We start from the raw sequence: 57,179 nt of genomic DNA on the forward strand, positions 1-57,179 counted from the left end.
GTCATCACGGTCATCGGCAATCTTGTCGACGACCCCGAGCTGCGCTTCACCCCCTCCGGTGCGGCGGTCGCGAAGTTCCGTGTCGCGTCCACTCCCCGCACCTTCGACCGCCAGACGAACGAGTGGAAGGACGGCGAGAGCCTCTTCCTCACCTGCTCGGTCTGGCGTCAGGCGGCGGAGAACGTCGCCGAGTCGCTCCAGCGAGGCATGCGCGTAGTCGTGCAGGGCCGGCTGAAGCAGCGGTCCTACGAGGACCGCGAGGGCGTCAAGCGCACGGTCTTCGAGCTGGACGTCGAGGAAGTCGGCCCCAGCCTGCGCAACGCCACGGCCAAGGTCACCAAGACCAGCGGTCGCGGTGGCCAGGGCGGTTACAGCGGCGGTGGCGGCCAGCAGGGCGGCGGCTGGGGCGGCGGCCCCGGTGGTGGCCAGCAGGGCGGCGGCGCTCCCGCCGACGACCCGTGGGCGACCGGCGCTCCTGCCGGTGGCGGCCAGGGCGGCGGTGGCGGCTGGGGTGGAAACTCCGGCGGCAGCGGTGGCGGCTACTCGGACGAACCCCCCTTCTGAGCCCGCGAGCCCCAGGTCGGCGGACCGGCCGGGCTCAGGTCGAAGGCGGGTCGTATCCCAACTTCTTGATCACACAGGAGAAACACCATGGCGAAGCCGCCTGTGCGCAAGCCGAAGAAGAAGGTCTGCGCTTTCTGCAAGGACAAGGTCACGTACGTGGACTACAAGGACACGAACATGCTGCGGAAGTTCATTTCCGACCGCGGCAAGATCCGTGCCCGTCGCGTGACCGGCAACTGCACGCAGCACCAGCGTGACGTCGCCACGGCCGTCAAGAACAGCCGTGAGATGGCGCTGCTGCCCTACACCTCCACCGCGCGCTAAGGGAAGGGTGACCGACACATGAAGATCATCCTCACCCACGAGGTCTCCGGCCTCGGTGCCGCGGGCGACGTCGTCGACGTCAAGGACGGTTACGCTCGCAACTACCTGATCCCGCGGAACTTCGCGATCCGCTGGACCAAGGGCGGCGAGAAGGACGTCGAGCAGATCCGTCGCGCTCGCAAGATCCACGAGATCCAGACCATCGAGCAGGCCAACCAGGTCAAGGCCCAGCTCGAGGGCGTGAAGGTCCGTCTGGCCGTCCGCTCCGGCGACGCCGGTCGTCTCTTCGGTTCCGTCACCCCGGCCGACGTCGCTTCGGCGATCAAGGCCGCCGGTGGTCCCGACGTCGACAAGCGCCGCATCGAGCTCGGTGCGCCGATCAAGACCCTGGGCGCCCACGAGACGTCCGTGCGTCTGCACCCCGAGGTTGCCGCCAAGGTCAACATCGAGGTCGTCGCGGCCTGATCGCCGCACTCGGCTTGAACAGCCTCGGCTGAACAGCTGGGAAGGGGCCGCATCCGCAAGGGTGCGGCCCCTTCGGCGTGCGCGGCCCTGTGCGGGTGCGGCGGCGCCCCGCCTCCGGCGTAATGCCTTCCTGCCTCGGCGGCGGTCGGTTCCTGGTGTACCGCGCGTGGTGCGGTTCTTCGTGTACCGCGCTGGGCATTCTCATCGGGCGTTTCACGTGAAACACCCGATGATGGGGGATTGTCCAGCGAGTTCAGGGGGATTGTTCAGCGCGTCGCGCCGACGACCACCCAGCGCCCGGAGCGGGCGCGCAGCCAGAGTGTCAGCATCCGGACCGCCATCATCAGCGTCATCGCCGCCCACAAGGCGGTAAGGCCACCGCCGAGAACCGGTATCAGAAGGGCCACCGGGGCGAAGACGGCCAGGGTGAGGACCATCGCCCAGGCGAGATAGGAGCCGTCGCCCGCGCCCATCAGCACACCGTCCAGGACGAAGACGATCCCGCAGATCGGCTGGGACAGCGCCACCACCAGGAGAGCGGGGAACGCTGCGTCCTTGACGATCTGATCCCCTGTGAACAGGGGCAGGAACAGTGGCCTGCTGGCGATCACCAGCAGGCCGAGCACGACACCCACGGCGATGCCCCACTCCACCATGCGGCGGCATGCGGCCCGGGCGCCCTGGGCGTCGCCCGCGCCGAGAAAGCGTCCGATGATGGCCTGTCCGGCAATGGCGATGGCGTCGAGGGCGAAGGCGAGCAGGCTCCACAGGGAGATGATGATCTGGTGCGCCGCGATGTCGGCATCTCCCAGACGTGCGGCGACTGCGGTGGCAATCATCAGGACGGCCCGCAGGGACAGGGTACGGACAAGCAGCGGGACGCCGGCCTGGGCAGAGGTTCGTATGCCGGCGGCGTCGGGTCGTAGCGAGGCGCCGTGGCGTCGTGCACCGCGGATGACGACCGCGAGGTAGGCCGCGGCCATGCCGCACTGGGCGATGACGGTGCCCCAGGCGGAGCCTGCGATACCAAGGCCGGCGCCGTACACCAGGCCCACGTTCAGGGCGGCGTTCGCGACGAAGCCCGCTACGGCGACGTACAGGGGTGTCCTTGTGTTCTGGAGGCCGCGCAGGACACCGGTCGCGGCGAGGACGACGAGCATGGCCGGTATGCCCAGGGCCGAGATGCGCAGATAGGTGGTGGCGTAGGGGGCGGCCGTGTCGGAGGCGCCGAAGAGCTCCACGAGCGCCGGTGCCGTGGGCAGCACGGCCGCGATCACGGCGGCACCGAGCAGCAGAGCCAGCCAGATGCCGTCCATGCCCTGGCGGATGGCGGCAGGGAGGTCGCCGGCGCCGACGCGGCGGGCGACGCCGGCGGTGGTGGCGTAGGCGAGGAAGACGAAGACGCTGACGGCCGTGGTCAGAAGCGCGGAGGCGATTCCCAGACCGGCGAGCTGCGCGGTGCCGAGGTGGCCCACGATGGCGCTGTCGGCCATGACGAAGAGGGGCTCTGCGACGAGTGCGCCGAAGACGGGTACGGCCAGTGCGACGATTTCTCGATCGTGCCGGCGCAGGGTGGTCCGGGGCGTCGCGGGAGCCGATGTCATGGGCACCAATCTAAATGTCCACAGGTAAGAGACGCAAGACAGTAGTGTCCCTTACGGACCGTCTCGGCGCGTGTCCTTTCGGGCACCGTTCGAAGCGATCTTGCGCCGACTGGGCAAGTTTTTCTTCTGCACAGCCGGTGGACGGTAAAAGCGCAGGTCAGGAAAGTCGTGTGGGGCTGGTAGAGGGCTTGTTCACAGCGCTGTCCACCGGGTCGTGCACAGGTTTGGCGAAGTTCTCCACAGCATCTGGGTCGTCATCCACAGGGGCTGTGGATAACCAGATTGGCTGACGGTGCCCGCGGGCCTACGGTTGTCCGGCGCCCGCTCCGCTCGTCGGCTGTGAAAACTCGCAAATCCGACCCGCAGAACCCTCGCAGAAACCGGAGTTGGGCCTCTCAGTTGTCAGTGCCGTGCCGTAGGAATGAGAGGCACGGCGAGGTCCGCACCGCGGACGGGAGGAGGTGGCTCGGTGAGCATTTCCGAGCCCTTGGACGATCCGTGGGCCGACAGCGGTCCCAGTGATCGTCTGCCCCCCGCCAGACGGCGCGGTGACGGCGGCCGAGGCCGGGACGAGCAGCACGACCGCGGTCGGGACAGCGGCGAATGGGACGGTGGCGCGGCCTTCGAGCGGGTACCCCCGCAGGACCTCGACGCCGAGCAGTCCGTTCTGGGCGGCATGCTCCTGTCCAAGGAGGCCATCGCCGACGTCGTCGAGATCCTCAAGGGCCACGACTTCTACAAGCCGGCCCACGAAACGATCTTCCAGGCGATCCTCGACGTCTATGCGAAGGGCGAGCCGGCCGACCCCATCACCATCGCCGCCGAACTCACCAAACGCGGCGAGATCAACAAGGTCGGCGGCGCATCGTATCTGCACACCCTCGTCCAGACGGTGCCGACGGCGGCGAACGCCGAGTACTACGCGGAGATCGTGCACGAGCGCGCGGTCCTGCGCCGCCTGGTCGAGGCCGGGACCCGCATCACCCAGATGGGATACGCGGGCGACGACGACGTCGACGAGATCGTCAACCGGGCCCAGGCGGAGATCTACGCCGTCACCGAACAGCGCACCAGCGAGGACTACCTTCCGCTCGGCGACATCATGGAGGGCGCCCTCGACGAGATCGAGGCGATCGGCTCACGCAGCGGTGAGATGACCGGTGTTCCCACGGGCTTCACGGACCTCGACTCCCTCACCAACGGCCTGCACCCCGGTCAGATGATCGTCATCGCGGCCCGTCCCGCCATGGGTAAGTCCACGCTCGCCCTGGACTTCGCCCGGGCCGCGTCGATCAAGCACAACCTGCCGAGCGTCATCTTCTCCCTCGAAATGGGCCGCAACGAGATCGCGATGCGTCTGCTGTCCGCCGAGGCCCGCGTCGCCCTGCACCACATGCGCTCCGGCACCATGACGGACGAGGACTGGACCCGGCTGGCCCGCCGGATGCCCGAGGTGTCGTCCGCGCCGCTCTACATCGACGACTCCCCCAACCTGTCGATGATGGAGATCCGGGCGAAGTGCCGTCGGCTCAAGCAGCGCAACGACATCAAGCTCGTGATCATTGACTATCTGCAGCTGATGCAGGCCGGCGGCGCCAAGCGCTCCGAGAGCCGTCAGCAGGAGGTCTCGGACATGTCCCGGAACCTCAAGCTCCTGGCCAAGGAGCTGGAAGTGCCCGTGATCGCACTCTCGCAGCTCAACCGAGGCCCCGAGCAGCGCACCGACAAGAAGCCGATGGTGTCCGACCTGCGTGAGTCCGGCTCCATCGAGCAGGACGCCGACATGGTGATCCTGCTGCACCGCGAGGACGCCTACGAGAAGGAGTCGCCGCGTGCGGGCGAGGCGGACATCATCGTGGGCAAGCACCGTAACGGCCCGACGGCCACGATCACCGTGGCGTTCCAGGGCCACTACTCGCGCTTCGTGGACATGGCGCAGACCTGATCGGGCCGGGGACGAAATGAACTCGACGTCCGCGTCCCGTCCGGGTGCACTGGGGGCATGACCACATTTCAGGAGGAGCTGCTCCCCGGCACCCGGCGTGCGCTGGCGCACCGCATCGCCGTGGCCCAGGCCGAGGGGCGGACGCCGTCGCTCGTCGCCGCCGTCGTACGGGACGGGCGGGCGGTCTGGCACGGGGCTCGGACCTCGATCGACGGACACGGACCCGACGAGACCGTGCAGTACCGGATCGGATCGATCACCAAGACCTTCACGGCCGTTCTCGTGCTGCGGCTGCGTGACGAGGGAGCGCTCGACCTGGAGGATCCGCTGGAGAAACACCTGCCGGGTACCGGTGCGGGGGAGGCCACCATCGCGCAACTCCTCGCCCATACCGGGGGACTGGCGGCCGAGACGTCCGGGCCGTGGTGGGAACGGACGCCGGGCACGCTGCGTCCGGAACTCGCCGACATCCTCGTCGATCAGCCTCTCCTGCATCCGGCGGGTCGCCGGTTCCACTACTCCAATCCCGGCTACGGCCTGCTGGGCGCCCTCGTCGAGGAGATCCGCACAGCGCCCTGGCACGAGGTGCTGCGGCGGGAAGTGCTCGAACCCCTGGGCCTGAGCCGTACCGGCATTCGGCCAGGGCATCCGCATGCGGGTGGCTGGGCGGTGCACCCGTGGGCCGATGCGATGCTGCCCGAACCGCTGGAGGACTTCGGGCGGATGGCCGCGGCCGGCCAACTCTGGTCGACGACCGGCGATCTGGCGCGCTTCGCCGCTTTCCTGGCCCGCGGGGACGACCGGGTCCTGAGCGCGGAGAGCCTTCGGGAGATGCGGACGCCCGCGGCGCCGGCCGAGCTCACGGACCAAGTGGACGGCAGCGGCTACGGGCTGGGGCTGCGGATCGAGAACCAGGACGGGCGGCTTCTCGTCGGCCACTCGGGATCGGTGCCGGGATTCCTGGCGAGCCTCGTGCTGAGCGTGGCGGACGACGTCGCCGCGGTGGTGCTCACCAACTGCACCTCCGGCCCGGCGGTGTCCTCGGTCGCCTCGGATCTCGTACGCATCGTGGCCGAGGCCGAGCCGCGGATGCCCGAGCCCTGGCGGCCGATGCGGGAGGTCGATCCTTCCGTCCTCGAGCTGGCGGGCCAGTGGTACTGGGGTACCACGCCCTTCGCCCTGCGCCTCACGGCCGACGGGCTCCTCTCCCTGGGGCCGCTCACGGGCGGGGGACGGCGCTCACGGTTCCGTCAGGACGGGGAGGGGACCTGGAAGGGGCTGGAAGGGTACTTCGCCGGGGAGGCCCTTCGGGCCGTGCGGCGCCCGGACGGCCTGGTGGACCATCTGGACCTCGGGTCCTTCGTCTTCACGCGCCGGCCCTACGACGACCGGGCCGATGTGCCCGGCGGCGTGGACCCGGACGGCTGGCGAGGAATCGGCTAGCCGCCACTGGCGGGCTCTGCGGCTCCGCGCCCCTCCGGGACTGAGGATCCGCGGCTCTGTTCCACGTGAAACAGAGCCGCGCTCCCTTCGGAGCGGCGGGCCGCCACCGGAAGGCCTGTCAGAGCTGAAGTTTGAACCCCATGTGCGAGGCCTGGAACCCCAGCCTCTCGTAGAAGCGGTGGGCGTCGGTGCGCGTGTTGTCGGAGGTCAACTGCACCAACTGGCATTGCGCGCGCCGGGATTCCTCGATGGCCCATTCGATGAGACGCGTGCCGAGGCCGCTGCCCCACTCGTCGGCGTGGACGCGCACGCCTTCGATGATCGACCTGGTCGCCCCGCGCCGGGACAGGCCGGGCACGATCGTGAGCTGGAGGGTGCCCATGACACGTCCGTCGCGGACGGCGACGACCAGACGCTGGTTCGGGTCGGCGCTGAGTCGTTCGTAAGCGGCCAGATACGGCGCGAGGTCGTCCGGAGACTCCCTCAGTGCGCCCAGCGGGTCGTCCGCGAGCATGCCGACGATCGCGGGGACGTCCTCGGCGACGACGGCGCGCATCTCAAGATTGCCCATGGCCGCACCCTAGTTAGAGGGCGGCGGGAGCCTTCAGTGATTCCACGACCCGCACCAGCGGAGCCAGCTCCGGGTTCTTCGCCGCTGCGTCGAGGGCATCACGCAGTGCCGCGTCGTTGGTCGGGCGGGCCTCCCCGAGCAGCTTCAGGCCGGCCTCGGTGACATTGGTGTAGATGCCACGACGGTCGGTGGGGCACAGATAGCGCTCGAGCAGCCCCCTGTCCTCGAGCCGGGAGACCAGCCGGGTGGTGGCGCTCTGGCTCAGGACCACCGCGTCGGCGACCTGCTTCATCTGCAGGTGGCCGCCGTCCCGGTCGTGCTGGCGGCTGAGCACGTCGAGCAGGGAGTACTCGCGCACGCTCAGATCGTGCCGGGCCTGCAGCGCGCGTTCGATGTGGGCCTCGATCCTCCCGTGCAGCAGGGAGAGGGCGCACCAGCCCTGGGCGAGGGCGGTGAGCGCGGGGTCCGTCGCAGTCATGGGTCCTCTTCCTCCGTCCCGGAGCGGCCGACTCCCAGGATAGGGCACCCTCGCAATTGTCGTCAGTTGCGCGTATCCCGCGTCTGCAACTATTGTGGGCGCACGAAAAGCGCACCCGCAATCTTCTGGAGGGTGTACCCCACCATGCCTCTCGCGCTCCTGGCCCTCGCGATCGGGGCCTTCGGCATCGGCACCACCGAGTTCGTGATCATGGGCTTGCTGCCCGAGGTCGCGGGCGACTTCGGGGTCTCCATCCCCACGGCGGGCTTCCTCGTGACCGGCTACGCGCTCGGTGTCATGTTCGGCGCCCCGCTGATGACCGTTCTCGGCACCAAGACGTCCCGCAAGCGGATGCTGATGGTCCTCATGGGGCTGTTCGTCGTCGGCAACCTGCTGTCCGCCGTCGCCCCGTCCTTCTCCGTCATGCTGATCGGCCGTATCGTCGCCTCCCTCGCACACGGCGCCTTCTTCGGCATCGGCTCCGTCGTCGCGGCCGACCTGGTCGCGCCGGACAGGAAGGCCGGCGCCATCGCCATGATGTTCACCGGCCTCACCGTCGCCAACGTCGTAGGCGTCCCGCTGGGCACCCTCGTCGGACAGAGCGTCGGTTGGCGCGTCACCTTCGGCATCGTCGCCGCCCTTGGCGTGATCGGCCTCCTCGGCATCGCCAAGCTGGTCCCCGAGATGCCCCGGCCCGAGGGCGTGCACCTGCGCCACGAACTGGCCGCGTTCAAGAACGCCCAGGTCCTGCTCGCCATGGCGATGACCGTCCTGGGGTTCGGTGGGGTCTTCGCGGCCATCACGTACATCGCGCCGATGATGACCCACGTGGCCGGTTTTTCCGACAGTTCCGTCACTTGGCTGCTGGTTCTCTTCGGCCTCGGCATGGTCGGCGGCAACCTCGTCGGCGGCAGGTACGCCGACCGCGCCCTGATGCCTCTGCTGTACGTGTCCCTGGGCGCCCTGGCGGTCGTCCTGGCCCTCTTCACCCTCACCGCCCATCACCAGGCCCTCGCGGCCGTCACGATCGCCCTGATCGGCGCCCTGGGCTTCGCGACCGTCCCGCCGCTGCAGAAGCGGGTCCTCGACCAGGCGCACGGCGCTCCGACACTCGCCTCGGCTGTCAACATCGGCGCCTTCAACCTGGGCAACGCCCTGTCCGCCTGGCTGGGCGGCCTGGTCATCACCGCCGGTCTGGGCTACACCGCCCCCAACTGGGTCGGTGCCGTCCTCGCCACGGCCGCCCTGCTCCTCGCCGTCGTCTCGGCCGCGCTGGAGCGCCGGGACAGCGTCCCGAGCGCCGTCGTCACGGGTTCCGCCCCCGCTGAGCGGCCGATCGCCGTCCACCACTGAATCGCCCGGTGGTCCACCGTGACGGCCGACTCGTCGGCGCGATCGGGGTCGGTGGCGGCGCACCCGAGCAGGATCACGGCTCTGCCGCTGATGCCGTGGAGGCCCTCGTTTGACGGCCCCGTTCCGCGCAGAGCCCACACGGAGAACGCCGGTTCCCGCAGCGATGGGAAGCCGGCGTTCTCCATGTGCGCGGGTGCTATCCGGCCGCCACCGTCAGCGGCGCGAACCGTCGGCTCCAGTCACCCGGCAACTCCGTGGTCCCGTAGATCATGACGGTGTTGAAGGCGACGGACCGCAGACCCCGCTCCTTCAGCCAGGCCAGCAGATCCGTGTGCCGCACATCGATGTCCGTGCGCAGGGGCCGGTCCGTGCGAGCGGCGAGCGAGGTGACGAGTGCCATGGCCGTCTTCGTGTCCCGCGCGATGAGCGGCCCCACCACATGAGTGTCCATATTGGGCCAGGCGGCCGCGTAGCCGATGATCCGGCCGTTGTCCTCGGCGACCCGCATCTGGTCGGTGAAGGCGGGCAGCCGCGCGATCACGAGAGTGCGGTCGGCGCCGAACACCTCCTCGTCGAGCCGGAGGATGGTGGTGAGGTCTTCGGCCGTGGCCGCACGGGTGAGGACACCGGACTCCTCACCCTCGGGTGTGAAGTGCCCGAGCACCATCTCGACACGTCCGGTGGCTTTGAACCCCAGCTCCTCGTAGAGAGGAATGCCGTTCGAGGTGGCGTGCAGGGTCAGCGGGGTGGAGCCCATCTCGGAGACGACGTGCCGCATCAGGCGTCGTCCGACGCCCTGACGGGCGTACCGCTCGGCGACCAGCACCATGCCGATGGCGCCGAGAGCAGGACGTCCGTGCGGACCGTACTCGGTGACGACGCAGGCACTGAGGAGGCCTCCGCCGGGGGCGTCGACGCCGTACCCCTTTCCGGCGCTGAGGAGGAGGCCCCACTTGTGCTCCTCGCGCGGCCACCCCCGGTCCTCGGACAAGTCGGCGCAGGCGGTGAGGTCGCGGTGCGTCAGGCGGCGGACGGGAAGAGAGGGGGGAAGAGGTGTCGACACGCAGGTCAGGCTGTCCGACCGGTGCCCTCGGCGTCCACCTCTTTCGTCGGCGAAAGCCATGCTTTTGGCCATGTCGTGACCCGCTCCCAGCACGGAGGGTCAGCAGGCGTTTCACGTGAAACGCCGCTCCACGGATCTCGGACAGGAACGAGCTTGTGGAGTGACCGTTCGCAGGGCGGTCGACAGGCGGCATTCAACGGCCCGGACCGTGACGCCCCGCGCAGGGAAAGATCTATGGAATGCCTATGAATAGGCCTCCGGTGCCCGGTAATTGAAGGAATTGACGGTTCGTTCCCCGGCCACCTTCGAAGGGAGGGAAGGGGGGACTTGTGTGCGCGGCCGCGCCCGGTATGGTCGACTCCGGTTCGTGTCCGAAGGTGTGGTGCGAGATGCGGTACACCCCTTCCGCACGAGCCGGGAACGGGGCAATAAAGCCCGAGGGGACGGAGAGATCGAAGACCCGCCATCTCGGTTGTGCGGGCGAGGGGTCCGTGCGGGGTGGGATGCTGCGGTGAGGAGACTGCGGCCCATGTCGCACTCACCTTCACGACCGTGTGCGGCCGGGACACGGGAGGACCGCGGCGATCTCGGTCGCAGGACGGAACGGAACAGTCGGCCGTCTGCGGGGGAAACAGGCACCTTCCATCGTGCAAGTGCGTAGACCGACCTAGAGATGTTCGAGGCGAGGCACACCATGGACGCTCCGACCACCAGGTCGGCCGACAACGGCACGTCCGGCGGCGGGGACGGCTGGTTCACGCCGCGCAAACAGCCGGCGTCGGCTGCCGACAGCGAGCAGACACCCTCCGAGAGCCACCGTCTGGCCGGGCTCCGCCCCATGGGCAGGGGTACCGCGGCGGCGGCGGACGAGGCACTCCAGAGCGAACCCGCCGAGCCGGGCACCCGCATACCCGGCCAAGACCGCCGACCGGCGGATTCCCGCCCACCCGCGCATCCTGCGCCACCCGAGGCAGTCGCCGGCGTCCGGCCCGAGCGGGCTGTCGAGCATCGAGGGCACGTCCCGCCCGCGACCACCGAAGGACCCCGCGTCCCCACCCAGCGGTCCGCGCCCGCCGGGAACGCCTCCCCGGACGCCATCCTGATCCGCCGCACCATGGACGAGGTGGCCCCCGTCGCCGACAAGGTCACCTCGTACTTCTACGCGCTGCTCTTCGTCCGCCATCCCGATCTGCGCCCTCTCTTCCCGCCCGCCATGGACGCCCAGCGAGACCGGTTGCTCACAGCCCTGCTCACCGCCGTCGAGCACATCGACAACACCCCGGTCCTGGTGAACTACCTGCAGAACCTCGGCCGAGGCCACCGCAAGTACGGAACCCGCCCCGAGCACTATCCGGCCGTCGGCGAGTGCCTCATCGGGGCACTGAGCAAGTACGCCGCATCCGTCTGGGACGGAGAGACGGAAGCGGCCTGGGTGCGGGCCTACACGACGATCTCCCAGATCATGATCGACGCAGCGGCCGCCGACGAGCTGCGCGCCCCGGCCTGGTGGCACGCGGAGGTCGTCTCCCGCGACCTGAGAACCCCGGACGTCGCCGTCCTCACCCTGCGACCCGATCAGCCCTACCCCTTCCGTGCCGGGCAGTACGCCGGCCTGGAGACACCGTGGTGGCCACGGATCTGGAGGCATTACTCCTTCGCTTCGGCGCCCCGCTCCGACGGGCTGCTGACGTTCCATGTGAAGGCGGTTCCGGCGGGCTGGGTGTCCAACGCGCTGGTCCACCGCGCCCGACCCGGAGACGTCGTCCGGCTGGGTCCGCCGGCCGGATCGATGACCGTCGACCACACCCGGGACAGCGGACTGCTCTGTGTGGGCGGTGGCACCGGCATAGCCCCCATCAAGGCCTTGGTCGAGGACGTCGCCGAACACGGCGCCCGCCGCCCAGTAGAGGTCTTCTACGGCGCCCGCAGCAATCACGACCTCTACGACATCGACACGATGCTCAGGCTCAAGCAGTCCTACCCCTGGCTGGAGGTGCGCACCGTGATCGACCGGAACGGCCTGCTCCAGCTCCCCGCCGCCATACGGACCTTCGGCCCCTGGACCGAGTACGACGCCTACGTCTCCGGCCCACCCGGCATGATCCGCAAAGGAGTGGACGCCCTGCGCGGCGTCGGCATCCCGGTGGACCGCATACGGCACGACTCGGTCGAGGAGCTCGTCACGGCCGGGCAGTGACCCGGCGGACCAGGCGACACCGCAGGCCGGCCGCGGTTACCCCAGATCGGGCGCGTGCATCGCGCGTACGCCCTCGATATTGCCGTCGAGGTAGTGCCGCAGCGACAGCGGAACGAGATGCACGGAGGCGATGCCGACCCGGGTGAACGGCACGCGCACGATCTCGTACTCGCCGAGGGGCTCGTCGACCTCGGGGCCGTGCCGCAGGGCCGGGTCCATGGATTCCAGACGGCAGACGAAGAAGTGCTGGACCTTCACTCCGGTCGCGCCCCCGTCCGCGCCGATGTGCTCGACGGTGTCGACGAAGCACGGCACCACATCGGTGATCTTGGCGCCGAGCTCCTCGTACACCTCGCGGTGCAGGGCGTCGACGACGGTCGTGTCCTCCGGCTCGACCCCGCCCCCGGGCGTGACCCAGTAGGGATCGATACCGGGTTTGGTGCGCTTGATCAGGATCAAATCGTCACCGTCCAGCAGAACGGCGCGGGCGGTGCGCTTGACCACGGGTCGGACGGTCATGGGAGAAATGTGGCCCGGCTGGTTCCACGTGAAACATCACGAAACGTCACCGGATGAGTTCGGATCGTGTGGTTCCTGCCCATCCGCTCAGCACCAGTCGGCCGCCGCCCTGAGCAGCCAGTCATGGGCCCGAGCGATGTGCGGCATCGCCAGCGTGCCGGTCCGCACCACCAGGACGTACGTTCGCAGCGGCGGCACCGCGGGCTCATGCAGCGCGACGACGTCTTCCCGGTCCAGCGCTTCCGCGCAGAGGTAGCGGGGCAGCACTGCCAGGCCTGCGCCCGCGATGGCGCACGCGAGGACCGCGCGCAGGTCGGGGACGATGACGGTGCCCGAGGCGGCGGGGCGCGAGTCGAAGACGGAGGCCCAGTAGCGGGAGACGAAGGGCAGCGACTCGTGGACCTCGACCACGGGGAGATTCTCCAGGGCGGAGGCGCCCGTGCGGCGCAGGTTCTGGGCGCCGATGTCCTCGGCCCGGCCCGGAGCGGCGACGAGGACGTACTCCTCGTCGCACAGCGGGGTGGCCGTGAGGAGGGCACCGCGCGGCCGGAGTGTGCCGATGGCGAGGTCGTGGTGTCCCGAGGCCAGCCCCTCCAGGACCTCCTCGGCGGTCCCGAAGGAGGCGCGCAGCTCGAACCCCTGCCCGTCGTCGCCGGTCAGCTCGGTGAGCGCGGGAAGCGCTCGCTTCGCGGTGAACTCGGGAGGCCCGGCGAGATGGAGCGTGCGGACGGAGGACTCGTCGTCGAGACCGGTCTCGGCGATCTCGACCAGGGCGTCGAGATGCGGAGCGGCCTTGTGGGCGAGTTCGTCCCCGATGGTCGTCGGCGTCACGCCACGGGCTTGCCGCAGGAACAGAGGGCGTCCCAGCTGTCGTTCCAATGTGCGGATCTGGGAGGTCACGGCAGGCTGGGACAGGCCCAGCAGGGCGGCGGCGCGGGTGAAGGAGCCGGCCCGGTGCACGGTCACGAAGGTGCGCAGCAAGGCCAGATCCATGGCATGAGTTCCCTTCCTTTGCCCGTCGTCCGGCCCTGAGGCAGGGCCCAACTATAAATAAGTCGATAGGTCTCTGTCGCTACTGTGATTGGACACTGACACAGAGTCAATTAGCCTTGTTCGCGCGGTTCTTCGCGCGCAGAACCGTGGACGGTCCGAGCCACGAGGGGGGAGGCTCGGACCGTCCGATGTACGTAGCGGGACACCGCCGCGGCCTCGGGGCACCCCTCACCGCGCCGACTCCTCCAGCGCTCGCAGCACATCCGCCACCAGGTCCTCGGGATCCTCGGCGCCGACCGAGAGCCGGATGAAGCCCTCCGGTACCGCGTCCCCGCCCCAGCGCCCGCGCCGCTCGGCCGTCGACCGCACGCCCCCGAAGCTCGTGGCGTCGTCCACCAGCCGCAGCGCCTCCAGAAAGCGCTCGGCACGCGCGCGGGTGGGAAGCGTGAAGGAGACCACGCACCCGTAGCGCCGCATCTGCCGCGACGCCACCGGGTGGGACGGATCGCCGGCCAGCCCCGGATACCGCAGTCCGGTCACCTCGGGCCGCCCCCGCAGCGCCTCGGCGACGGCCAGGGCACTGGTGTTCTGCCGGTCCACACGCAACTGCAGCGTCGCGATCGACCGGTGCGCGAGCCAGGCCTCCATGGGCCCCGGAATCGCTCCGACGATCTTGCGCCAGCGCCGTACGGCCGTCATCGGCTGCCCGGCGTGCCCGGTGACGTACCCGAGGAGGACGTCGCCGTGTCCGGTGAGCTGCTTGGTGCCGCTGGCCACGGAGAAGTCCGCGCCGAGCTCCAGCGGACGCTGCCCGAGCGGCGTCGCGAGCGTGTTGTCGACGGCCACCAGGGCGCCACGCGCGCGTGCCGCCTCGACGAGCCGCCGGATGTCGCACACGTCGAGCCCGGGGTTGGACGGCGACTCGATCCACAGGAGCCTGGCGCCGTCGAGGACGCCGAGCTGGGCGTCGCCACCGGTCGGGGCGGTGCGCACCTCGATGCCGTACGCCTCCAGCTGGGCGCCGACCAGGGACAGCGCCTGGTACCCGTCGCTCGGCAGCACCACGGCGTCCCCGGCGCGCAGCACGGAGAACAACACCGCCGAGATCGCGGCCATGCCGGAGGCGAACACGAGCGTCTCGACGCCGTCCCGTCCCGGTGCCTCCAGCTCGCCGATGGCGCGCTCCAGATACGTCCAGGTCGGGTTCTCGTCACGGCCGTAGGTGTACGGGCCGGTGGGCTCACCCGGCAGATGGAAATGGGCGGCGAAGACAGGACCTGGCAGGGTCGGCTCGTACTTCACCGGCTCGGGCAGGCCCGCCCGCACCGCGCGGGTGCCCTCCCCCGCGGGGCGGACGCCGTCCTCGGCGGAATCGTTCATGCCACACGTCCTTCCACGTCCTTGCGGACCGAGGCGAGCAGGCCGTCGCTCGCCCGCTCCACCATCTCCAGGCACTCCTCGAAGCCGTCCCGGCTCCCGTAGTACGGGTCGGGGACGTCGAGATCGTCGCCCGCGGCGGGGTCGTAAGCCCGCAGCAGGCGCACCTTGCGGGCGTCCTCGTCGGTCGGTGCGAGACGGCGCAGGTCCCTGAGGTGGCCGGCGTCCAGGGCGATCACCAGATCGAGGCGGGCGAACCAGGAGCGCTCGAACACCCGCGCCGTGTGGGTTAGGGCGTAGCCGTTCTCCTCCAGGACGGACAGGGCGCGCGGGTCGGCGCCCTCCCCCTCGTGCCAGTGGCCCGTACCGGCGCTGTCGACCTCGACCACCTCGTCGAGGCCGGCGTCCGCCACACGCGCGCGGAAGACCGACTCGGCCATCGGGGAGCGGCAGATGTTGCCGGTGCAGACGAAACAGACGCGGTAGGTCATCGCGGCTCAGTCCTTGTCGGGAAGGACGACATCGAGCGCCCAGGAGACGATGGAGATGATCAGGCCGCCGAGGACCGCGGTCCAGAATCCCTCGACGTGGAAACTCAGGTCGAGCTGCTCCGCCAGCCACGAGGTGAGCAGCAGCATCAGAGCGTTGACGACCAGCGTGATCAGACCGAGCGTGAGGATGAAGAGCGGGAAGGTGAGCACCTTCACGACCGGCTTGACCAGGGAGTTGACGAGTCCGAAGAGCAGCGCCACCAGTATCAGGGTGCCGATCTTCTTGCCGGTGTTGTCACCGGTCAGGGTGATCTTGTCGAGCAGCCAGAGGGCGACCGCCAGGGCACCCGCGTTGGCGATCGTCTTGACTACGAAATTCTTCATGTGTCTGATCGTGGCAGAAGAGATCGGCTGCGAGCGTGGGCGAGGGCGATGAAGGCATTCCGGCTGGACGAACTGGAGGCGGAGCGAGCCGCCAACGACGGCGCCTACCTGCAGTTCCTGCGGGAGCGGAACATGTCGGTGGGGCTCTACGCGCTCGATGCCGGGGAACACGATCCACAGAACCCGCACCACCAGGACGAGGTGTACTTCGTCGTCAGCGGCCGGGCCTCGCTGACCGTCGGTCTGGAGACCACCCAGGTCGCCCGTGGCAGCGTCGTGTACGTGCCGGCCGGGGTCGCCCACAAGTTCCACCACATCAGCGAGGACCTGCGCGTCCTGGTCGTGTTCTCGCCCCCCGAGGGGTGAACGTCTCCGCCCGTGAGCCGATGCGCGGCTCGGGGTTCCCTAGGGGACCGGTCAGGGGAGGACAAGGGGTGCGAGGCCCCCGCCGGCACACCCTTCGGACCTAGCATCGACGGCAGGACATCGATAAGGATCCGGCCCGTCACAGGAGCCGGACCCCGGCCCGGACGAGAATGAGGACGAGGGAGATGCAAGAGATCTTCGCAGGACTGCCGTGGTGGGTGAAGTGGGTGGCGGTGCCGGTCATCGCCCTGGTCGTGTTCGGCGGCCTGATAGCGAGCGTCGTCGGCTTCGTGATCGGTCTGCTCTTCAAGCTGCTGGTCTTCGTGGCGCTGGTCGGCGGACTCATCTACGTCGTCAGGAAGTTCACGTCGAGTTCCAGCTCGCGCGGCGACTGGTGAGCGGTGCGGGAGACGGGTGACCGGTAACGGCGCTCGCCGGTTCCCTCGGCCGGGGGAAGTTTCCCGCACGTCCCGTCCGCGAGCGGTGGCGGAGGGTTAAAGTCCGGAGCCCGACGCGGGGGACGACCCCGCGAGCGGTGTATCCCCCCTCCCGTGTTTCCCGCACGGTCCGCCCTCTCGCGCTCCGGGAGTGACCCTTGGCCACGGTTGACACCGCATCGCCGAATCCGCTCGCGTCCCCCACCCGGCCGTGCTCCACCGCGCCCCCGCACCAGCGTCCGCCGAACGGCCGCGTTCCCGAGCAGCCGCATCCCGCAGCCACGCTCATCGGTTCCGTGCAGCGCGCGATGCGCCTGCTGGAGACCGTCGCCGAACACGCCTGCGGGGCTCCGGCCAAGCAGCTGGCCCGCGAGACCGGCCTCGCGCTCCCCACGGCGTACCACCTGCTGCGCACCCTCGTGCACGAGGGCTATCTGCGCCGCGACAAGGGGCTGTTCTTCCTCGGGGAGTCAGCCGTGCGTCTGAGTAGCAGCGGGGCGGCGCAGAAACGTCGCAGCACGGTCGTCGACACCCTCGCCCACTGGCGTGATGCGATCGGTGTTCCGGTGTACTACGCCGTGTACCGCGACGGCGAGATCGAGGTCATGTGCGTGTCCGACACCCCGGGCAACCCGGCTGTCGAGGAATGGGCCGACTTCCGTGAGACCGGTCATGCACACGCTATCGGCCAGTGCCTGCTCTCCCAGCTCGACGAGGACTCCCGCCGCGACCACCTGGACCGCTACCCGGTGCAGTCCATCACCCCTTACACGGTCCGCGACGACCACGTCCTGATGCGGCGACTGGCCCGTGTGCGCCGGATGGAGACGGTCGTCGAACGGCAGGAGTACGCGCTGGGCACGGTCTGCGCCGCGATCCCGATCACCGTGGGCACGACCGCGGCCACGATGGCGATCTCCCTGCCCGCCCACCAGGCGGACCGGCTGTCGGCGGCGGCTCGGCAGTTGCAGGACGAGGTCGGACGGATGCTGGGATCGCTTGCGATCTCTATCAGTATCTGAAAACTCACTCCTTGTGATCTGTCGTGCACTTTCAGCAAGATGCCCTGACAGTCAGGGGTTCAATCCCAGCCAACCGACGGCCACGACGGGGTAAGGCGATGCGAGAGTCCGTGCAAGCAGTCCAGGCAGAGGTCATGATGAGCTTTCTCGTCTCGGAGGAGCTCTCGTTCCGCATCCCTGTGGAGCTGGGCTACGCCACCTGTGATCCTTACGCCGTCCGGCTCACTTTCCACCTTCCCGGTGATGCCCCGGTGACATGGGCGTTCGGGCGGGAGCTGCTCATCGACGGGGTGGGCAGACCGTGCGGCGAGGGGGATGTACGGGTCTCGCCGGTCGACCCGGATTCCCTGAGCGAGATCCTGATCCGGCTTCAGGTCGGTGGCGATCAGGCAGTTTTCCGTTCCTCGGCAGCTCCGCTCGTTGCCTTCCTCGATCGCACGGACAAGCTGGTGCCGCTGGGCCAGGAGGGTGCGTTGGCCGATTTCGACGCCCATCTGGACGAGGCGCTGGACCGGATCCTGGCGGAGGAGCAGAGCGCCGGCTGAGCGGTGCGCACTGAAGCGCTGGCGTAACGCTTCAGCAGGGGCCGAGTCATTGCAGTAACGCTTCTTCTGGGTGGTCCGAGCCGGTCGCCGCTGCCGGCCCGGACCGCTGGCCGCGTCAGCGCTTGCGCCGTCTCCCCCTGCCGCCCCGGGGGATCTGCGGAGCGGCGCCCGTCGCACCGACCGCCGCCGGATCCGCCGCCACTTCCGGTGCCGCCCCTGGGGCCGCCTCGGTGGCCGCCCCGGGCCCGGGGCGGTCGGCCGACACCACCAGGGCCGCGAGGACCGTGGTCACCGGCACCGACGCGACCAGACCGATCGAGCCCACCAGCGTGCGCACGATCTCCTCGGCGACCAGTTCGCTGTTGGCGACCGTGCCGACGCTGCTCTGGGCGATCGAGAAGAGCAGCAGCAGAGGCAGCGCGGCACCGGCGTAGGCGAGGACGAGCGTGTTGACCACCGACGCGATGTGGTCACGGCCGATCCGGATGGCGGCCCGGTACAGACCGCGCCAGCCCATCGAGGGGTTGGCCTCGTGCAGTTCCCAGACCGCCGACGTCTGGGTGACCGTCACATCGTCCAGGACGCCGAGCGAACCGATGATGATGCCGGCGAGCAGCAGACCGCTCATGTCGATCGACGGATACAGCCCGTGGATCAGACCGGTGTTGTCGTCCGTGTTGCCGGTCAGGGCGGCCCAGTCGATGAACCACGAGCCCAGGAAACCGATCAGCAGCAGCGAGACGAGTGTCCCGAGCACCGCGACCGAGGTGCGGGCCGAGAGTCCGTGACACAGGTAGAGCGCGATCAGCATGATCGCGCTCGCCCCTACGACCGCCACGACCAGCGGGTTCGAGCCCTGCAGGATCGCGGGCAGGATGAAGAAGTTCAGGATCAGGAAACTGATGGCCAGCGCCACCAGCGCCATCACGCCCCGCAGCCGCCCGACGAGGACGACGGCGACCGCGAAGATGGCGGCGAGCACCGCCAACGGAACACGGCGGTTCACGTCGGTGACCGAGTACTGCAGGTCCTTCGGCGCGGAGGGCTCGTAGGCGACCACGACCTGCTGGCCCTCGTGCAACTGCCGTGACTGGTCCGGCTGCACGATCTCCGTGAACGTACGGCCCTTGTCGTCACCGGTGTCCACCCGGATCGTCGCCCGCTTGCAGGTGCCGTTCTCCTGCTGCTCCGCGGAGGAACCCTCGGCCGTCGAGGTGTCGCCGGTCGCGGTGGCGCCCGAGGCGTTCACCGACGAGCAGCTCACGCTCACGACCTTGGTGACCGTCGCATGCTGCGTCTGCCGGTCGAAACCCACCCCGGTGCGCTCGTGCGGCGGAGCACCGCCGGGCCACAGCACGACCAGGCCGGCGAGCACGGCCACGGCGAACGGGATGAGAACGGCCGCGATGACCTTGCGCAGATGCTGGGAGACAGGGGCGGCCGGACCGTGGCTGTGCGAGTGCCCGTGCCCTCCGCCGGAGCCCGGGCCGTACCCTCCGCCGCCAGGACCCGGGCCATGCCCGCCGCCCGGACCGCCGCCGTGTCCACCGCCGAGTTTGTCACCCGGGCCATGCCCATGGCCGTGCCCGCCGTTGTGGGAGCTGCCCGGCCCGTGTCCGCTGTCGGGGGGACCGACCGGTCCGTGCCCGCCACCGAAGCCGGGGTGGCCGTCTCCGTACCCGGACTTCGGAGCGCGTCCGCCCTGGGCATGGGAACTGGCCTCAGGACCGGAGCCAGGAACGGTCCCAGGACCGTGACCGGTGCCCGGACCTGAAGCTGGGTGAGGACGTGGCCCGGGACGCGGCCCTGGACCCGGACCGGGATCAGGACCGTTTCCGGCACCCGGTCCGCGAGGCGGTTCGGGTGGTGGGTACGGGGGGTGGTGTGTCGTGGTCACCGACCGATCATCGCAAGAACGACAGGGGCCCCCTGTTCACCGCGCCCGAATTGCCGCTAGCGTGGGGGCAACCTTTGCACACGCGGGAGCTCGGAGCACCGGGCTGAGAGGGCGCTGACCTCCGTCTTCGCGATGTTTCACGTGGAACGTCACCGAACCGAGTGATGTTTCACATGGAACGTCGGCAGACGGTAGCCGCTGCGTCGACCGCTGAACCTGTTACCGGGTAATGCCGGCGTAGGGAGTAGGTCTCATGACCATCAAGGACGCACGCACGCCTGTCTCCACGCAGATCTCTGCCGAGATCTCCGCCAACGGGGAGGCCGGGAAGTCCATCGGCTGGCACAAGGCGTATGTCGAGGGCGCGCGCCCCGACCTGCGGGTGCCAGTTCGTCAGGTGCATCTCACCAACGGGCAGTCGGTCACGCTGTACGACACGTCCGGCCCGTACACCGATCCGCTCGTCGAGACCGACGTCCGCAGGGGCCTGCCGCCGCTGCGGGAGAACTGGATCATCGCCCGCGGGGACACCGAGGAGTACGCGGGCCGCCCCGTCCGTCCCGAGGACGACGGCATCAAGCACACCTCGCCGCGCGGCGGCCTGCGGAACCTGGACGCGGTCTTCCCCGGACGACCCCGACTGCCGCGCCGTAGCCGGGACGGCAAGGCGGTCACCCAGCTCGCGTATGCGCGCCGCGGCGAGATCACACCCGAGATGGAGTACGTGGCCCTCAGGGAGAACGTGGCGCCCGAGGTGGTTCGCGAGGAGATCGCGGCGGGCCGTGCGGTCCTGCCCGCGAACGTCAACCACCCGGAGATCGAGCCGATGATCATCGGCAAGCGGTTCCTGGTGAAGGTCAACGCCAACATCGGCAACTCGGCGGTGACCTCCTCCATCGAGGAGGAGGTCGAGAAGATGACCTGGGCGACCCGCTGGGGTGCGGACACGGTCATGGACCTGTCCACCGGTCGCAACATCCACACCACCCGTGAGTGGGTGCTGCGCAACTCCCCTGTTCCCATCGGCACGGTGCCGCTGTACCAGGCACTGGAGAAAGTCGACGGCAAGGCCGAGGAACTGACCTGGGAGATCTACAAGGACACCGTCGTCGAGCAGGCCGAGCAGGGCGTGGACTACATGACCGTCCACGCGGGCGTCCGCCTGCCGTACGTCCCGCTGACCGCGAACCGCAAGACCGGCATCGTCTCGCGTGGCGGCTCGATCATGGCGGCGTGGTGCCTGGCCCACCACAAGGAATCGTTCCTCTACGAGCACTTCGAGGAGCTCTGCGAGATCCTCGCCGCCTACGACGTCACGTACTCGCTCGGAGACGGTCTCAGGCCCGGTTCGATCGCCGACGCCAATGACGAGGCGCAGTTCGCGGAGCTGCGCACTCTGGGGGAACTCAACCGGATCGCGAAGCGTTTCCACGTTCAGACGATGATCGAGGGCCCGGGACATGTCCCGATGCACAAGATCAAGGAGAACATCGACCTTCAGCAGGAGATCTGTGATGAAGCTCCGTTCTATACGCTCGGCCCGCTGACGACGGACGTCGCGCCGGCGTACGACCACATCACTTCCGGTATCGGTGCCGCGATGATCGCCTGGTGGGGCACGGCCATGCTCTGTTACGTCACGCCGAAGGAGCATCTGGGCCTGCCCAACCGTGACGACGTCAAGACCGGCGTCATCACGTACAAGATCGCAGCCCATGCGGCCGACCTCGCCAAGGGACACCCCGGTGCGCAGGAGTGGGACGACGCGCTGTCCGACGCCCGCTTCGAGTTCCGCTGGGAGGACCAGTTCAATCTGGCCCTCGACCCGGACACGGCCCGCGAGTTCCACGACGAGACACTGCCGGCCGAGCCGGCCAAGACCGCTCACTTCTGCTCGATGTGCGGGCCGAAGTTCTGCTCGATGAAGATCTCCCAGGACATTCGCCGTGAACACGGGGGATCGCGTGCGGAGATCGAGGAAGGGATGGCACAGAAGTCGCAGGAGTTCGCGGCGGCGGGCAACCGCGTCTATCTGCCGCTCGCGGACTGACACCGAAGGTTCAGCGGCCCGGGGCGGCGCGAGGCTGCCCCATGGACAGGCCCACGGCTTGGCTCGCGGCTCGGCCTGCGCCGGCGTGAGGCCGTAGTGCGCCGGTGGCGCGAGACTCTCGTCGAGGTGAGGGCGCGAGCCGGGCTTGAGCCGGCCCGTACCCAGCCGGGAGTACGGCTTGCGTCCCCTTCGGCGGGGGCGCAAGCCGTGGGCCTATTCCGGCTGGTGTTCGGGCCCTCCGAAGTCCGGGCTGGTGTAGTCCGGGCTGGTGTAGCTCGGCCGGGAGCCGGTCGAGCGCCCGTCGTCCGGGCTGCTGAAGCCCGGACGGTCGTAGCCGATCTTCGGCAGACGGCCGGGGGGCGCCGGTGGGGCCGGGTCGCTGTGCAGTGCGGCGGCCGTGCCCGGGTTGACGAGGGCCTCGCGCAGGAACGGCAGTATGCCCCGTTCCAGCAGGGCTTCTCGCCAGGCTTCCCTGGCGCGGGTCACCTCCTCGCTCAGTTCGGCGTACGGACCGGCCTCCAGGGTCGGCCGGTTGCGCAGGGCCGTGAGGAGGAGTCCCACGGTGGCGACGAGGATCGCTGCCGCGGCGATGGCTCCGAACGCCCAACCGGTGGTGAGCATGGCATGGGCGAACGACTGCCCGGGGTCGAGCATCTTGAGGACGTAGCCGACGAGCAGGAAGATCACCGCGGCGGTGCCGGCGAGGACGGGGGTGAGGACGGCGGCGATGGCGACGGCGCCCGCCCCGGCGGCCTCGGCGGCCTGGGCCGCGTCGCTCATGGTGGCGGCGAGTCCCATCCCGCCCACGTCCGGCTCGCCGTGGCCGGACTCCGGGGTGGGCGAGGACGAGGTGGACGGCGTCGGACGCCGCAGTTCCTCGCGGACCTTCACGTAGTGCTGGTACTCGGTCGCAGCGGCCGCCGTGATGAGAGCGGTGGCGTTGAGCGCCATGGTGCGCAGTTGTTCGGCGTTGAGCCGCTGTCCGACAGCGGTCAGTTCCGGGTGGTGTGGTGCGGAGCGCAGCGCCTCGTCGAGGACCCGCTCGTACTCCTGGCGGTCCTCGCTGTGCAGGTGCTGCGGAACGCTGTTCATGTGCATCCCCCGATGCTCCGTAGGGCTTGGGGCTCGCATGCCAACGAGCCGTCGGGCAGAAACGGAGGGGAGCCTGCTACGGATAAGCCGATGGTAGAGCGGCGACGGCCCGGGGTAACAGGGGGTTCGCGGAAATTGGCCCCTGGCCTGCGGGGTCGCCGGGCGCGTCCGACGCGGGGGGTCGGCGGGCGCGTGAACGGTCAGTCGGGGAGCGGCAGTTGCTGGACCAGCAGCTTTCCGGCCATCGTCACGCCGCCGTCCATCGCGATGGCCAGTCCGTCCGCGTAGACGTGCGGTCCTTCGACCACCGGGCCGGACGCATCGTCATCGTCCTCGGAACCGACCTCGCCCGTCAGGTACGGAATCGGGGAGTGGCCGTGAACGATACGGGTGCCGCCGTACGTATCCAGCAGGGAGCGGACGGCGTCGGCGCCGCCCTCGTCGCGGAAGGAGAAGCGCTTGGTGAACTTGCGGAACAGATCCCACACTTCGTCCGCGTCGTTGCGGGTGAGCGTCTCGCGGACGGTGTCGTTGACCGCCTCGATCGAGTCGCCGTAGTCGAGATAGGCGGTGGTGTCGGAGTGGACGAGCAGGTGGCCGTCGACCTCCTCGACGGCGTCGAGGCGGGCCATCCACTGCAGATGGTGGTCCTGGAGGCGGTCCATGTCGGACTTCTGGCCGCCGTTGAGCAGCCAGGCCGCCTGGAAGGTGGCGGTGCCCGCACCGGAGTTGACCGGGGTGTCGCCGAAGCGCTTGGCGCCGAGGAGGAGGAGCTCGTGGTTGCCCATGAGGGCCTTGCAGTAGCCGCCGGCCGCGGCGGCCTCGGCGGACAGCCGCATCACGAGGTCGATGACGCCGATGCCGTCCGGACCGCGGTCGGTGAAGTCGCCGAGGAACCACAGCCGGGCGGTGCCGGCGCACCAGCGGCCGGCCGCGTCGATCAGGCCCTTCTCCTGCAGGGCGGCGACCAGCTCGTCGATGTAGCCGTGCACGTCACCGACGACGAACAGCGCACCGGGGCCGTTCGCGGGCAGCGGAGCCTGGACGGCCGCTGGGTCCACGGTCACCTGGACGGTGTCGCCCCGGTTGATGACGGGCAGGTCGCGCTGGGTGGGGGTGTAGCCCTCGGGGTGCTCCAGCGGTTCCTCGAGGGGCGGCGCGGCGTTCCCGGGATGGGTGCTGTGGGCGTACGGACCGGTCTCGTGGACGTACGCGGGCACTCGGAAGTCGCGCAACGTCGCCGTCCGCTCCACCTCGGGTCCCTGACCGGCCCCCTGAGTCATCAGACCCCTCCACCATCGCGCCGCATCTGCACCGCCTCGGACTGCCTGGTCCCAACGGCCCGCGGTGCCGTGGGCCCATCATAGGAATGCGGATCGTGCCGTGTGATGACCCAGGGGTGGTGAATCGGAGCAAGGCTCCGGTTCACCGTGGCTTTCGCCCCGATTGGGGCGGGCTTCGGCAGCCCGTGCGCACCCGGCGCACACCGTGCCCACACCCTCGCCCCACGCACCTCTGACGTCACGATCGGAGTCCAGGGTACGTACGAAGGCTCCCCGAGGCCGAATCCGCGCCCGGTCGTCGCTCGTGTCCTGGCTCCCGTCGCCGGTGTCCGGGGCCGCTGACGCGGCCTCGCGAGCCTCCTGTCGCCGATGGTCGCGGGCTGTCCGGCGCCCGCGGTGGTGGCCCGCCGTACGCGTTTCCGGCCCGTACGCCGGTCTCACGCGGCCCGGTCCGGGCGCCGGTTTCACAAGGTTTTGACGCGCGTCCCGTACCCCGGTCGGCCCCGGGGCGCCCCCGCGGGGGACGTGCCCGCCGTCCTTACGTCTCCTCGGGCGCCCGCGGTGGACTGACCGTCGTCCGCTGTGTGCGTCGCTGGGACGAGGTACGCACGATCAGTTCGGTCGGTATCACCTGCTCGACGGGCTGGTCCGCTTGGACGCCCTCGATGGCGTCGATGAGGAGCTGGACCACGGCCGTGCCGATGCGGCGCGGTTTCAGGGAGAGTGTGGTGATGGGGGGTTCGGTGCTGGCGTACACGGTGGACTCGCTGCAGCACACCAGCAGCAGGTCCTCCGGGACGCGCAGCCCGTAGCGGCGGGCGGCGGCGAGCAGGTCGGTGCCGTTGGGGTCGAACAGGCCGTAGACGGCGTCGGGGCGGTCGGGGCGGGCCAGCAGCCGGTCGGCGGCGACGGCGCCCGCGCACGGGTCGTGGGCGGGGTAGGCCTCGTAGACGGGGTCCTGGCCGACCCGTTCGCACCAGTGCAGGTAGGCGCTGGTCGACAGGTGGGTGTACGTGTCGGTGGTGGTGCCGGTGAGCAGGCCGATGCGGCGGGCGCCGGCGTCGGCGAGGTGGTCGAGGATGTCGAGGACGGCGGCCTCGTGGTCGTTGTCGACCCAGGCGGTGACCGGGAGAGCGCCGGCCGGCCGGCCGTCGGAGACGACGGGTAAACCCTGCCGGACCAGCTCGCTGACCACGGGGTCCTGGTCGGACGGGTCGATGACGACCGTGCCGTCCAGGGCGACGTTCGACCACACGTCGTGGCGGGAGGTCGCGGGCAGGATGACGAGCGCGTAGCCGCGGGCCAGGGCCGCGGAGGTCGCGGCACGCGCCATCTCGGCGAAGTACGCGAACTCGGTGAAGGTGAAAGGTTCATCCCCGTACGTGGTCACGGTCAGGCCGATGAGGCCGGACTTGCCGGTACGGAGGGTTCGGGCCGCGGCCGAGGGCCGGTAGCCCAGTCGGTCGGCGACCTCACGGACATGGCGTCGGGTGGCGTCGGGGAGCCTGCCCTTGCCGTTGAGGGCATCGGAGACGGTTGTGATGGAGACTCCGGCGGCGGCGGCCACGTCCCTGATGCCCGTTCGGCCCGGCCGACCGCCTCGGCGTGAAGTTTCCGCGCGGCTCACCTGGTGCTTCCCTGCTGCTGTCATGGCGAGCCGATAGTAGGGCTCATCAGGTGGGGTAGGGCGGACGCATATGCACGCGTTGACAGGCACGTTTCTGCATGGCCGTTAGTGGTCAAACGCCTTGGAAAGCAAGCCATTTCAAGGGTCATATGCCAGGACGTGGGGTGTCGGCAGGGATGAGCCTGCCAACGCACCGATGTCTCGAAGAGGTCTCAACTCACCTGCACGAGGGACGCGCGCCACGGAGCGAGCTACCGGCGCGTAGATATATGTAGGGCGCGCCCCCGTTTCGTACGCCTTGGTGCGGTGATGCCACTGATGCGGCGGGACGGGGCCAGGACCGGAGGCGGCGGGCGGGATGCCGTGCCGGAGTGCTCGGCCACAGCTGTTCGCACCCGCGCCGAATCCTCTTAAGGTGAGCAGTATTGAACGCGGTGGTGGTCACGAGGAGGACTGCGGTGAGCGAGACAAGCCCCAAGCTGCGCGCCGAGCTGGAGGGGATCCCCACCTACAAGCCGGGCAAGCCGGCTGCGGCGGGCGGTCCCGTGGCCTACAAGCTGTCCTCCAACGAGAACCCCTATCCGCCGCTGCCCGGAGTGATGGAGACGGTCACGGCAGCCGCCGCGTCCTTCAACCGCTATCCGGACATGGCCTGCACCGGCCTGGTGAACGAGCTGGCCGAGCGTTTCGGCGTGCCCGTCTCCCACCTGTCGACCGGCACCGGTTCGGTCGGGGTCGCCCAGCAGCTGGTGCAGGCGACCGCGGGTCCGGGTGACGAGATCATGTACGCCTGGCGATCGTTCGAGGCGTACCCGATCATCGCCCAGATCAGCGGTGCGGCCTCGGTGCAGGTACCGCTGACGCCGGGGGATGTGCACGACCTGGACGCGATGGCGGACGCGATCACCGAGCGGACCCGGCTGATCTTCGTCTGCAATCCCAACAACCCGACGGGCACCGTCGTGAAGCGGGCGGAGCTGGAGCGGTTCCTCGACCGGGTGCCCGGTGATGTGCTGGTGGTGCTGGACGAGGCCTACCGTGAGTTCATCCGCGATCCCGAGGTGCCGGACGGTGTGGAGCTGTACCGGCAGCGTCCGAACGTCTGCGTGCTGCGCACCTTCTCCAAGGCCTACGGCCTCGCCGGGCTGCGCGTCGGTTTCGCGATCGCCCACGAGCCGGTGGCGGCGGCGCTGCGCAAGACGGCGGTGCCGTTCGGTGTGAGCCAGCTCGCACAGGAAGCGGCGATCGCCTCACTGCGGGCCGAGGACGAGCTGTTCGGCCGGGTCGGCTGCCTGGTCTGTGAGCGCCAGCGGGTGGTCCAGGGGCTCCGGGAGCAGGGCTGGACGGTGCCGGAGACGCAGGCGAACTTCGTGTGGCTGCGGCTCGGTGAGCAGACGGTCGCCTTCGCGGCGGCGTGTGAGCAGGCCGGTGTCGTGGTCCGGGCGTTCCCCGGCGAGGGCGTGCGGGTGACCGTCGGGGAGACGGAGGCCAACGACATCCTCCTGAAGGTGACGGAAGGGTTCCGCAGGGAGCTGTAGGGCGGCCTCCGCCCGGGTGGCGGCCCCTCTGGACGGGGGACCACATCAGCGTGCGGGTCGCGGTCGTGGGCGCCTCGGTTTCACGTGGAACCGACGCGCCCTTCTGTATGCCTGTCCACCGCCCCCTTCCGCCTTGTATTTGCAGGTCAGGGGAGGCTCCACGCTTAAGGGACCCCCGCCCGCCGGGCCTCGAACGGCCATGCGTCATAATTGCTTGTGAATGTGAACGCTTTCACAAGCGCAGTAAGGAGCGGCGACGTGGACCTGGCTTTGGCGCCGGAGACTCTGGCGCGCTGGCAGTTCGGCATCACGACCGTCTACCACTTCCTGTTCGTCCCCCTGACGATCTCGCTGGCCGCTCTGACGGCCGGCCTGCAGACGGCGTGGGTGCGCACGGAGAAGGAGAAGTACCTCAGGGCGACGAAGTTCTGGGGCAAGCTGTTCCTGATCAACATCGCGATGGGTGTGGTCACCGGCATCGTGCAGGAGTTCCAGTTCGGCATGAACTGGTCGGACTACTCGCGCTTCGTCGGTGACGTCTTCGGCGCTCCGCTGGCCTTCGAGGCCCTGATCGCCTTCTTCTTCGAGTCCACCTTCATCGGCCTGTGGATCTTCGGCTGGGACAAGCTGCCCAAGAAGATCCACCTGGCGTGCATCTGGATGGTCTCGATCGGCACACTGTTGTCGGCGTACTTCATCCTCGCGGCCAACTCGTGGATGCAGCACCCCGTGGGCTACCGGATCAACGAGGCGAAGGGCCGCGCCGAGCTCACCGACTTCTGGCGGGTCCTCACCCAGAACACCGCGCTCAACCAGGTCTTCCACAGCTTCTCGGCGGCCTTCCTGACAGGCGGCGCCTTCATGGTGGGCATCGCCGCCTACCACCTGATGCGCAAGAAGCACATCCCCGAGATGCGGACGTCGCTCCGGCTGGGTCTGGTCACCCTGGCGGTCGGCGGGATGCTCACCGCGGTCAGCGGCGACACCCTCGGCAAGGTCATGTACGAGCAGCAGCCGATGAAGATGGCCGCGGCCGAGGCGCTCTGGGACGGCGAGCAGCCGGCGCCGTTCTCCGTCTTCGCGTACGGGGACGTGGACAAGGGGCACAACAAGGTCGCCCTGGAGATACCCGGCCTGCTGTCCTTCCTGGCGCACAGCGACTTCGAGTCGTACGTGCCCGGCATCAACGACACCAACCAGGCCTTGCAGGAAAAGTTCGGCCCCGGTGACTACAAGCCCATCGTCCCCGTCGCCTACTGGGGCTTCCGCTGGATGATCGGCTTCGGCATGGCGTCCTTCTCCCTCGGACTGCTGGGCCTGTGGCTCACCCGCAAGAAGTTCATGCTGCCGGCCGTCCTGCGGACCGCGGACGACGAAGTGCCGCATCTGGTGCTGCTGAAGAAGCCGCTCGGGACGAGGCTCACCCGGCTGTACTGGCTCCTGGCGCTCTGGACGATGGCCTTCCCCCTGATCGCCAACTCCTGGGGCTGGATCTTCACCGAGATGGGCCGCCAGCCCTGGGTGGTCTACGGCGTGATGCAGACCCGTGACGCGGTCTCCCCCGGTGTCTCTCAAGCCGAGATTCTCACCTCGATGATCGCCTTCACCGTGCTGTACGCAGTCCTCGCCGTCATCGAGGTCAGGCTGCTCGTGAAGTACGTCAAGGCCGGCCCGCCCGAGCTCACCGAGGCCGACCTCAACCCGCCCACGAAGATCGGCGGCGAGGCCCGTGACGCCGACAAGCCGATGGCCTTCTCGTACTAGGCCGAGGGAGCTGCACAGTCATGGAACTGCACGACGTCTGGTTCGTCCTCATCGCCGTCCTGTGGATCGGCTACTTCTTCCTGGAGGGCTTCGACTTCGGGGTCGGTGTCCTCACCAAGCTGCTCGCCCGCAACCGGCCCGAGCGGCGGGTGCTGATCAACACCATCGGCCCGGTGTGGGACGGCAACGAGGTGTGGCTGCTCTCGGCGGGCGGCGCGACCTTCGCCGCCTTTCCGGAGTGGTACGCCACGCTCTTCTCCGGTTTCTACCTGCCGCTGCTGCTCGTCCTCGTCTGCCTGATCGTGCGGGGCGTCGCCTTCGAGTACCGGGTGAAGCGGCCGGAGGAGAGGTGGCAGCGCAACTGGGAGCACGCGATCTTCTGGACGTCGCTCCTGCCCGCGTTCCTGTGGGGTGTGGCCTTCGGCAACATCGTGCGGGGCGTGAAGATCGACCGGAACTTCGAGTACGTCGGTGGCCTGGGGGACCTGCTCAACCCGTACGCGCTGCTCGGCGGTCTGGTCACCCTGACCCTGTTCACCTTCCACGGGGCGGTCTTCACGGCCCTCAAGACCGTCGGTGACATCCGGGAGCGGGCCCGGAAGCTGGCGTTCAAGGTCGGCCTGACGACCGCCGTCCTCGCGCTGGTCTTCCTGCTCTGGACGCAGGCCGATCACGGTGACGGCAAGAGTCTGGTCGCCCTGGTCGTGGCGGTCGCCGCGTTGGTCGCGGCGCTCGTGATGAACCAGGCCGGACGCGAAGGTTGGTCGTTCGCGCTGTCCGGCGTCACCATCGTGGCCGCCGTGACGATGCTGTTCCTGACGCTCTTCCCGAACGTCATGCCGTCGACGCTGAACGAGGACTGGAGCCTCACGGTGACCAACGCCTCGTCGAGCCCGTACACCCTGAAGATCATGACCTGGTGCGCGGCTGTCGCCACGCCTGTCGTGATGCTCTACCAAGGGTGGACCTACTGGGTGTTCCGCAAGCGGATCGGAACCCAGCACCTCGCCGAGGCTGCGCACTGAGTTCGATTCGGGGCACGTTTCACGTGAAACGAGCCCCTTGAGAAGAGGGTGTGTTTCACGTGAAACCGATCGACCCCCGTCTGCTCCGCTACGCACGGGCCACCCGTCTCTTTCTGCTGGCGGTCGTCGGTCTGGGTGCCGGCGGAGCGGTGTTGGTCATCGCTCAGGCGATGCTCATCGCCGAGGTGGTCGTCGGCGCGTTCCAGCGGGGGCTGTCCGTCGATGACCTCGGCACGCCGCTGCTGCTGTTGGTGGCCGTCGCGATCGGCCGCGCTCTGGTCTCCTGGCTCACCGAACGTGCCGCGCACCGCGCGAGTGCCGCCGTGAAGTCGGAGCTGCGGGGGAAGCTGCTCGAGCGTGCCGTGGAGCTGGGGCCGGGGTGGCTGAGCGGGCAGCGCACGGGTTCGCTGGTCACCCTCGCCACACGGGGTGTGGACGCCCTCGACGGCTACTTCTCGCGGTACCTGCCGCAGCTGGGCCTCGCGGTGGTGGTGCCGGTGGCCGTGCTGGCGCGGATCGTGACCGAGGACTGGGTCTCCGCCGCCGTCATCGTCGGCACCCTGCCGTTGATCCCGCTGTTCATGGCGCTGATCGGCTGGGCCACGCAGGCGCGGATGGACCGTCAGTGGCAGCTGCTGTCCCGGCTGTCGGGTCACTTCCTGGACGTCGTGGCCGGGCTGCCCACCCTGAAGGTGTTCGGCCGGGCCAAGGCGCAGGCGGAGTCAATCCGCCGTATCACCGGCGAGTACCGGCAGGCGACCCTACGGACCCTGCGGATCGCCTTCCTCTCGTCGTTCGCTCTGGAACTGCTCTCCACACTCTCCGTCGCCCTGGTCGCCGTGACGATCGGCATGCGACTCGTCCACGGCGAGATGGACCTGCACATCGGTCTGGTCATTCTCGTGCTCGCCCCGGAGGCGTATCTGCCGCTGCGGCAGGTCGGGGCCCAGTACCACGCGGCCGCCGAAGGACTCGCGGCGGCCGAGGAGATCTTCGCCGTGCTGGAGACACCGGTACCTGCTTCGGGCACGGGACCGGTGCCGGAGGGTGAGGTCTCCTTCGAGGGGGTCACCGTCCGCTATCCCGGACGGTCCGCCGACGCCGTCACCGAGGTGACCTTCACCGCCCGCCCGGGGGAGACGGTCGCGCTGGTGGGCCCGAGCGGAGTGGGCAAGTCGACCCTGCTGAACGCGCTTCTGGGCTTCGTACGGCCCGCCGAGGGACGGATCCGGGTCGGGGGAGCCGATCTGGCCGACCTGGACCTGGAGCAGTGGCGGTCCCGGATCGCCTGGGTGCCGCAGCGTCCGCACCTCTACGCCGGGACGATCGCCGAGAACGTCCGGCTGGCGCGTCCGGACGCCGATGACGCCGCCGTCCGGCGGGCGTTGGAGGACGCGGGCGCGCTGGAGTTCGTCGACGCGCTGCCCGCGGGGGACCGGACGGTGCTCGGCGAGGACGGTGCCGGGCTGTCCGCCGGGCAGCGGCAGCGGCTGGCGCTGGCCCGGGCGTTCCTCGCGGACCGGCCGGTGCTGCTGCTGGACGAGCCCACGGCGGCCCTGGACGGGGCGACCGAGGCGGAGGTCGTGGCGGCGGTGCGACGGCTTGCGGCCGGGCGGACGGTGCTCCTGGTGGTGCACCGGCCGGCGCTGCTGGCGGTGGCGGACCGGGTGGTGCGGCTCGCGGTGGCGGACCGGACGCCGCGGCCGACAGCGGCGGAACGGGTGGCGGTGACGGGGCGGACCGAGGTGCGTGGACGTGTCGAGGAGGCGTCCGAGAGCGTCCCGGCACCTTCGCCGGAAGCGCACACCCCCACCTGGTCCGGTCCCCGCACGCAGCCGCAGGCCGCCGGCGGTGCCCTCGGCCGGGTCCGCGCCATGGCCGGGGCGCGGCGCGGCCGGCTCATCCTCGCCCTGCTGCTCGGCAGTCTGGCCCTGGGCAGTGCCGTCGGGCTCATGGCCACCTCCGGGTGGCTCATCTCGCGGGCCGCGCAGCAGCCGCCGGTGCTGTACCTGATGGTGGCCGTGACGGCGACCAGGGCCTTCGGGATCGGCCGGGCCGTGTTCCGCTACGCCGAGCGGCTCGTGTCGCACGATGCCGTGCTGCGCATGCTGGCCGAGACCCGTGTCGCCGTCTACCGGCGGTTGGAACGGCTGGCGCCCGCCGGACTGCGCACCGCCCGCCGGGGCGATCTGCTGACGCGGCTCGTCGCCGATGTGGACGCCCTCCAGGACTACTGGCTGCGGTGGCTGCTGCCGGCCGGCGCGGCCGTCGTCGTCTCGGCCGGATCCGTCGCGTTCACCGCGTGGTTGCTGCCCGAAGCGGGGGCGGTGCTCGCGGCGGGTCTGCTGGCGGCCGGGGTGGGCGTGCCGCTGATCACCGGCGCCGTGGCACGCCGGGCGGAGCGCCGGCTCGCCCCTGCCCGGGGCGCGCTCGCCACCCGTACGGCGGACCTGCTCACCGGGACCGCCGAGCTGACCGTCGCCGGTGCCCTGCCCGCCCGCGCCGCCGAGGTACGGGCGGCCGACTCCGTGCTCACCCGGATCGCCTCGCGCGCCGCCACCGCCACCGCGCTCGGCGACGGGCTGACCGCGCTGGTCTCCGGGCTGACCGTCGCGGCCTCCGCCCTCGTCGGCGCCCAGGCCGTCGCCGACGGGCGACTGAGTGGCGTCACGACGGCCGTCGTCGTCCTCACGCCGCTGGCCGCCTTCGAGGCGGTGCTCGGGCTGCCGTCGGCCGTGCAGTTCCGCCAGCGGGTGTGCCGCAGCGCGGAGCGGGTGGTCGAGGTCCTGGACGCGCCCGAGCCGGGGCGTGAGCCGGAACGGCCCCGGAAGTCACCTGTGTCGCCGTTCCCGCTCGTCGTCAAGGATCTCGTCGCCCGGCACGCCGGGCAGGACCGGGACGCGCTCGCCGGTGTCGGCCTCACCCTGGAGCGGGGACGCCGGATCGCCGTCGTGGGGGCCTCCGGCTCCGGCAAGACGACCCTCGCGCAGGTGCTGCTGCGGTTCCTGGACGGGGAGGTGGGGTCGTACACGCTCGGCGGGGTCGACGCGTACGCCCTGAACGGCGACGACGTCCGGCGGTTGGTCGGGCTGTGCGCGCAGGACGCGCACCTCTTCGACAGCTCTGTCCGCGAGAACCTGCTGCTGGCGAGGAAGGACGCCACCGAGGACGACCTGAGGGACGCGCTGGCGCGGGCGCGGCTGCTGGAGTGGACCGACGGCCTGCCCGACGGGCTCGACACGTTCGTGGGCGAGCACGGCGCCCGGCTGTCCGGCGGGCAGCGGCAGCGGCTCGCGCTGGCCCGCGCGCTTCTCGCAGACTTCCCCGTCCTGGTGCTGGACGAGCCTGCCGAACACCTTGATCTGGCGACCGCGGACGCGCTCACCGCGGATCTGCTGGCGGCCACCGAGGGCCGTACGACGCTCCTCATCACGCATCGGCTGGCTGGTCTGGAGGCGGTGGACGAGGTGGTCGTGCTGGACGCGGGCCGGATCGTGCAGCGCGGCGGGTACGCCGAACTGGTGGCCGAGGAGGGGCCGTTGCGCAGGATGGCCGAGCGTGAGGCGGCGGCGGAGGAATGGGCGGGGGCACGCTCGCACTGAGCCGGCCCGAGCGGGTGGCGCTGATCCCGGTCCCCTTCGTGACTCGAACAGGCCACGCGACCCAGGCTGTTTCCACGGTTCTCCGGGCGCCCGGTGCGCGGGGGGAGCCGGGCGGGCCACAGAGCTGAGCCATTCGGGGCGGGCGGTCCCCCAGGCGTACGACTTGAACAGGACCGGCGCCGGGACGGCACGAAACGATCGCTGACATGCGCTCATCTCGTTGTCGCCCTCTGCTCGTCTCGGCCCTGCTCTGCGCGGCCGTGGTGCTCGCGGCACGGCCCACCGCCGCCGACGGCGCACCCGGCCAGGAGGAATCCGACTCGGATTCCGGCGTCAGCGCGCAGGTCGTGCGGCTGTACCGGGACGCGGCCGTGGCCACACAGAGGTACGAGGCGGCACGGCTCCAGGCGGAGGCTCAGCGGGCCCGGGCCCAGCGTCTGGAGGAACTCCTCGACCGCGAGCGGCAGAAGATCGCCGCTCTGCGCGAGGACCTGGGGCGTATCGCGCGCGCCCAGTACCGCAGCAGCGGGGGGCTGTCGGCCGCCGCGCACATCGTCCTGGCCCGTGACCCCGACGCGTGGATGCGTGGTCAGCGTGTCTTCTCCCGGACGGCCGAGGCCGTCGACAACGTGATCGGCAGAAACCGGCGGGCGGAGGCACGGCTGGCCGTCGACGAGGCGAAGGCCGCCGCGGCCTGGCAGGTGCTGGACCGGCGCAACACGGAACTGGCCGTGCTGAAGCAGGGCATCGAGCAGAAGCTGGAACAGGCGCGGTGGCAGTTGCAGGGGCGGGCGGACGCCTCGGTGGCGGCCGGCTCGTGCCGCGGTGCCGTACGCCTCGACCAGCCGTCGCCGCGCCGCACCCAGGAGTGGGTGACGCCCGTCGAGGCGTACACCCTCTCCGCGAGCTTCGGCAGCGGAGGGGACCACTGGGCCGACCTCCACACCGGGCAGGACTTCGCGGTGCCGATCGGGACGCCCGTGCGGGCGGTCGGCGTGGGCCTTGTGGTGCGGGTGTCGTGCGGGGGCCCGTTCGGCATCGAGGTGGTGCTCCAGCACGCCGACGGCTACTACACGCAGTACGCCCACCTCGCGGCGGTCACCGTCGACCAGGGCGAGCAGGTGGTTCCCGGACAGTGGGTCGGCCAGTCCGGCACGAGCGGCAACTCCACGGGTCCGCACCTGCACTTCGAGGTGCGGGTCACCCCGCAGGCGGGGTCGGCGCTGGACCCGGTGCCCTGGCTGTCGGTACGCGGGGCGCCCGTCGAGTAGGGCGCTTGCCGGGCGTGCGTCTCAGCGGGAGGGCCGGGCCCGTTCCGCGACCAGCTGCTCGATGACGACGGCGACCCCGTCGTCGTTGTTGGCGACCGTCTGACCGGAGGCCGCCGCGACGACGTCCGGATGGGCGTTGCCCATGGCGTACGACCGGCCCGCCCAGGTGAGCATCTCGACGTCGTTCGGCATGTCCCCGAAGGCGACGACCTCCTCGTGGGAGATACCGCGCTCGGCGCAGCACAGGGCGAGCGTGCTCGCCTTGGAGACCTCGGGTCCGCTGATCTCCAGGAGGGCGCTGGGGCTGGAGCGGGTGACGTTGGCGCGGTCGCCCACGGCGAGGCGCGCGAGGGTGAGGAAGGCGTCGGGATCGAGCGTGGGGTGGAAGGCGAGGATCTTCAGCACCGGCTCGCCGGCGCCGGGTGCGTCCGGTCCCAGCAGCCGTTCGGCCGGCGCGAGGGCGTCCGGTACCTCAAGGTGCATCTTCGGGTACTCCGGCTCCTGGTAGAAGCCGTAGGTCTGCTCGACGGCGTACATCGTCCCGGGTGCCGCCTCACGCAGCAGCCGTACGGCGTCCAGCGCGTTCTCCCGGGTCAGCTCCCGCACCTTCACGAACCGGTGGGCGCCGGGGCCGCCGTGCAGGTCGACCACGGCGGCGCCGTTGCCGCAGATCGCGAGGCCGTGCCCGTGGACGTGCTCGCTGACGACGTCCATCCAGCGGGCCGGGCGGCCGGTGACGAAGAAGACCTCGATGCCCGCCTCCTCGGCCGCTGCCAGGGCCGCGACGGTCCGTGGTGACACCGACTTGTCGTCCCGCAGCAAGGTGCCGTCGAGGTCGGTGGCGATCAGCCGGGGCGGGAGAGTGGCGGCAGGGGTCTCGGGCTGTCGAGTCGCTGAGGTCACCGGGCCATTGTCCCGCATGCCCTCGCACGCCCGTGCGGCACTCCGCACGGATGAGGCCTCGTCGGCCGTCCGGTACGGGCCGCGGGGCCCTGAGGGGCGGCCGCCCGCCGAGGCCGGAACGACGGGCCGACCGGTACGCTGCCGAGGCCGGAACGGCGGGCCGACCAGGACGCTGCCGAGGCCGCGAGGGGCGGAACCGGCCGCTCTGTCACCGAGGCCACAAGGGCGACCCTGCCCCCTGCCCCCTGCCAGGCCAGCCTCGCCTGCCCGGCCATCCCGGCCATCCCGGCGGACCCGGCCATCTCAGCCACACCGGCCATCCCCAGCCACCCCAGCCACCCCAGCCACCCCGGCCGGCTCGGCCGACCCAGCTGCCGGCTTGGCCGATCCACCCGCCCCGTGCGCTGCCGAAGTCAGCGCAGTTGCCCCGGCGCCTCCATGGCGATCTGCTCGAAGACCTTCTCGTCCGCCGCGAAGTCGGAGTCAGGGATCGGCCAGTGGAGCACCAGCTCCGTGAAGCCGAGTTCCTGGTGCCGGCCCGCGAAGTCGACGAAGGCGTCCAGGGAGTCCAGTGGGCGGCTGCGGTCCGGGGTGAACCCGGTGAGCAGGATCTTGTCGAGCTCCTGAACATCCCGCCCCAGGGCCACGCAGGCGTCCGTCAGCTTCTCGATCTGGTCGCGGAGAGCCTGCACCGACTGCTCCGGGGTGCCGGTCTCGTACAGCCGGGGGTCGCCGGTGGTCACCCAGGCCTGTCCGTGCCGGGCCGCCAGCTTCAGCCCGCGCGGGCCGGTCGCGGCGATCGCGAAGGGCAGCCGGGGCCGCTGGACGCAGCCGGGGATGGTGCGTGCCTCGTGAGCCGCGTAGAAATCGCCCTCGTACGACACGGAGTCCTCGGTGAGCAGCCGTTCGAGCAGGGGCACGAACTCGGCGAAGCGGTCGGCGCGCTCGCGCGGGGTCCACGGCTCCTGGCCGAGGGCGGTGGCGTCGAAGCCGGTGCCGCCCGCGCCGATGCCCAGGGTGACGCGACCGCCGGAGATGTCGTCCAGGGAGATCAGTTCCTTGGCGAGGGTGACCGGGTGCCGGAAGTTCGGCGAGGTCACCAGCGTGCCGAGGCGCAGACGGTCGGTGATCGACGCGGCGGCGGTAAGCGTCGGGACGGCACCGAACCACGGGCCGTCGCGAAAGGTGCGCCAGGACAGGTGGTCGTAGGTGTACCCGGCGTGGAAGCCGAGCTGCTCGGCACGTGTCCAGGACCGGGCACCGCCTTCGTTCCAGCGGCGGTGCGGGAGGATCACGGTACTCAGTCGCAGACTCATGACGTCGAGCGTAGGTGTCCGATCCCGTTTCACGTGAAACGATCAGCGCCCTTCCCGGCCGTGGCGTGGCCGTGAGGGGGGCGGCGGCTGACGGGCTCGCCGCTCGCCGCTCGCCGCTCGCCGCTCGCCGCACGCCGCTCGCCGCACGCCGCACGCTCAGTGCGTCTCCGGAAAGCGCAGGTACCGCGGCGGTACGGCCTTCGTCAGCCACACCCCGTTGGCGCTGACGTGGAAGACGTACCCGTCGTGGTGCATGGCTCCGGCGTCCACGGAGAGCACCACCGGCCGGCCGCGCCGGGCACCGACCCTGGTCGCCGTCTCGCGGTCGGGTGAGAGGTGCACGTCGTGCCGGTTCATGGGGCGCAGCCCCTCGGCCCGGATCGCCTCCAGACAGCGGTCCGTGGTCCCGTGGTAGAGATCCGGCGGCGGGGTCGCCGGGGGCAGACCGAGGTCCACCTCGATGCTGTGGCCCTGGCTGGCCCGGATACGGGTGCCCTCGACCGCGAAGCGCTTCTTGTCGTTGGCGGCGACCACGTGGTCCAGTTCGTCCCGGGTGATGGGGAAGCCGTGGGCCGCGGCGGCCGCGATCAGCGTCTCGATCTCGACCCAGCCGCCGTCGTCCAGCCGGAGGCCGATGCGCTCGGGCTGGTGGCGCAGGTGTTTGGAGAGGTACTTCGACACCTTCACCACGCGTCGTTCGTCCATCCGCCCAGCATGACGGGCGAGACGTGAATCACGCATTTTGTTTTACGTCCGAGGTTTGGTCCACAGGCAACCCGCGTTATCCACAGGGGAATTGGCGTCTCTGTGGACAACTGACCTGCCTCAGCGTCCTGTTCAAGCACGTCGAGCCGCTGTCAGCAGAGTTGACGGACCATCCCCGTACCCCTCATCCCAGTGGCCGGATTCGCGCCAGACGCCTCAACACCCCCGGCGCGACACGCGACAACGCGTGTACACCGCGAGCCTCGGGAGTCACCGCGACCACCGCGTCGTCGCTCAGCACCGCGCGCAGGATCGCCCGGGCGACCTTCTCCGGCGGGTAGTTGCGCAGTCCGTACACGCGCCGGGACCACTTCTGCCGACGCGCCTCCTCCTCGGCGTCGACACCGACGAACCGCGCCGTGGACGTGATGCCGGTGTTGACCAGGCCGGGGCAGACCGCGGTGACACCGATGTCCTGCCCGGCCAGTTCGGCGCGGAGGCACTCGCTCAGCATCAGGACGGCGGCCTTGGACGTGCTGTAGGCGGGCAGCACCCGGGAAGGCTGAAAGGCGGCGGCCGACGCGATGTTGACGATGTGGCCTCCCTGGCCGCGTTCGGTCATCTGCCGGCCGAAGAGACGACAGCCGTGGATGACGCCCCAGAGGTTGACGTCCAGGAGCTTGCGCCAGTCCTCGGGCGTGGTGTCGAAGAAGGAGCCCGACAGCCCGATCCCCGCGTTGTTCACCAGCACGTCCAACACGCCGTGATCGGAGAGGACTTCGGCGGACAACTTCTCCATCGCACGCTCGTCGGCCACGTCGGCCTGCTTGGCCCACGCCTCCGGTGCGCCGGCCAGACGGGACGCCGCGGCGGTGCGGGCCGCCCCGTCCGCGTCCAGGTCCACAGCGATCACACGCGCGCCGGCCTCGGCGAACGCCAGGGCCGTGGCCCGCCCGATGCCGCTGCCCGCACCGGTGACCAACACGAGCTGCCCGCCGAAGCGTTCGGCGAACGGGCCGCGGGCCCGCCGTGCCGTCTCCGGGTCCGCGGCGCCGTGACCGATGCCGCTCTCCGCCTCCACCGAGGTCACGAACTCGGTGATCCAGGCCGAGACCTGGTCCGGCCGGGTGCGCGGGACCCAGTGCCGCGCCGCCAGCGTCCGCCGCGTCAACCGGGGTACCCACTGCTCCAGTTCGTCGTACAGTCGCTCCGACAGGTACGCGTCGTCCAGGGGCGTGATGAGCTGCACGGGCGCGTGCGCATGCGCGTCGGGCCGAGGACGGCGCATCCGGGGCCGTACGTTGTCGCGGTACAACCAGGCGCCGTGGGCGGCGTCGTCGGGCAGCGAGGACGTCGGGTAGTCGCCGGCCGGAACCTTCTCCAGCCGTCGCAGGACACCCGGCCAGAGGCTGCCGAGGGGGCCGCGCCAGGCGAGTTCGGGCAGGGCGGGCGTGTGCAGCAGGTACACGTACCAGGACTTGGCGCCCTGGCCGAGGAGTTGGCCGACCCGGCGCGGAGTGGGCCGGCGCAGGCGCCGTTCGATCCAGTGGCCGAAGTGGTCCAGGGACGGGCCGGACATCGACGTGAAGGAGGCGATCCTGCCCCGGGTCCGCTTGACCGTGACGAACTCCCAGCCCTGGACGGAACCCCAGTCGTGGCCCACCAGGTGGACCGGCCGGCCGGGGCTGACCGCGTCGACGACCGCCAGGAAGTCGTCGGTCAGCTTCTCCAGGGTGAAACCGCCCCGCAGCGGCGCGGGCGCGGTGGAACGGCCGTGGCCGCGGACGTCGTAGAGGACCACGTGGAAGCGGTCGGCCAGCCGGGACGCGACCTGCGACCACACCTCCTTGCTGTCCGGATAGCCGTGCACCAGGACGACCACCGGCCGCCCGGGGTCGCCGAGTTCGGCCACGCACAACTCGATCCCGCCGGTCGGTACCCGGCGCTCGCGCACACCCTGCGGCAGCGTCACTCCGCCTCCACCTCTCCCTCGCCCGGGACCTCCGTCACGTCCCGGGCAGGCGGCGACCGGCGCCGGCGTCGGCGCGACCCGGCCGCCCGCGCCGCTCGCCACGCGCGGCCCGCCGCGCTACGTGTCCGTGACGTGACCCCGCCGAATCTGGCACTTGTTAGAGGAAGCGTCAATAGCGTGGACGTCGAGCAGTCGATCACGACCCCTCACTCTCAGGCAGGGGTTCCCCTACGGACCCGTACGTCTGAGGTCGGACGCGAGAACGGCTCTGAGGTCTGACGCTTCGCGTGGCGTACGTCACTACCTTCGACGGTGTGACTGTGATCGCGACCGAAAGCCTGAGCAAGCGGTTCCCCCGGGTGACCGCGCTCGACCGGCTGTCCGTGGACGTCGGACCCGGTGTGACCGGACTCGTCGGCGCCAACGGAGCCGGCAAGTCCACGCTCATCAAGATCCTTCTGGGTCTCTCGCCCGCCACGGAGGGCCGCGCCGCGGTGCTCGGCCTCGACGTCGCCACCGAGGGCGCCGCCATCCGTGAACGCGTCGGCTACATGCCGGAGCACGATTGCCTGCCACCCGACGTCTCGGCCACCGAGTTCGTCGTGCACATGGCACGCATGTCGGGCCTGCCGCCGACAGCCGCACGCGAGCGCACCGCGGACACCCTGCGCCACGTCGGCCTGTACGAGGAGCGCTACCGCCCCATCGGCGGCTACTCGACCGGCATGAAGCAGCGCGTCAAGCTCGCGCAGGCCCTCGTCCACGACCCGCAGCTGGTCTTCCTCGACGAGCCGACCAACGGCCTCGACCCGGTCGGCCGCGACGACATGCTCGGCCTGATCCGCCGTATCCACACCGACTTCGGCATCTCGGTCCTGGTCACCTCGCACCTGCTGGGCGAGCTGGAGCGCACCTGCGACCACGTCGTGGTCATCGACGGCGGCAAGCTCCTGCGTTCCAGCTCCACCACCGACTTCACCCAGACCACGACCACCCTCGCGATCGAGGTCACCGACACCGACGAGCACCCCGACGGCACCCGCGCGGTGCGCGAGGCGCTCCGCGCGCGGGGGGCCGACGTCCTCGACGGCCACAGCGGCCTGCCGGGCTCGGGCCACATCCTGCTGCTGACCGCACGGGGTGAGGAGACGTACGACCTGGTGCGGGACGTGGTCGCCGACCTCGGCCTCGGCCTGGTGCGCATGGAACAGCGCCGGCACCACATCGCAGAAGTCTTCAAGGACAGCGAAAAGGGCGGCGAAAAGGAGAGCGGCAAGGGCAGCGACAAGGGCAGCGGCAAGGACAGCGACGAGCAGCGGAAGGAGGCCGTCGGCCATGGCGGTTGAACAGCACCCCGTCACCTCCCCGTCAGGTGACCAGAGCCGCATCCACGACATCGGCTACCGCGGGTACGACGGCCCGCGCCTGGGCCGCGCCTACGCCCGCCGCTCTCTCTACTCGCAGTCCCTGCGGGGCGCCTACGGCCTCGGCCGCTCGGTGAAGTCCAAGGTGCTGCCCATGCTGCTGTTCGTGGTGATGTGCGTGCCCGCGGCCATCATGGTCGCCGTCGCGGTCGCCACGAAGTCCAAGGAACTCCCCCTGGACTACACCCGGTACGCGATCGTCATGCAGGCCGTGATCAGCCTGTACGTCGCCTCCCAGGCACCCCAGTCCGTCTCCCGCGACCTGCGCTTCAAGACCGTGCCGCTGTACTTCTCCCGTCCGATCGAGACCGCCGACTACGTGCGCGCCAAGTTCGCCGCGCTCGCCTCGGCGCTGTTCGTCCTCACCGCCGCACCGCTGCTGGTGCTCTACGTGGGCGCCCTGCTGGCCAAGCTGGACTTCGCCGACCAGAGCAAGGGATTCGCCCAGGGACTGGTCTCCGTGGCCCTGCTCTCCCTGCTCCTCGCCGGTATCGGCCTGGTCATCGCCGCCGCCACCCCCCGCCGCGGCTTCGGCATCGCGGCTGTCATCGCCGTCCTGACCATCTCCTACGGCGCGGTCTCCACGCTCCAGGCCATCGCCGACGTCCAGGGCAGCACCGGCGCCATCGCCTGGATCGGCCTGTTCTCGCCGATCACGCTCATCGACGGGGTGCAGTCCGCCTTCCTCGGCGCGACCTCGGCGTTCCCCGGCGGGATCGGCCCCTCGCACGGCGAGGGCGTGGTCTACGTCCTCGTCACCCTCGGCCTGATCGCCGCCTGCTACGGCCTGCTGCTGCGCCGCTACCGGAAGGTGGGACTGTGACCACGCTCTCCCTCGACCACGTCTCCCGCTGGTTCGGCAACGTGGTCGCCGTCAACGACATCACCATGACCATCGGCCCGGGCGTCACCGGCCTGCTCGGCCCGAACGGCGCCGGCAAGTCCACCCTCATCAACATGATGGGCGGCTTCCTCGCCCCCTCCACCGGCACCGTCACCCTCGACGGACAGCAGGTGTGGCGCAACGAGCAGATCTACCGGCACATCGGCATCGTCCCCGAACGCGAGGCGATGTACGACTTCCTCACCGGCCGCGAGTTCGTGGTCGCCAACGCCGAGCTGCACGGCCTGGGCGACAAGGCGGCCCGGAAGGCGCTGGCCACCGTCGAGATGGAGTACGCCCAGGACCGGAAGATCCAGACGTATTCCAAGGGCATGCGCCAGCGCGTGAAGATGGCGAGCGCCCTCGTCCACGACCCGTCGCTGCTGCTGCTGGACGAGCCTTTCAACGGCATGGACCCGCGCCAGCGCATGCACCTCATGGACCTGCTGCGGCGCATGGGTGACGAGGGCCGCACGGTGCTGTTCTCCTCGCACATCCTCGAAGAGGTCGAGCAGTTGGCCCGGCACATCGAGGTCGTCGTTGCCGGACGCCATGCGGCCAGCGGTGACTTCCGCAGGATCCGCCGCCTGATGACCGACCGCCCGCACCGGTACCTGGTGCGCTCCAGCGACGACCGCGCCCTCGCGGCCGCGCTGATCGCCGACCCGTCGACGTCCGGCATCGAGGTCGACCTCGCCGAGGGCGCGTTGCGCATCCAGGCCGTCGACTTCGGCCGCTTCACGGCCCTGCTGCCGAAGGTGGCGCGCGACCACGGCATCCGCCTGCTCACGGTCTCGCCGTCCGACGAGTCCCTCGAGTCCGTCTTCTCGTATCTGGTCGCGGCGTAGGAGGCCGAAGATGTACGACCCCACCGTCGCCCGCCTCACCTACCGGGCCCTGCTCGGCCGTCGCCGGGCCCTCATCCTCGGTGCGCTGCCGCTGCTGCTGATCGCGGTCTCCGTGGTCGTGCGCGCTCTCGCCGGAGCCGACGACCAGACGGCGTCCGACCTGCTCGGCGGGCTCGCGCTCGCCACCATGGTGCCGATCATCGGCGTGATCGCGGGCACCGGCGCGATCGGCCCGGAGATCGACGACGGCTCCGTGGTGTACCTGCTGTCCAAGCCGCTGAAGCGGCCCACGATCATCTTCACCAAGCTGATCGTGGCGATCGCGGTGACGATGGTCTTCTCGGCGCTGCCGACGCTGATCGCGGGCTTCGTCCTCAACGGCAACGGCCAGCAGATCGCCGTCGCCTACACGGTGGCCGCGCTGGTCTCCTCCATCGCCTACGCCGCGCTGTTCCTGCTGCTGGGCACGGTGTCCCGGCACGCGGTGGTCTTCGGCCTCGTCTACGCCCTCGTCTGGGAGGCCCTGTTCGGGTCCCTGGTGCCGGGCGCGCGCACGCTCAGCGTCCAGCAGTGGTCGCTGGCGGTCGCCGACAAGGTCGCCGGCGGGGACCTGATCGTCTCCGACGTCGGCCTGACGACGGCGACGGTCCTGCTGGTCACGGTGACCGTGCTGGCCACCTGGTACGCGGGCCAGAAGCTGCGGGCGCTGACGCTGGCGGGCGAGGAGTGAACGACGGGGGCGGCGCCGACGGACACCGTGCGGCGCCGCTCGCGGCCCGTGCTTCTCGCACGGGGTTCTCTCGCTCTTCTCGCCTCTCTCGCTCAGCCGCTCCGCTGGCTGAGCCGGTCGCTCTCCCGGCCGTTCGACTCGCACAGCCGTTTTATTCAGTGGCGCGCGGTGTGCCCGGACGGCACAGTGGTCGTGTCCGCAGACGCCGGGACGGAACCGGCGTCACGTACGGGGAGAGGAGCGGGACGATGTCCCTGCATGGCAGTCCGTTCCGCTTCCTGCAGGGCAGCCCCCAGCGGGCTCCGGAGTAGTTACCCCTCCGTCGAGTCCGCCCCACACGGGGGACTGCCCGGGGCGGCCGCTTCGAGCACGCGATGTCGCTCTCGCGTGAGGCCGCCCACCCGGAGGATTGGCCGAGTGGTAAGGCACCGGCTTGCTAAGCCGTGGTCGGGTCGGAAGGCCCGCGCACGTTCGATTCGTGCATCCTCCGCGAGACGTTGTCACTGGGACTGGGCCGGGGTGTCGGTCGGCGCTACCGAGAGAAGGCGGCGGAGGGGCGGGAGTTGTCCGGGTGCGGGAGCGTCGTGGCTGGTCGCGCAGTTCCCCGCGCCCCTGATCGCCTGTGGCGATCAAGGGGGCGGTTGGTCTGTGCTCCTGATCGCCTGTGGCGATCGGGGGGCGGGGTTGGCGTGTGACCCCTATCGCTTGCGGCGATCGGTGGTCCCGTGGGCCGTCAGCCCAGCAGTCTTTCGATCACGAGTGCGATTCCGTCCTCCTCGTTGGAGGACGTCACCTCGTCGGCCACCGCGGTGAGTTGCGGGTGGGCGTTGGCCATGGCCACGCCCCGTGCGGCCCAGGCGAACATCGGGATGTCGTTGGGCATGTCGCCGAAGGCGATGGTGTCGGCGGCCTTCAGGCCCAGGCGTCGCGCGGCCACGGAGAGACCGGTGGCCTTGGACAGGCCGAGGGGGAGCAGCTCCACGATGCCCGCGCCGGCCATCGCCACGTCGACGAATCCGCCCGCTGCCTGCCGGGCCGCCTCCGCCAGCTCGTCGTCGGAGAGCCGGGGGTGCTGTATGTAGATCTTGTTGAGCGGCGCGGACCACAGGTCCGACGCGTCGGTGAACGGTGTCGCCGGGAGATTGCCGGTGACCGCGTAGCCGGGGCCGACGAGCACCTCCCCGTCCAGCCCGTCGCGGCTTGCCGCCAGGTACAGCGGACCGACCTCCGCCTCGATCTTGGCGAGGGCCACCCCGGCCAGCTGCCGGTCCAGGGTCACCGACGTCAGCAGGCGGTGTGCGCCGGCGTCGTAGACCTGGGCGCCCTGGGCGCAGACCGCGAGGCCGTCGTAGCCGAGGCTGTCGAGGATGTGCCGCGTCCAGGGGGCGGCGCGGCCGGTCACGACGATGTGGGCGGCCCCCGCCGCGGTGGCCGCGGCGAGGGCGTCACGGGTGCGCCGTGAGATCGACTCGTCGGAGCGCAGCAGCGTCCCGTCGAGGTCGGTCGCGATCAGTCGGTAGGGGAAGCCCGGTGCGGTGGCCTCGCTCACCTGGCCACCGGCTCCAGCACCTCTCGGCCGCCGAGGTACGGGCGCAGCACCTCGGGCACGCGCACGGAGCCGTCGGCCTGCTGGTGGTTCTCCAGGATCGCCACGATCGTGCGCGGAACGGCGCACAGCGTGCCGTTGAGCGTGGCCAGGGGGCGGATCTGCTTGCCCTCGCGGACCCGGATCTGCAGGCGGCGGGACTGGAACTCGGTGCAGTCCGACGTCGAGGTCAGCTCGCGGTACTTGCCCTGGGTCGGGATCCACGCCTCGCAGTCGAACTTGCGGGCGGCCGAGGAGCCCAGGTCACCGGTGGCGACGTCGATCACGCGGAACGGCAGCTCCAGCGAGGTCAGCCACTGCTTCTCCCACTCCAGCAGGCGCTGGTGCTCGGCCTGGGAGTCCTCCGGGGTGACGTACGTGAACATCTCGACCTTGTCGAACTGGTGCACGCGGAAGATGCCCCGGGTGTCCTTGCCGTGCGAGCCGGCCTCGCGGCGGAAGCAGGGGGAGAAGCCCGCGTAGCGCAGCGGCAGGCGCTCGGCCTCGATGATCTCGTCCATGTGGTACGCGGCGAGGGGGACCTCGGAGGTGCCGACGAGGTAGAGGTCGTCCTTGTCGAGGTGGTAGACGTCCTGGGCCGCCTGGCCGAGGAAGCCGGTGCCCGCCATGGACTGGGGGCGCACCAGCGCCGGAGTGAGCATGGGGGTGAAGCCGGCGGCCGTCGCCTGGGCGATCGCCGCGTTCACCAGCGCGAGCTCCAGCAGGGCGCCGACGCCGGTGAGGAAGTAGAAGCGGGAGCCGGAGACCTTGGCGCCGCGTTCGACGTCGATCGCGCCGAGGAGCTGGCCGAGTTCCAGGTGGTCCTTGGGCTCGAAGCCCTCGGTGGCGAAGTCGCGGATCTCGCCGTGCGTCTCCAGGGTGACGAAGTCCTCCTCGCCGCCGACGGGCACGTCGGGGTGGACGAGGTTGCCGAGCCGCAGGAGCAGTTCCTGGGTCTCCTGGTCGGCCGCGTCGCGTTCGGCGTCGGCCGCCTTGACGTCGGACTTGAGCTGCTCGGCGCGCTTGAGCAGCTCGGCCTTCTCGTCCGCGGAGGCCTTGGGGATGAGCTTGCCGAGCTGCTTCTGTTCGGCGCGCAGCTCGTCGAAGCGGACGCCGGACGACCTGCGCCGTTCGTCGGCAGACAGGAGAGCGTCGACGAGCGCGACGTCCTCTCCACGGGCGCGCTGGGACGCGCGCACACGGTCGGGGTCCTCACGGAGCAGGCGAAGGTCAATCACGTGCTCAAGGCTACCGGTGAGGAGTGACGGCTCACGACTCACTATTGCGGCACACGGCTTACAGAGCGATATGGGTCGATTGCCTGATGTGCTTGCGCCGGTCGATCGGAGTGCTGCGTTCCCTGGAGCGGGGCGGGCGTCCGGCACCGGGTTGACCCGATCGCCTTGCGGAGAACGGGACTTGGGAGTCCGTTGTCCACAGGTATCCACACCCGAGGAGAGTTATCCACAGGCTGTGAGGAAAATCTGTGGACATCGGAATTGATCATTCCTGAGGTGGTTCGTGGACCGCGCAATTCCTTGGTCAAACCGTTCCCGCACCCCCTTTCGGGTGGAAATGACTCGCCCCAAAGGGTCGATCGAAGGAAACGGAGGGGCGAAGGGTGATCTGTAGGGTCGGGACCGCCCTTGTGGCCAGAAGGGTGATTTGTCGACCGAATGGCACTTCGTTGTCGACTTGTCCCCAGGTCGAGAAGCCGCCCTGTGGATAACTTCTGTGGACAACGAAGATATGCCGGTCGGACCGGCCCGAGGGCGGTGGGGGCGGTGGGGGGCGGGGCCCCAAAGCAGGCGCGGGGCCCGAAGGGGCGCGTGGCCCGTGGGTCAGAAACGGCCGTCCTGGCAGCGCGCGACCCAGTCCGCCGCCGCCACGAACTCCTCGTCCGAGGTGCCGGGCAGTGGAGCCCCCACATCGGCCGCGGTGACGTTCGCGCGCGGGTACGAGCCGAGGAAGCGCACATCACGGCAGATCCGCTTCAGGCTCATGAGCGCCTCGGCCATCCGCCGGTCGGTGATGTGGCCGGCGGCGTCGATGCAGAAGCAGTAGTTGCCGATGCCCGCGCCGGTCGGGCGGGACTGCAGCACCATCAGGTTGATGCCACGGGTGGCGAACTCGCCCAGCAGGTCCCGCAGCGTGCCGGGGTGGTCGTCGCGCTGCCACAGCACGACGGACGTCTTGTCGGCCCCCGTCGGTGCCGCGGGCCGGGCCGGACGGCCCACCAGCACGAACCGCGTCTGCGCGTTCTCCGCGTCGTGGATCTCGGTCTCCAGGGCCTCCAGGCCGTACCGGGCCGCCGCGAACTCGCCCGCGAAGGCCGCGTCGTAGCGGCCCTCCCGCACCAGACGGGCGCCGTCGGCGTTCGAGGCGGCCGACTCCCACACCACGTCCGGGAGGTTCGCCTTCAGCCAGTTGCGCACCTGCGGCTGCGCGGCCGGGTGCGCGGTGACCGTCTTGATGTCCGACAGCTCGGTGCCGGGCCGGACCAGCAGCGCGAAGGTGATCGACAGCAGCACCTCGCGGTAGATCATCAGCGGCGTGCCGGCGACCAGCTCGTCGAGGGTGGTGGTGATCCCGCCCTCGACGGAGTTCTCGATCGGCACGAACGCGGCCTCGGCCTCTCCCGTGCGCACCGCGTCCAGTGCGGACTGTACGGAGACGTACGGGACCAGCTGCCGGGTCGCCGTTTCGGGCAGCGTGCGCAGGGCGACCTCCGTGAAGGTGCCCTCGGGGCCGAGGTACGCGTAGCTCGCTGGCATGACCTCACCCTAATGGCCCTTGCGGAACCGGACCCACGCATCTCACGTCTGCCGCTCCCCCGAGTGAATCCGCGTGACCTCGACAGCTCTACGAAAGGATCTCGGCAGGTCTCAGGACGCCTCTCGGGCGGCGGTCGCCTTCCTCCCCCCTCAGGCCTCCAGCAGCCGCTGCCCCACGTACTCCCCCTGCGCCGCCCCGCCCGGCACCGCGAAGAAACCGCTCGCCTCGTGGCGGATGTACGCCGACAGGGCGTCCCCGCGGTCCAGCTTGCGCTGCACCGTGACGAAGCCGCGCAACGGGTCCGCCTGCCAGCAGATGAAGAGGAGCCCCGCGTCCGGCACCCCGTCCGCGTCGATGCCGTCGTGGTACGAGAACGGCCGCCGCAGCATGGCCGCGCCCCCGTTCTGGTCGGGCCGGGTGATCCGGGCGTGCGCGTTGAGCGGCACGACCAGGTCGCCGTCGGCGTCGGTCTTCTCCAGGTCCATCTCGGTGGTCTCGGTGCCGCCGGTCAGCGGCGCCCCGTCGGCTTTGCGGCGCCCGATGACCTGCTCCTGCGCCTTGAGCGACAGCTTCTCCCAGTCGTCGAGGAGCATGCGGATGCGGCGTACGACGACGTAGGAGCCGTGGGCCATCCAGGCGGGGTCGTTCGAGCCGGACGCCGGCACGAAGATCCGCTCATCGAAGTCGGCGTCCGTCGAGCGGGGATTGCGGGTGCCGTCCATCTGGCCCATGAGGTTGCGAGTGGTCATGGGGTGGGCGGTGGCGCCCGGCGTGCGGTTGAAGCCGTTCATCTGCCAGCGGACGGTGGCGGCGCTGCCCGCCTCCCTCTGGATCGCGCGCAGGGCGTGGAAGGCCACCAGGGCGTCGTTCGCGCCGATCTGCACCCACAGATCACCGTTGCTGCGGGACTTGTCGAGCTGGTCGGCGGAGAAGTCCGGCAGGGGGTCCAGCGCGACCGGGCGCTGCTTCTCCAGGCCGGTGCGGGTGAAGAAGCTGTAGCCGAAGCCGAAGGTGACGGTCAGTCCGGACGGACCGGCGTCCCGGGCCACGCCGGTGTCGTCGTGCGGTGCCTCCTCGCCTGCCATCAGGCGCCGAGCCGTCTCGGACCAGCGGCGCAGCAGTGCGGCGGCTTCCTTGCGGCCCGCTCCGGCGGCGAGGTCGAAGGCGACCAGGTGTCCGCGTGCCTGGAGGCCCTGGGTGATGCCGGGCTGATGTTTCACGTGGAACATCGCCTGCTCGGAGCCGATCGAGGACAGCGGGGTCGCCTGGGCGGGCGCGGCGGCATACCCGGCGCCCGCACCGGCGGCACCGAGCACGAGCCCGGTGGCACCGGCGGTGCCGAGCAGCTTGCGCCGGGACAGGCTTCCAGGAGCGGAGGCCCCGACGGGGACTGCCTCGGGGGCCGTCCCGCCCTCGGTCTTGGAGTTGGCCGTGCGGTTGGTTCCGGCGTCGGCGTCGGGCGTGCGGGCCGCTCTGGTGGACTGGTCGGGCATGGTGCGGTTCAGCCGATCTGCGCGTTCTTGGAGACGGTCACCTGGTCGATGTCGGAGGTCCGCACGGTCACGGCGATCTTCCATTCGCCGGCCACGGGGATCTGCACTCCGTCCGCCGACCAGTGGCCGGTGGTGATGTGGTCGGGCGCGACGGGCAGCGGCCCGATGTCCTTGGCCTCGAGCGTGAGGGCGATCTTCACCTCGGGGACGTCGAAGGCGCGGCCGTTGGGGCGGGTGACGTAGACATGCATGACGTTGGCGCCGGTCCGCGCGGGATCGAGGTTCACGCTGACCACGCCCTGGCCGTCGGTGGCGCCGGTGTCGAAGGACATGTCGAGGGTCAGGGCGCCGGAGCCGGCCGCCGGGGACGACGAGGCCGCCGTGGCCGCTCTGGCCTCCTGCTCGGTACGACCGGGCTCGGTGGACGTCAGCGCGGTGGTGACGGCGAGCAGCACGACGGCGACGCCCGCCTCGGCGAGCACCGAGCGGCGCAGGCCGAAGCGGTTCGGGTCGGCGTCGCGCTGCCGCTTCTGCCGCGTGGCCTCCACGGCGGCCCGCTGCCGGGCGAGCTGCGCGGTCCGCTCGTCGTCCTTGTCGCAGGCGCCGGTACCGGCCTTTCCGGCCCTGGTACCGGCCTTTCCGGCCCTGGCACCGGTCTTCCCGGCCCTGGCACCGGTCTTCCCGGCCCTGGCACCGGTCTTCCCGGCGCCGGTCTTACCCGTACCGGCTTCCCCGGTACCGGCGGCGTTCTCCGCACCGGCGGCCTTCCCGGCAGCTGCGGCCTTCCCGGCAGCGGCCGTGCTCTTCCCCGTCGCGGTGGTGCCCGCCGTCGTGGCACCGGTCGCCGCCTCGCCGGAGGACACCTTCGCGGAGGCGGGTTCCCGCGCCACGGACCGCGCCGCGACGGACGTCTTCCCGGAGGCGGCCACGGGCGCCGTCCCCGTCATCCGCGTCGTCCACCGCCGTGAGATCCAGGCGAGGCCGACCAGCAGCGCCACCAGCCCGATCTTGACGAGCAGGAGCTGCCCGTAGCGGGTGTCGGCGAAGGCCGACCAGGATCCGAGCTGGCGCCACGACTGGTAGGCGCCGGTCACGACCAGGGCGAGGACGGAGGCGAAGGCGACCTGTGAGAACCGGCGGACGGCCGACGCCTCGACCGGTGCGTCCGAGCGGTACAGCGCCACGAGGAGCGCGCTCAGCCCGCCCAGCCAGACGGCGACGGCCAGCAGGTGCAGGACGTCCACGGGCATCGCGATGCCGGGCTGCAGTCCGGTCGAGGCGTGCTCCGCCATCGCCCAGCTCGCCGCGAGGCCGGCGGCCACGACCGAGCCGCCGACGGCCAGCCCGAAGGTCAGGTCCCGCTTCTCCTCGTCCTCCCGCTTGTCGTACGCGCCGAAGAGCACGGCGATGAACAGCGCGGCCGCTGCGAGCAGCAGCAGCCGGGAGACCAGCGCGGCGCCCGTCTTCGTCCGGAGGACCTGTCCGAGCAGGTCGAGGTCGACGATGTCGGCGACCTTCCCGGTGCCGGTGTAGGAGCCGCGCAGGAGCAGCAGGAACAGGGTGGCCGCGGTGAGCGCGAGCCAGCCGGAGACCACGAGCCGCTGCACGGCCCGCACCCCCGTGCCGCGCGGCCAGCAGGCCAGCACGAACGCGGCCCCGCCGACCATGACGAGGTAGCCGGCGTAGGACACGTACCGTCCGAACCCGTACAGCCCGCCGATGACTCCGCCGCCGGCCTCCTGCGCGGACACCGAGACGCTGGTCTTCGAGGGGGAGCCGATGGAGAACGTGTAGGCGCCGGCGACGGGGTGGCTGTCGGCGGACACCACCTGGTAGGTCACCGTGTACGTGCCGTCGGGCAGCCCCGAGTGCAGTGGCACGGCGTAGGTGGTGCCGCTGACGTGGGTGGGCTCGCCGGTGTCGGCGCGTGTGCCCTTGGGGTCGAGGACGCGCAGGGAGTCGCCGTTCATCGCGACCTGTTCGGAGAAGGTCAGCGACACCTGAGCGGGTGCCTTGTCGACCACCGCCCCCTGCGCGGGGTCGCTGCCGGTCAGCGCGGCGTGCGCGGACGCCGGTCCGGCGCCGGCGAGGAGCGCGCCGGCGACGGCGAGGAACAGCAGCACCAGTGTCCGCACTCCGGCCGCCGTGGCGGTGCCCGGCCTGCGGGTCCTGGGCGTGCCGTTCGGCCTCCGGGCACCGGGGGCGATGGTCTGGCTCACGGTGGTCCTTCCCTCAGTTCCCGGTCTTCGGGGTGTAGGTGGCGGCTTCCACCGGCATCTCGACCTCGACGGTTCCGGACTCGGCGAAGTGCAGTTCCACGATCACCTTCTCGCCCTGGCTCGGCTTGCGCGTCAGCTTCTCGAACATCAGGTGGTTCCCGCCGCTGGCGAGCACGAGCCGGCCGTGCGCGGGCACGTCGAGGGAGTCGGCCTCCTCCATCGCCCCGTCGACCGTCTCGTGGACGGTGACGCTGCCGGCGATGTCACTGCTGACGGAGGTCAGTTCGTCCTTCGTCCCGCCCTCGTTGGTGATCGTAAGGAATCCGGCCGCCATGGAGTCGGAGACGGGCTGCGGCATGTAGGCGCTGCTCACGGACAGGTCGGCCGCCGAGGCGTCGGAGCCGCAGCCCGCGAGGACCAGGCTCCCGGCCAGGACGGCGGTGGCGCAGGCGGTGAACCGCCTCACGGGTTCTGCCCCTTGAGAATCTTGGGCAGGTCCGCGGTGTAGTCGTCGACGGTGGCGTCCTCGCCGTAGAGGAGGTACCCGGCGTCCGTCTTGGGGGAGAAGGCGATGACCTGGGTGCCGTGGGTGGACACCGTCTTGCCGTTCTTGTCCTTGTGCGGTGCCTCGATGGAGATGCCGAGGGTGCGGGCGGCGGTCTGGATGGTGGTGAAGTCACCGGTCAGTCCGACCACCTGCGGGTCGATGCCCTTCAGCCAGGCGCCGAGCGCGGCGGAGGTGTCGCGGTCCGGGTCGGTGGTGACGAACACGACGCGCAGCTCGTCCTGCTCGGCCTGGGACAGCTGCTTCTTCGCCACGGCGATGTTGCTCATCGTCAGTGGGCAGACGTCCGGGCAGTTGGTGTAGCCGAAGTACAGCAGCGTCGGGTGGCCGGCGGTCTCCTTGCGGAGGTCGTACTGCTTGCCCTGGGTGTCGGTCAGCACCAGGTCCGGCTTGGTGAAGGGCTGGTCGAGCACGGTCGCGGCCTGTTGCGAGCCGTCCTCGGCGACGGCGGCGACGGGGCTGGAGCCGCTGTCGTCGCTGCTGCCGCAGGCGGAGAGGGTGAGGGAGGCGGCGGCGAGCAGCGCGGCCGCGGCGAACGTCGTCTTGCGCATGGATGAAAAGTCCCAGATGTAATGATTCCGGTGCGCGCCGGGGTCATGTCCCCGGCGCGCACCACGGACGGCCTACGGACGGCCTACGGAGGCCTGCGGAGGCCTACGGAGGCCTACGGAGGCCTACGGAGGCCTACGGACGGCCTGACGTCAGGAGGCGTCGCCGGTTCCGGTCCGGCGTCGGCCGGCGAGCACGCCGTACGCCACACCGGCGGCGCCGACGACGATGCCGACGACGCCCAGGACGCGGGCGGTGGTGTCGGTGTCGCCGGAGGAGCCGGAGGCCTCGGTCGTGGTGGCGGCGGCCTCGGCGTCGTCGTCCTCCTCAGAAGCGGGGGCGGAGGCGGAGGCGTGGGCGTGGTCGTCGTCGGCCGCGTCGGACAGGGTGAGCACGGGAGCCGGGGTGTCGGGCTCCTCGGCGCCCTCCTCCTGCACCTCGATCCAGCGCACGACCTCCTTGTTGGAGTACGTCTGGATCGCCTTGAAGACGACCTCGTCGGCGTCCTCGGGCAGCGCGCCGACGGAGACCGGGAACTGCTGGATGAAGCCGGGCTGGATGCCCTTGTCCTCCGCGGTCCAGGTGACCTTGGAGACGGCTTCGGTCACCTGCTGTCCGTGCAGCTCCAGCGGCTTGGCCAGCGTGCTCTTGGTGACGACGATCTTCCAGCCGGGGACCGCCTGCGGCAGCACCGAGGCGAGCGGGGTGTCGGTCGGGAAGGTGACCTCCAGCTTGGTGGTCGAGGCGTTGTCACGCTCGTTGGGGACGCGGAAGTTCACGAGGGCGTACCCGCCCTTGGCGGCCGTTCCCTCCGGCTGCACGCTGACGTGCGCGAACGCGGGCGCGGAGAGCACCAGAACGGTGGAGCCGGCGACGGCAGCGGCAGCGGCGAGACGAGAGATCTTCATGACGGCGAAGCACTCCACTCCGAGTGAGGTCTGCGGTGAGGTGGGGCGTGGGCACGGAGAACGTGCGCACGCGCGCGTGCCGCACGACGGCGGCCCCTCCCGGTGTGTCGTGGAGTGACGGGTCGCGTCGCGTCAGGCAGCGAGGACGAGGAGCGCGGCGGCCGGCGGGCCGCGCCTGATCACCGTGTGCTGGAGTGTGTCGGCCGACGGCTTGAGCGGCGTGGACAGGGCGGTGCGCGGGGTGCGCGGGCACCACGCGGGCGTCCCGGGCAGCCCCGCGAGGAGGACGCGGACCAGTGCGAGCGCCCCGCGCAGGGCCCGGACGAGCGCACCTTCGGCGACGCCGTGCGCCGACAGTTCCATCAGCCGCAGCAGGGCGGTGTCGCCGCGCCGCAGCAGCCATCCGGCGGCCACCGCGGCGAGGACGTGACCGAGCAGCATCGGCAGGGAGGGCAGCAGCGACACCGACGAGCCGGCGGTGGACAGGGCGTCCGCGGAATGGTGCATGGCACTCATGCCGACGTCACCGCTCCCACTGCCGGCCGCGGTACCGGTGCCGTTCCCGTAGACCCGTGCCTCGACGAGGATCCGCTGCGCCTGGGCGGGGCTGAGTGCCGCGGCCGTGGTGCCGCACAGCAGCCGTGCGGCCTGTTCGACCAGTGCGGCGTCGGAGACGTCCGCCGTGGTGGCCGCCGCGGTCGTGGTGCCGTGCTGACCCAGTCCGAACAGTGTGTGCAGTACGGTCTGCCCCACCGCGAGCAGCGCGGCGATGCCGGGAAGTGAACGCTCACGTCCGGCGAGCGGCACGACGACCGCGAGGGCCCCGGCGAACCCCGCCCCCAGCGTCCACAGCGGAACGGCGGCGCAAGCGGCCATCGAGTGCCCGGCCCCGGCCAGCACGACGCAGACCGCGGCGAACACCGCGGCCCGCAGCAGCCGGAGAGAACCTCCGGGGCGCGCCGGGCGCCGTTGGGGGTCGGTCATGGCGCGCTCATCATCCCACTGGCCTTACGGCGCCCACACGGCAGGTCCACAACATGCCGGTGGTCCGGAAGATCACCTTTTGGGTTGGGGCGGCGGAAGCGGCCCGAGGCGCTGGAGCAGAGACCGCCGCTCCAGGGCCCCGCAAACGCCCGCATACACCGATTCGGCGCCGTGGCGCATCCCCCATATGGGCGGCATCACGCGGAACCCGCGCTTACCGAAGGGCCCGGGCGGCAATACCTATCGGTATGTCGAGCCGCGGCCAGGAGGCTGGAGCATGAGCATCTGGTGGTCACTCCATCTGCGGCGCGACGCCGCGAGCGTGCCGCTCGCCCGGCGCCTGTTGCTCGGCACCATGGAGACGGCGGGTGTCGACCCGGACGTCTCCTACGACCTCTCCGTCGCCCTCAGCGAGGCCTGCGCCAACGCCGTCGAGCACGGCGGGGGCGCCACGCACGGCGGCTGTTCGGAGGCGTACCGCGTCACCGCCTACCTCGACGGCGAGAAGTGTCGCATCGAGGTCGCCGACTCCGGCCCGGGCTTCGCCGCCGAGCGGCAGGTGCGCCCGTTCCAGGCCTACGAGGTGTCCGGCGCCGACGACGAGACGGGACGCGGCCTGTTCCTCATCCAGGAGCTTGCTGACCACGTGCACATCAGCAACAAGCCGGGGCGGACCGGGGCCGTGGTGAGTTTCGACAAAATGCTCAAATGGCGCAAGGGCGCTCCGCTGATGGCCGTGTGACGGGCCGTGTGACACGGTGGCCGACGCCGGCCGGCCGTCTTCAGGTTCCACAGCTCTCACAGCTTGCTCACAGTCTCACCCCACTTCCCTGACGGGTGGCGTTCCTACGTTCGTCCGTATGACGGGAAACCATGAGAACAAGACGATCACCAGGCGCCGCGCCCTCGCGGTGACCGGCGGCACGGCCGCCGCCGGTGGACTCGCCGTCGTCGGCTACCAGTCGGCGTTCGCCGACACGGCCGTGGAGGGCGAGGCGACCGCCTCGGCCTCGGCCTCGGCCTCGGCGACCTCGACCGGCGGCAGCTGCATGACGCTGATGACGAGCGTCACGGAGGGCCCGTACTACCTCGACGGTGCCTTGGTGCGCAAGGACATCACCGAGGGCAAGAGCGGCGTCCCGCTCACCCTGCGCCTGACCGTCGTCGACGCCACCGACGGCTGCACCCCGGTCCCGGGCGCGGCCGTGGAGATCTGGCACTGCGACGCCTGGGGCTACTACTCCGGCTACACCACCGCCAATCCCGGCGGCTCGGCCCCCGCCGAGAGCGAGGACGGCTCGACCGCGGACGACGACACCTACTTGCGCGGCTACCAGATCGCCAACGCCAACGGGGTCGTCAAGTTCGAGACGATCTTCCCCGGCTGGTACACGCCGCGCACCTGCCACATCCACCTCAAGGTGCACACCGGCGGCCAGAAGGAGGACGGCACCTACGAAGGCGGCAAGGTCAACTACACCGGCCAGCTCTTCTTCGACGACGACATCGCCCAGGAGATCTTCACCCTGGAGCCGTACTCGAAGCACTCCGGCACGTACACCAAGCTCGCCGACGACATGGTCTACGACGACGGTGGCGCCGCCAGCGGCCTGCTCACCCTCAAGGCCGTGAAGAAGGCCGACCCGTCCAAGGGGTACAAGGGGTTCCTGACCGTCGGCATCGACCCGGACGCCGAGAACACCGGCGCGGGCAGCGGCGGCGGTGGCGGCGAGGGCGGCACGCCGCCGGGCGACGCCCCGACCGGCGCCCCGCCGAGCGACGCCCCGTCGGCCTCGACGTCGGCCTCGACGTCGGCCTCGACGTCGGCCTCGGCGTCGGCCTCGACGTCCTCCTCGTCGTCGTAGGACATGGCCGTGACGAGCCGTGAGGACGAGGCGCTCGCACAGGCCGCCGTGTCCGCGTTGACCGGGCAGCTCGCCCTGGCCCCCAAGCCCGGGTTGCCCGACCCGCGTGATCTCTCCGCCCGCGTCACCCGCGTCGACCACCGCGCCCTGCGCTGGTCGGCCAAG

50 protein-coding genes, 1 tRNA gene, 1 pseudogene and 1 riboswitch (2 of these 53 cut by a window edge) are annotated in these 57,179 nt (G+C 70.5%); of the genes and pseudogenes, 26 read left to right on the forward strand and 26 right to left on the reverse strand.

The annotated features are described in order from the left end of the window. The 3 genes from ACIP67_RS16135 to rplI form a co-directional block, all read left to right on the forward strand. On the forward strand, nt 1-564 hold the 3' portion of the coding sequence (locus ACIP67_RS16135) for a single-stranded DNA-binding protein (RefSeq protein ID WP_401692284.1). It extends 15 nt beyond the left edge of the window; only the last 564 of its 579 coding nucleotides appear in the window; its start codon lies beyond the left edge, outside the window; it ends in the stop codon at nt 562-564. A gap of 87 nt (nt 565-651) precedes the next feature. Next, entirely contained in the window at nt 652-888 is a 237-nt protein-coding gene (gene rpsR / locus ACIP67_RS16140) for a 30S ribosomal protein S18 (RefSeq protein ID WP_003949403.1), read from the forward strand. Between the two features lie 18 nt (nt 889-906). Beyond that, nucleotides 907-1,353: a 50S ribosomal protein L9 gene (gene rplI / locus ACIP67_RS16145; protein WP_389518981.1), complete on the forward strand. Its 447-nt coding sequence runs from the start codon at nt 907-909 to the stop codon at nt 1,351-1,353. Nucleotides 1,354-1,619: 266 nt separating this feature from the next. On the opposite strand, the gene ACIP67_RS16150 is transcribed toward rplI, so the two are convergent. Further along, complete coding sequence (locus ACIP67_RS16150) at nt 1,620-2,957, reverse strand: MATE family efflux transporter (protein WP_401692285.1); 1,338 nt, start codon at nt 2,955-2,957, stop codon at nt 1,620-1,622. Nucleotides 2,958-3,426: 469 nt separating this feature from the next. Here ACIP67_RS16150 and dnaB point away from each other — a divergent pair, with 469 nt between their 5' ends. Beyond that, entirely contained in the window at nt 3,427-4,902 is a 1,476-nt protein-coding gene (gene dnaB / locus ACIP67_RS16155) for a replicative DNA helicase (protein ID WP_401692287.1), read from the forward strand. A 57-nt stretch (nt 4,903-4,959) separates the two neighbouring features. Next, on the forward strand, nt 4,960-6,345 hold the full coding sequence (locus tag ACIP67_RS16160; RefSeq protein WP_401692289.1) for a serine hydrolase domain-containing protein: 1,386 nt from the start codon (nt 4,960-4,962) through the stop codon (nt 6,343-6,345). A gap of 118 nt (nt 6,346-6,463) precedes the next feature. On the opposite strand, the gene ACIP67_RS16165 is transcribed toward ACIP67_RS16160, so the two are convergent. Then, a complete protein-coding gene (locus ACIP67_RS16165) occupies nt 6,464-6,916 on the reverse strand; it encodes a GNAT family N-acetyltransferase (RefSeq protein WP_401692290.1) in 453 nt (150 codons plus the stop codon). Between the two features lie 13 nt (nt 6,917-6,929). Then, nucleotides 6,930-7,394: a MarR family winged helix-turn-helix transcriptional regulator gene (locus tag ACIP67_RS16170; RefSeq protein ID WP_401692292.1), complete on the reverse strand. Its 465-nt coding sequence runs from the start codon at nt 7,392-7,394 to the stop codon at nt 6,930-6,932. A gap of 144 nt (nt 7,395-7,538) precedes the next feature. Here ACIP67_RS16170 and ACIP67_RS16175 point away from each other — a divergent pair, with 144 nt between their 5' ends. Together ACIP67_RS16175 and ACIP67_RS16180 are read left to right on the forward strand one after the other, a co-directional pair. Continuing rightward, entirely contained in the window at nt 7,539-8,747 is a 1,209-nt protein-coding gene (locus ACIP67_RS16175; RefSeq protein ID WP_401692293.1) for an MFS transporter, read from the forward strand. An 11-nt stretch (nt 8,748-8,758) separates the two neighbouring features. Further along, nucleotides 8,759-8,860: pseudogene (locus ACIP67_RS16180) on the forward strand (heme-binding protein); the annotation flags it as partial. 83 nt (nt 8,861-8,943) lie between these two features. Here ACIP67_RS16180 and ACIP67_RS16185 read toward each other — a convergent pair. Then, a complete protein-coding gene (locus ACIP67_RS16185; protein WP_401692294.1) occupies nt 8,944-9,810 on the reverse strand; it encodes a GNAT family N-acetyltransferase in 867 nt (288 codons plus the stop codon). A 694-nt stretch (nt 9,811-10,504) separates the two neighbouring features. Between ACIP67_RS16185 and ACIP67_RS16190 the strand changes: the two genes are divergently transcribed. Next, entirely contained in the window at nt 10,505-12,007 is a 1,503-nt protein-coding gene (locus tag ACIP67_RS16190; RefSeq protein ID WP_401692295.1) for a globin domain-containing protein, read from the forward strand. A 36-nt stretch (nt 12,008-12,043) separates the two neighbouring features. Here the strand turns inward: ACIP67_RS16190 and ACIP67_RS16195 are convergent, their stop codons facing one another. From ACIP67_RS16195 to ACIP67_RS16215, 5 genes are all read right to left on the reverse strand, one after another. Further along, nucleotides 12,044-12,526, reverse strand: coding sequence for an NUDIX domain-containing protein (locus ACIP67_RS16195; protein ID WP_401692296.1), 483 nt, complete (start codon nt 12,524-12,526; stop codon nt 12,044-12,046). Between the two features lie 87 nt (nt 12,527-12,613). Next, nucleotides 12,614-13,519, reverse strand: coding sequence for a LysR family transcriptional regulator (locus tag ACIP67_RS16200; protein ID WP_401692298.1), 906 nt, complete (start codon nt 13,517-13,519; stop codon nt 12,614-12,616). A 228-nt stretch (nt 13,520-13,747) separates the two neighbouring features. Next, entirely contained in the window at nt 13,748-14,899 is a 1,152-nt protein-coding gene (locus tag ACIP67_RS16205) for a cystathionine gamma-lyase (RefSeq protein ID WP_401692299.1), read from the reverse strand. Continuing rightward, complete coding sequence (locus ACIP67_RS16210) at nt 14,896-15,387, reverse strand: low molecular weight protein-tyrosine-phosphatase (protein WP_401692301.1); 492 nt, start codon at nt 15,385-15,387, stop codon at nt 14,896-14,898. Before ACIP67_RS16210 ends, ACIP67_RS16205 begins: the two co-directional genes overlap by 4 nt. Nucleotides 15,388-15,393: 6 nt before the next feature. After that, nucleotides 15,394-15,771 (reverse strand): phage holin family protein, encoded by a 378-nt coding sequence (locus tag ACIP67_RS16215; protein ID WP_401692302.1) that lies wholly within the window; start codon nt 15,769-15,771, stop codon nt 15,394-15,396. 48 nt (nt 15,772-15,819) lie between these two features. Between ACIP67_RS16215 and ACIP67_RS16220 the strand changes: the two genes are divergently transcribed. The 4 genes from ACIP67_RS16220 (at nt 15,820) to ACIP67_RS16235 (ending at nt 18,141) form a co-directional block, all read left to right on the forward strand. Then, a complete protein-coding gene (locus tag ACIP67_RS16220; protein WP_401692303.1) occupies nt 15,820-16,137 on the forward strand; it encodes a cupin domain-containing protein in 318 nt (105 codons plus the stop codon). A gap of 185 nt (nt 16,138-16,322) precedes the next feature. Next, a complete protein-coding gene (locus tag ACIP67_RS16225) occupies nt 16,323-16,535 on the forward strand; it encodes a DUF5326 family protein (RefSeq protein ID WP_389518957.1) in 213 nt (70 codons plus the stop codon). 197 nt (nt 16,536-16,732) lie between these two features. Further along, nucleotides 16,733-17,596 (forward strand): IclR family transcriptional regulator, encoded by an 864-nt coding sequence (locus ACIP67_RS16230; protein ID WP_401692305.1) that lies wholly within the window; start codon nt 16,733-16,735, stop codon nt 17,594-17,596. A gap of 98 nt (nt 17,597-17,694) precedes the next feature. Then, nucleotides 17,695-18,141, forward strand: a complete 447-nt coding sequence (locus ACIP67_RS16235; protein WP_401692307.1) for an SsgA family sporulation/cell division regulator — start codon at nt 17,695-17,697, stop codon at nt 18,139-18,141. A 115-nt stretch (nt 18,142-18,256) separates the two neighbouring features. On the opposite strand, the gene ACIP67_RS16240 is transcribed toward ACIP67_RS16235, so the two are convergent. Next, on the reverse strand, nt 18,257-20,038 hold the full coding sequence (locus ACIP67_RS16240) for a YibE/F family protein (protein WP_401692309.1): 1,782 nt from the start codon (nt 20,036-20,038) through the stop codon (nt 18,257-18,259). A gap of 72 nt (nt 20,039-20,110) precedes the next feature. Beyond that, a riboswitch (TPP riboswitch) is annotated at nt 20,111-20,299 on the forward strand. Between ACIP67_RS16240 and thiC the strand changes: the two genes are divergently transcribed. Continuing rightward, nucleotides 20,292-22,088, forward strand: a complete 1,797-nt coding sequence (thiC, locus tag ACIP67_RS16245; RefSeq protein ID WP_401692310.1) for a phosphomethylpyrimidine synthase ThiC — start codon at nt 20,292-20,294, stop codon at nt 22,086-22,088. (Overlaps the previous riboswitch by 8 nt.) Before the next feature lie 213 nt (nt 22,089-22,301). On the opposite strand, the gene ACIP67_RS16250 is transcribed toward thiC, so the two are convergent. The 3 genes from ACIP67_RS16250 to ACIP67_RS16260 all read right to left on the reverse strand — a co-directional run bounded on the left by ACIP67_RS16250 (nt 22,302) and on the right by ACIP67_RS16260 (nt 26,114). Further along, nucleotides 22,302-23,186, reverse strand: a complete 885-nt coding sequence (locus ACIP67_RS16250) for a hypothetical protein (RefSeq protein ID WP_401692312.1) — start codon at nt 23,184-23,186, stop codon at nt 22,302-22,304. Between the two features lie 194 nt (nt 23,187-23,380). Beyond that, the gene (locus ACIP67_RS16255; RefSeq protein ID WP_401692314.1) at nt 23,381-24,463 is read right to left on the reverse strand and encodes a metallophosphoesterase; all 1,083 of its coding nucleotides are present in this window, start codon (nt 24,461-24,463) and stop codon (nt 23,381-23,383) included. A 538-nt stretch (nt 24,464-25,001) separates the two neighbouring features. Continuing rightward, on the reverse strand, nt 25,002-26,114 hold the full coding sequence (locus ACIP67_RS16260) for a LacI family DNA-binding transcriptional regulator (RefSeq protein ID WP_401692315.1): 1,113 nt from the start codon (nt 26,112-26,114) through the stop codon (nt 25,002-25,004). Between the two features lie 434 nt (nt 26,115-26,548). On the opposite strand from ACIP67_RS16260, the gene hisC reads away from it, so the two are divergent. The 5 genes from hisC to ACIP67_RS16285 all read left to right on the forward strand — a co-directional run bounded on the left by hisC (nt 26,549) and on the right by ACIP67_RS16285 (nt 35,290). Further along, nucleotides 26,549-27,628: a histidinol-phosphate transaminase gene (gene hisC / locus ACIP67_RS16265; protein WP_401692317.1), complete on the forward strand. Its 1,080-nt coding sequence runs from the start codon at nt 26,549-26,551 to the stop codon at nt 27,626-27,628. 258 nt (nt 27,629-27,886) lie between these two features. Then, a complete protein-coding gene (locus ACIP67_RS16270; protein ID WP_401692318.1) occupies nt 27,887-29,392 on the forward strand; it encodes a cytochrome ubiquinol oxidase subunit I in 1,506 nt (501 codons plus the stop codon). A 20-nt stretch (nt 29,393-29,412) separates the two neighbouring features. Then, on the forward strand, nt 29,413-30,417 hold the full coding sequence (gene cydB, locus ACIP67_RS16275; RefSeq protein WP_401692320.1) for a cytochrome d ubiquinol oxidase subunit II: 1,005 nt from the start codon (nt 29,413-29,415) through the stop codon (nt 30,415-30,417). 59 nt (nt 30,418-30,476) lie between these two features. Further along, nucleotides 30,477-34,019, forward strand: coding sequence for a thiol reductant ABC exporter subunit CydD (gene cydD, locus ACIP67_RS16280; RefSeq protein WP_401692322.1), 3,543 nt, complete (start codon nt 30,477-30,479; stop codon nt 34,017-34,019). Nucleotides 34,020-34,225: 206 nt separating this feature from the next. Further along, entirely contained in the window at nt 34,226-35,290 is a 1,065-nt protein-coding gene (locus ACIP67_RS16285) for a peptidoglycan DD-metalloendopeptidase family protein (protein WP_401692323.1), read from the forward strand. A gap of 21 nt (nt 35,291-35,311) precedes the next feature. Here ACIP67_RS16285 and ACIP67_RS16290 read toward each other — a convergent pair whose 3' ends face one another. From ACIP67_RS16290 to ACIP67_RS16305, 4 genes are all read right to left on the reverse strand, one after another. Then, entirely contained in the window at nt 35,312-36,211 is a 900-nt protein-coding gene (locus tag ACIP67_RS16290; protein WP_401692325.1) for an HAD hydrolase family protein, read from the reverse strand. Nucleotides 36,212-36,606: 395 nt separating this feature from the next. Then, nucleotides 36,607-37,509 carry an LLM class flavin-dependent oxidoreductase gene (locus tag ACIP67_RS16295; protein ID WP_401692326.1) on the reverse strand — a complete coding sequence of 301 codons (903 nt, stop codon included), beginning with the start codon at nt 37,507-37,509 and terminating at the stop codon, nt 36,607-36,609. Between the two features lie 156 nt (nt 37,510-37,665). After that, nucleotides 37,666-38,214, reverse strand: coding sequence for an RNA 2'-phosphotransferase (locus ACIP67_RS16300; protein ID WP_401692327.1), 549 nt, complete (start codon nt 38,212-38,214; stop codon nt 37,666-37,668). A 184-nt stretch (nt 38,215-38,398) separates the two neighbouring features. Then, nucleotides 38,399-40,186 carry an SDR family oxidoreductase gene (locus ACIP67_RS16305; protein WP_401692329.1) on the reverse strand — a complete coding sequence of 596 codons (1,788 nt, stop codon included), beginning with the start codon at nt 40,184-40,186 and terminating at the stop codon, nt 38,399-38,401. A 320-nt stretch (nt 40,187-40,506) separates the two neighbouring features. On the opposite strand from ACIP67_RS16305, the gene ACIP67_RS16310 reads away from it, so the two are divergent. The 5 genes from ACIP67_RS16310 to ACIP67_RS16330 all read left to right on the forward strand — a co-directional run bounded on the left by ACIP67_RS16310 (nt 40,507) and on the right by ACIP67_RS16330 (nt 44,561). Further along, nucleotides 40,507-41,532, forward strand: coding sequence for an ABC transporter ATP-binding protein (locus tag ACIP67_RS16310; protein ID WP_401692512.1), 1,026 nt, complete (start codon nt 40,507-40,509; stop codon nt 41,530-41,532). Beyond that, a complete protein-coding gene (locus ACIP67_RS16315) occupies nt 41,522-42,433 on the forward strand; it encodes an ABC transporter permease (protein WP_401692331.1) in 912 nt (303 codons plus the stop codon). The genes ACIP67_RS16310 and ACIP67_RS16315 overlap by 11 nt, the downstream gene beginning before the upstream one ends. Then, a complete protein-coding gene (locus tag ACIP67_RS16320; RefSeq protein WP_389518939.1) occupies nt 42,430-43,341 on the forward strand; it encodes an ABC transporter ATP-binding protein in 912 nt (303 codons plus the stop codon). Before ACIP67_RS16315 ends, ACIP67_RS16320 begins: the two co-directional genes overlap by 4 nt. Nucleotides 43,342-43,351: 10 nt before the next feature. After that, nucleotides 43,352-44,071, forward strand: coding sequence for an ABC transporter permease subunit (locus ACIP67_RS16325; protein WP_401692333.1), 720 nt, complete (start codon nt 43,352-43,354; stop codon nt 44,069-44,071). A 403-nt stretch (nt 44,072-44,474) separates the two neighbouring features. After that, a tRNA-Ser gene (locus tag ACIP67_RS16330) sits at nt 44,475-44,561 on the forward strand. A 243-nt stretch (nt 44,562-44,804) separates the two neighbouring features. On the opposite strand, the gene ACIP67_RS16335 is transcribed toward ACIP67_RS16330, so the two are convergent. The 9 genes from ACIP67_RS16335 to ACIP67_RS16375 all read right to left on the reverse strand — a co-directional run bounded on the left by ACIP67_RS16335 (nt 44,805) and on the right by ACIP67_RS16375 (nt 55,149). Beyond that, complete coding sequence (locus ACIP67_RS16335; RefSeq protein WP_401692334.1) at nt 44,805-45,620, reverse strand: HAD family hydrolase; 816 nt, start codon at nt 45,618-45,620, stop codon at nt 44,805-44,807. Further along, nucleotides 45,617-46,894 carry a serine--tRNA ligase gene (serS, locus tag ACIP67_RS16340; protein ID WP_401692335.1) on the reverse strand — a complete coding sequence of 426 codons (1,278 nt, stop codon included), beginning with the start codon at nt 46,892-46,894 and terminating at the stop codon, nt 45,617-45,619. Before serS ends, ACIP67_RS16335 begins: the two co-directional genes overlap by 4 nt. A 603-nt stretch (nt 46,895-47,497) precedes the next feature. Beyond that, entirely contained in the window at nt 47,498-48,430 is a 933-nt protein-coding gene (gene pheA, locus ACIP67_RS16345) for a prephenate dehydratase (RefSeq protein ID WP_401692336.1), read from the reverse strand. A gap of 150 nt (nt 48,431-48,580) precedes the next feature. Next, nucleotides 48,581-49,924: an iron uptake transporter deferrochelatase/peroxidase subunit gene (gene efeB / locus ACIP67_RS16350; protein WP_401692337.1), complete on the reverse strand. Its 1,344-nt coding sequence runs from the start codon at nt 49,922-49,924 to the stop codon at nt 48,581-48,583. Between the two features lie 8 nt (nt 49,925-49,932). After that, nucleotides 49,933-52,047, reverse strand: a complete 2,115-nt coding sequence (locus ACIP67_RS16355; RefSeq protein WP_401692513.1) for a copper resistance CopC/CopD family protein — start codon at nt 52,045-52,047, stop codon at nt 49,933-49,935. Between the two features lie 109 nt (nt 52,048-52,156). Beyond that, the gene (locus ACIP67_RS16360) at nt 52,157-52,609 is read right to left on the reverse strand and encodes a copper chaperone PCu(A)C (protein WP_401692338.1); all 453 of its coding nucleotides are present in this window, start codon (nt 52,607-52,609) and stop codon (nt 52,157-52,159) included. Beyond that, complete coding sequence (locus ACIP67_RS16365; protein ID WP_401692339.1) at nt 52,606-53,259, reverse strand: SCO family protein; 654 nt, start codon at nt 53,257-53,259, stop codon at nt 52,606-52,608. The genes ACIP67_RS16360 and ACIP67_RS16365 overlap by 4 nt, the downstream gene beginning before the upstream one ends. A 150-nt stretch (nt 53,260-53,409) precedes the next feature. Further along, nucleotides 53,410-54,165, reverse strand: a complete 756-nt coding sequence (locus ACIP67_RS16370) for a YcnI family protein (RefSeq protein WP_401692340.1) — start codon at nt 54,163-54,165, stop codon at nt 53,410-53,412. A 132-nt stretch (nt 54,166-54,297) separates the two neighbouring features. Further along, nucleotides 54,298-55,149: a hypothetical protein gene (locus tag ACIP67_RS16375; RefSeq protein ID WP_401692341.1), complete on the reverse strand. Its 852-nt coding sequence runs from the start codon at nt 55,147-55,149 to the stop codon at nt 54,298-54,300. 277 nt (nt 55,150-55,426) lie between these two features. On the opposite strand from ACIP67_RS16375, the gene ACIP67_RS16380 reads away from it, so the two are divergent. From ACIP67_RS16380 to ACIP67_RS16390, 3 genes are all read left to right on the forward strand, one after another. Continuing rightward, nucleotides 55,427-55,891 (forward strand): ATP-binding protein, encoded by a 465-nt coding sequence (locus ACIP67_RS16380; RefSeq protein WP_389518929.1) that lies wholly within the window; start codon nt 55,427-55,429, stop codon nt 55,889-55,891. 118 nt (nt 55,892-56,009) lie between these two features. Next, nucleotides 56,010-57,014, forward strand: a complete 1,005-nt coding sequence (locus ACIP67_RS16385; RefSeq protein WP_401692342.1) for an intradiol ring-cleavage dioxygenase — start codon at nt 56,010-56,012, stop codon at nt 57,012-57,014. Nucleotides 57,015-57,023: 9 nt separating this feature from the next. Beyond that, on the forward strand, nt 57,024-57,179 hold the beginning of the coding sequence (locus ACIP67_RS16390) for a triphosphoribosyl-dephospho-CoA synthase (protein WP_401692343.1). Its footprint extends 678 nt past the window's final position; 156 of the gene's 834 nt are visible here — the first part of the coding sequence; it begins with the start codon at nt 57,024-57,026; the stop codon falls past the right edge of the window.

This window comes from Streptomyces sp. NPDC088812, from assembly GCF_044750285.1.
Lineage (GTDB): Bacteria > Actinomycetota > Actinomycetes > Streptomycetales > Streptomycetaceae > Streptomyces.

Bases quoted from the DNA above. Each gene is read 5' to 3' on its own strand.
- thiC (WP_401692310.1), top strand. From the start codon at position 20,292: ATGACCATCAAGGACGCACGCACGCCTGTCTCCACGCAGATCTCTGCC.
- ACIP67_RS16165 (WP_401692290.1), bottom strand. From the start codon at position 6,916: ATGGGCAATCTTGAGATGCGCGCCGTCGTCGCCGAGGACGTCCCCGCG.
- ACIP67_RS16260 (WP_401692315.1), bottom strand. From the start codon at position 26,114: ATGACAGCAGCAGGGAAGCACCAGGTGAGCCGCGCGGAAACTTCACGC.
- ACIP67_RS16380 (WP_389518929.1), top strand. From the start codon at position 55,427: ATGAGCATCTGGTGGTCACTCCATCTGCGGCGCGACGCCGCGAGCGTG.
- ACIP67_RS16175 (WP_401692293.1), top strand. From the start codon at position 7,539: ATGCCTCTCGCGCTCCTGGCCCTCGCGATCGGGGCCTTCGGCATCGGC.
- ACIP67_RS16190 (WP_401692295.1), top strand. From the start codon at position 10,505: ATGGACGCTCCGACCACCAGGTCGGCCGACAACGGCACGTCCGGCGGC.
- cydB (WP_401692320.1), top strand. From the start codon at position 29,413: ATGGAACTGCACGACGTCTGGTTCGTCCTCATCGCCGTCCTGTGGATC.
- ACIP67_RS16160 (WP_401692289.1), top strand. From the start codon at position 4,960: ATGACCACATTTCAGGAGGAGCTGCTCCCCGGCACCCGGCGTGCGCTG.
- ACIP67_RS16285 (WP_401692323.1), top strand. From the start codon at position 34,226: ATGCGCTCATCTCGTTGTCGCCCTCTGCTCGTCTCGGCCCTGCTCTGC.
- efeB (WP_401692337.1), bottom strand. From the start codon at position 49,924: ATGCCCGACCAGTCCACCAGAGCGGCCCGCACGCCCGACGCCGACGCC.
- ACIP67_RS16220 (WP_401692303.1), top strand. From the start codon at position 15,820: ATGAAGGCATTCCGGCTGGACGAACTGGAGGCGGAGCGAGCCGCCAAC.
- ACIP67_RS16225 (WP_389518957.1), top strand. From the start codon at position 16,323: ATGCAAGAGATCTTCGCAGGACTGCCGTGGTGGGTGAAGTGGGTGGCG.
- ACIP67_RS16235 (WP_401692307.1), top strand. From the start codon at position 17,695: ATGCGAGAGTCCGTGCAAGCAGTCCAGGCAGAGGTCATGATGAGCTTT.
- ACIP67_RS16385 (WP_401692342.1), top strand. From the start codon at position 56,010: ATGACGGGAAACCATGAGAACAAGACGATCACCAGGCGCCGCGCCCTC.
- pheA (WP_401692336.1), bottom strand. From the start codon at position 48,430: ATGCCAGCGAGCTACGCGTACCTCGGCCCCGAGGGCACCTTCACGGAG.
- ACIP67_RS16210 (WP_401692301.1), bottom strand. From the start codon at position 15,387: ATGACCTACCGCGTCTGTTTCGTCTGCACCGGCAACATCTGCCGCTCC.
- rplI (WP_389518981.1), top strand. From the start codon at position 907: ATGAAGATCATCCTCACCCACGAGGTCTCCGGCCTCGGTGCCGCGGGC.
- ACIP67_RS16250 (WP_401692312.1), bottom strand. From the start codon at position 23,186: ATGCACATGAACAGCGTTCCGCAGCACCTGCACAGCGAGGACCGCCAG.
- ACIP67_RS16300 (WP_401692327.1), bottom strand. From the start codon at position 38,214: ATGGACGAACGACGCGTGGTGAAGGTGTCGAAGTACCTCTCCAAACAC.
- ACIP67_RS16200 (WP_401692298.1), bottom strand. From the start codon at position 13,519: ATGGATCTGGCCTTGCTGCGCACCTTCGTGACCGTGCACCGGGCCGGC.
- ACIP67_RS16205 (WP_401692299.1), bottom strand. From the start codon at position 14,899: ATGAACGATTCCGCCGAGGACGGCGTCCGCCCCGCGGGGGAGGGCACC.
- ACIP67_RS16370 (WP_401692340.1), bottom strand. From the start codon at position 54,165: ATGAAGATCTCTCGTCTCGCCGCTGCCGCTGCCGTCGCCGGCTCCACC.
- ACIP67_RS16195 (WP_401692296.1), bottom strand. From the start codon at position 12,526: ATGACCGTCCGACCCGTGGTCAAGCGCACCGCCCGCGCCGTTCTGCTG.
- ACIP67_RS16295 (WP_401692326.1), bottom strand. From the start codon at position 37,509: ATGAGTCTGCGACTGAGTACCGTGATCCTCCCGCACCGCCGCTGGAAC.
- ACIP67_RS16150 (WP_401692285.1), bottom strand. From the start codon at position 2,957: ATGACATCGGCTCCCGCGACGCCCCGGACCACCCTGCGCCGGCACGAT.
- ACIP67_RS16325 (WP_401692333.1), top strand. From the start codon at position 43,352: ATGTACGACCCCACCGTCGCCCGCCTCACCTACCGGGCCCTGCTCGGC.
- ACIP67_RS16215 (WP_401692302.1), bottom strand. From the start codon at position 15,771: ATGAAGAATTTCGTAGTCAAGACGATCGCCAACGCGGGTGCCCTGGCG.
- ACIP67_RS16170 (WP_401692292.1), bottom strand. From the start codon at position 7,394: ATGACTGCGACGGACCCCGCGCTCACCGCCCTCGCCCAGGGCTGGTGC.
- ACIP67_RS16365 (WP_401692339.1), bottom strand. From the start codon at position 53,259: ATGCGCAAGACGACGTTCGCCGCGGCCGCGCTGCTCGCCGCCGCCTCC.
- ACIP67_RS16315 (WP_401692331.1), top strand. From the start codon at position 41,522: ATGGCGGTTGAACAGCACCCCGTCACCTCCCCGTCAGGTGACCAGAGC.
- ACIP67_RS16375 (WP_401692341.1), bottom strand. From the start codon at position 55,149: ATGACCGACCCCCAACGGCGCCCGGCGCGCCCCGGAGGTTCTCTCCGG.
- rpsR (WP_003949403.1), top strand. From the start codon at position 652: ATGGCGAAGCCGCCTGTGCGCAAGCCGAAGAAGAAGGTCTGCGCTTTC.
- ACIP67_RS16255 (WP_401692314.1), bottom strand. From the start codon at position 24,463: ATGACTCAGGGGGCCGGTCAGGGACCCGAGGTGGAGCGGACGGCGACG.
- ACIP67_RS16290 (WP_401692325.1), bottom strand. From the start codon at position 36,211: ATGCGGGACAATGGCCCGGTGACCTCAGCGACTCGACAGCCCGAGACC.